Below are 55,513 nucleotides of genomic sequence, written 5' to 3' on the forward strand. Positions count from 1 at the left end.
TCGCGGAAGAGCTGGTCAGAGGCGTGCTCGCCGCTCACCCGGGCGAACGGGAAATCTCGCTGCTGGCGATCTCGGTCTCGCATCTGGAAGAGCATGCCGAGCTGCAGCTCGAACTGCCGCTCGGCCTGGCGGACGAGAAGCTGAAGCCCGGCAGCCGCAAAGGCCTCGCCCGCTTCGGCGCCGACCGCGCCATAGACAAGATCCGCCAGCGCTTCGGCAAGCAGGCCGTCGGCTACGGCACCGTCGCGCTGCAAGCAGCGCGCTCGGTGCCGGATGAATTCAGGGAGCTGGCGGAGAAGGAGCTGTGAGGGAGGTGCTTCGGCATCTGCTCTGCGGCGCTGGAGATTGGCGAAAGCCGACGCGCCGTCCGATCTCCCCCTTGTGGGGAGATGTCGCCGAAGGCGGCAGAGGGCGTCGCCGCGCGTGAAGCGCCGGCGTCGTCGGCGACGAAGACCATGCTGGCGATCTATGTGAGACGACCCTCTCTGGCCTGCCGGCCGTCTCCCCCTCAAGGGTTGAGATCACGCGCTCGGTCGGCTGCCCTCAACCCGCCACAGCCCAGTCCAGCCGCATCGTCGCGCTCATCGAGTCCCCATCTTCAAGCACCGTCAGCCCTTCGCCGTGATGCGCATCGATCGGGTGCGAGACCGGCTCGAAGCAGAAGAAGCCGGCATCGGATGACGGCGAATAGAGGATATAGACGCCGAGCTCCGGCGAGGCGGTGAGCGTGATCCTGATCCCCTCCTCGAGCTGCGTGATCGAGGCGCGGCGATTCCAGCCGTCGAAGGCGTTGTTGACCCAGTCCCACGGCAGCGGGATGGAGCGCGAGAAATCCCAGGCCGGGCGCTCGCTCACCGGCACGACGCCGACCGGTAAATGGCGCTCGTCCTCCAGCCAGACGCGCCTGGCCTTGGCCCCGAGCAGGGTTGTGTCGCCGCGCGGGAACCAGGGATGGAAACCGAGGCCGTAAGGCAGGCGCATGCCGGCGCGGTTCTCCACCGTCAGCCGCGCCTGCAGCGCGCCGTCCCGCAGCGCATAGGTCACGGTAGCAGCATAGCGGTAAGGACCGATCGCGCCCTCGTCGAGCACCAGCTCCGCCTCGGTGTCCGTGCGGCGGGCAAGCCGCCACGGTTTCTGGAAACCGTCGCCGTGGATCGGAAAGGCTTCGCCCGGCACGTTCGGCGCGACGGCGTGGAAGCGGCCGTCGAAAGTGAAGCCGCCGCCGGAGATGCGGTTCGACCACGGCACCAGGAGCTGGCAGCCGGAGGTGCCGGCGCCGTCGCCCGGCTTCAGCAGCGGAACCGGCGCGCTGCCGATCACCAGCGCGTCATAGCGCGCGATCGCCGCGCCCTTCTCAGGCGCCAGGACCAGCCTCGCCTGCCCGTCGTTCAGCTCGACCGCGCCGGCCATATCCTCACCAGCCGCCATCGATGGCGATGTTCTGGCCGCTGATCATGTCGGAGGCGGGTGAGACGAGGAACAGCACGAGCTCGGCGATGTTCTCAGGCTCGATGCGCGTCTTGAGGCTTTGGTTCTCGAGGATCCAGTCATTGTACTGCTTCAACCGGTCGCCGAAGACGCGCGCCTCCGCCTCCGAGACCACCGCGCCCGGCGACACGGCGTTGACGCGGATGCCATGCGGCCCGAGCTCGCGCGCGAGCGACTTGGTGAGCCCGAGCATGGCGCCCTTCGAGGCGACATAGGGCACGTAGCCGTCCCAGCGGCCGTTGAGCGTGATCGAGCAGAAGTTGACGATCTTGCCGTAGCCCTTCGCCTTCATGCCCGGCGCGCAGGCCCGCGCCAGCGCAAAGGCGGCCGAGGAATTGACGCGGATCTGATCCTCATATTCGGCCAGCGAGAACTGCTCGAACGGCCGGTTGATGATCAGCGCCGCGTTGTTGATCAGGATATCGATCCCACCTTCCTTCGCCGCCAGCGCGGCAACGGCCGCTTCCGCATCGGCCAGCCGGTTGAGATCGCAGCCGACGAAGGCCATATCGCCCCTGGCCTGTCCGGCAAGTCTCGCCACCGTCTGCTCGCCCTCACTAATGTCGGGGCGGTCGAGCACCAGCACGCGCGCGCCGGCCCGCGCCAGCGTCACCGCCTGAGCCCGGCCAAGCGAGCCGAGGCCGCCCGTCAGCAACACTTTACGACCAGCGAGCGCCTTCATTGCCTAACCCCTCACAGGACAGAATGGACTTCGTCGATCGAAGTGTCGCCGATACGCTTGTCCAGCACGATCTCGCCGCGCGCCATCGCGACGATACGGTCGCAGCACTCGAAGACGTGGTGCATGTTGTGACTGATGAAGACGCCCGTCACTCCCTGTTCTTTCAGGCCGCGCACGAAGCCGATCACCTTGTTGGTCTCCTTGACCGAGAGGTGATTGGTCGGCTCGTCGAGGATCATTACCTTCGACTTGAAGTGCATGGCGCGCGCGATCGCGACGCCCTGGCGCTGGCCTCCGGAGAGCTCGCCGACGAGCGCGTCGGGGGAGCGCAGATGCAGGTCGACATTGGCGATGGCGCGCACGCTTTCCTCGGCCATCTTCTTCTGGTCGAGGATGCCGACGCCGAGGATCGAAAACCGGGTCGGCTCACGGCCGATGAACAGGTTGCGGGCGATCGACATGGTGGGGACCATGGAATTGTACTGGTAGATGGTCTCAATGCCGAGATCCATCGCGTCGCGCGGCGTCGCGATGCTGACCTCCCTGCCCTCGACCTTGATCTCGCCCTGGTCGGCGCGGTGGACGCCGGACAGGATGTTGATCAAGGTCGACTTGCCGGCGCCGTTGTCGCCGACCAGGCCGAGCGCCTCGCCGCGCTTGAAGTCGAGCGTGACGCCTTTGAGGGCATGCACGCCGGAATACCATTTGTGCAGATCGCGCACAGAGATGATGGCATCGCTCACGGCTCAGCCCTCCATCTTGATGGCCTTGGCGCGCTTGCGCATCCAGGCATTGGCGACGACGGCGAAGATGGTCAGGAAGCCGATGGCGAATTTGAACCAGTTGGCGTCGACATGGCTGAGCACAAGGCCGTTGTCGATGACCCGGATGAGCGTCGTGCCGATGATGCCGCCCATGACGGTGCCGATGCCGCCGGCGAGCGAGGCGCCGCCGATGACGGCGGATGCCACCGCCTGCAGCTCCATGCCCTCGCCGATCGAAGGCAGCGGCGACCCCAGCCGCAGCACCTGCAGCATGCCGGCGAAACCCGAGAGCACCGAGCACAGCATGAAGCAGACGATTTTGACCCTGGCGGTCGGGATGCCCATCGCGGCGGCGGCCGGCAGGAAGCCGCCGGTAGCCTTGATCCAGTTGCCGAAATTGGTGCGCGACAGCATCAGCGAGGTCAGCACCGCGACCGCGACGAACCACAGAAACGACATGCGGAACATGTTGCCCGGCCCGACGAAGGAAGTGAACAGCCAAGTCGGCAGGTCGGCGGGCAACAGCGGCGGAAAGCCGCCGGAAACGACAACGGTGAGCGATCGCGCCATGAACAGCATGCCGAGCGTGGTGATGAAGCTCGGGATGGCGAAGCGGATGGTGACGTAACCGTTGATGAAGCCGATGGCCGCCGAGACGAGCAGCCCGGCGAGCAGCGCCAGCGGGAACGGCCAGCCCTGCACCATCAGCACCGCCATCGTCATCGGCATCAGCGCGAAGACCGAACCGACCGACAGGTCGAACTCGCCGCTGATCATCAGGATGGTAACGCCGATGGCGACGAGGCCAGCCTCCGGCAGGATGCCGAGAATGCCGCGCAGATTGTCCTGGTTCAGGAACACGCCGTGGGAGCGGACCTGGAACAGGACGATGAGCAGCACCAGGAGGATCAGCCCGGCCAGTTCCGGCTTCTCGAGATAGGTCTTGAACAGGCGCTTCAATGAAAGGCTCCGGTGCGGTGATTGTGAAAGGTACTGTGGCGCCGCGTTCCTTCACACCCCCCTTTGTCCTGCCGGACGGTCCGGCAGGACAGAGGGGGGTGATGTCCCGCCAGCATTTCGGTGACGGGCGTCTCGGCCAATCTCAAAGGCATGCGACCTCAGCGCATGCCCTGCGCGGACAGCGCCATGATCGCATCGGCGTCCTTCTGGCGCACGATGCCCTGCCCCGTGTCGATGTCGGAAGGCGCAAGACCGAGCTTCTTGTTGAGATAGACTTCCATCACCGGCATGAAGCCCTGCATGTAGGGCTGCTGGTCGACCAGCGCCTGGACATAGCCCTTCTGCATCTGCTGCAGCACTTCCGGCACGAGATCGAAGCCGCCGAGCAGGACCTTGCCGGGCGCGACCCCGCGATCGGCCAGCACGCGCGCCACGCCGGCGCACCAGAAGCCGGTGTCGAAATAGGCCGTAGTGTCGGGATGCGCGTTGAGATAGGCGCCGACGCGGTCGGAAGTGATGGCGAGGTCGGTGCCGCTGTCGATGCGCTCCCACGAAACGTCGCGGTCCTTATGAGCGGCCTTGTACTCCTCGAGAAACTGCATGACGCCGGCGCCGCGGGTTTCGGACCAGTTCTGGCCTGGCGCCGAGATACCGACCAGCACCTTGATCGGACCATCCTTCGGGAAGCTCTCGGAAATCGCCTTGGCGAGCGAGTAGCCGGCTGGCTTGAAGCCCTGGCCGATGAAGGCCTGGCGCGCATTGCCCTTGGCGCCTTCGGTGTCGTCGACATTGACGGCGATCACCACCACGCCGGCGTCGCGGGCCTCCTTGATGACATCGTCGAAGGCATGGTCGTCGACGATGGAGGTGAGCAGCGCGTCGGGCTTGGCGGCAAGGGCCGCGCGCATGTTCGCGACCTGCTGCTCGATCGATCCCTCGGTCTGGGTGAAGACCATGTTGCAGTTGGCCTCGACCTTGGCGCAGCCATCGTCGAAACCTTTCTTCACCGCCTGCCAGAATGTGTTCGAGGCCGACGAATGATGGGTAAAGACGATGTTGAGCCCGTCGGCTTTGGCGGCCGATTGCCCGCCGATAAGGGCGGCGCCGAGCAGAAGTATTGCTGTCAGTTTTCTCATGTTTGTTCCTCCCTATGGATCCTAGATGTGCGTCTTGGGCTAAATGTCCGTCTGGCTGCTGACGCGGCGGTGGACGGTGTAGGCCTTGCCAAGATCGGGACTGAGCGCCAGCCCGAGCCCAGGCCCCGGCGGCACGGTGATCATGCCGTCTTTCACCTCGGGCAGCGCCGTCACCAAGTCGCGGTACCAGGTGCGGTAGAAGGCGCGCACGCTTTCCTGGACGAGCGCGTTGGGCGCGTTGAGCGACAAATGGGTGGACGCTGCGAGCACGACCGGACCGGTGCAGTCGTGCGGCGCCACCGGCAGCCGCCAAGCCTCGGCCATCGAAGCGATCTTGCGCGCCTCCGACAGGCCGCCGCACCAGGAGATGTCGAGCATGACGATCCCGGCCGCTCCAGTCTCCAGAAGGTCGCGGAAAGCCCAGCGGCTGCCCAGCGTCTCGGAGGCCGAGATCGGCGCCGGACTGGCGGCGGCGTAACGCCTCAAATCGCCGAGGCTGTCCATGCGGATCGGGTCCTCGTGCCAATAGGTGGCGTAGGGCCTGAGCGCCTCGGCGATCCTCATCGCCGGCAAGAGTTGCCACATCGAATGGAACTCGACCATGATGTCGATCCTGTCGCCGACGGCTTTGCGAATCTTTTCAAAAGGCTCGAGCGCCGCCTTCAAGTCGGCTGCCGAGATGTCGTTGCCGCGCGTCTTCTCCGCCGCGTGGTCGAACGGCCAGATCTTCATTGCGGTGATGCCGTCGGAGAGCAATTCCTCGGCCAGCTCGCCGGCGCGGGTGAGGAAAGCGTTGAGATCGTCGTAATCGCGCCCGGCGCCGATGCCGTAATTGGCCGTCGTCTGGCCCTTGGCGTCCTTGATATACTCGGTGCCGGCGCAGGTGTTGTAAGTGCGGATCGAGCGACGGCTGAAACCGCCGAGCAGCTGCGCGACCGGCTGGCCGGTGGCCTTGCCGAAAATGTCCCACAGCGCGATGTCGAAGGCGGAGTTGCCGCGCACCTCGGCGCCGCTGGAGCGGAAACCGAGATAGCCGACGAGATCGGCGGCCAAAAGATCGATCTCCAGCGGATCGCGGCCGATCACCCTGGGCGCCACATATTCGTGCAGATATTCCTCGACGGTGCGCGATAGATAAAACGTCTCGCCGAGCCCGGTGATGCCCTCGTCGGTATGAACCTCGACCCAGAGCAGGTTGGGCCGTTCCTCGATGCGGACGGTCTCGATGGCGCGGATCTTCATCAGGCTATCCCCGCGTCGATGAGCGCCTTGACGCTCTTGTCGAAATGCTCGGCCATATGCTCGGCCGCAAGCCGCGGATCGCCCTTGAGGATGGCGTCGGCGATGTCCTCATGGCCCTTGATCATCTTGAGCTGGTCCTCGTCGGAGGAACGGGTTCGCCAGCCAATGACCCAGGTGCGGCGCGTCACGCCGCTGAAGGCGGTGACGATCAGCGAAAAGACCGGATTGTGCGAGGCCGCCGCGATCGCCTCGTGGAAGGCGATGTCATGCTCCATGACGGTCTCGGGGCTCTTGCAACTCTCGCGCATCAGCCGGGCCGACTGGGCGATCGCCGCGGCTTCCGCGTTGGTGCGGCGCAGCGCGGCCAGCGCCACGGTGCGCATCTCGATGGTGCGCCTGACGTCATAGACCTGCTGCACGCTGATCTGCTGGGTGGTGATGCCATGCTCGATCACCATCGACATGGCGCCGGTGTCGAGCTTGGCGACGGTGGCGCGGCGCCCGGCGCTCATGTCGATCAGCCGCATCGCCGACAGCGAGCGGAAGGCCTCGCGCACGACCGTTCGGGAAACGTTGAGCTGGCGCGTCATGGCGGCTTCGCTGGGCAGCGGATCGCCGGGCGCCAGGCCCTCCGAGCGGATGTGCTGGGTTATCGCCTGGATCGCGGTGCTGACCAGGCCAGGACTCTGTTCATCCGGTGGGTCCGTCTGCTCCTGCATACGTTTCCTCAACACCTGTATGACAGGTTGATGTTGAATTGCTAATAGTTCAGCTTAAAGATATATGTCAAGCTGATTGTGAACCCCTGCCCCGAGGCGCCCGATGCACGAGAAGCAAGCCGGCCTGATCTTCGATGCGCGCGACGTGGTCGGCGAAAGCCTGGTGTGGGACGAGCGCCGCGAAAGGCTGGTTTGGGTCGACATCATCGGCCGCAGGATCCATCGGCTGGATCCGCTGAGCGGCGCGCATGAAAGCTGGCAGACGCCCGATCTCGTGACCTCGGTCGGCCTGCGCAATGACGGCGGCGCGATCGTCGGGTTGCGCAAGGAGATCGCGCTATGGGACTTCTACGGGCCGTTCCGGACGCTCGCGACGATCGAGGACGACAGGCCGGGAACGCGGCTCAACGAGGGCGTGGTGGCGCCGGACGGTTCGTTCTGGGTTGGAACGATGGCCAACAACATCGGCCCGGACGACGCGCCGGTGCCCATCGCCAGCGATGAAGGTCGGCTCTACCGGGTCGGCCCGGACGGCAAAGCGACGCCGCTCAGCGAAGACCGGTTCGGCATCACCAACACGATGGTGTGGCTGCCCGACGGACGCTTCGTCACCGCCGACACGACGAAGAATGCGCTCTACAGCTATGACTGGGACAAGAAGGCGGGACGGCTCGGCCGGGCGCTCCCCTTCTTCACCGGCTTCGAGCGCGGCCTGCCGGACGGCTCCTGCCTTGACGCAGAGGGCTATATCTGGAACTGCCGGGTGGTTGGCGGAAGCTGCCTCGCCCGCATCGCGCCCGACGGCAGGCTGGACCGGATCGCCGAATTGCCTTGCAGCTGGCCGACGAGCTGCGCCTTCGGCGGCCCCGGCCTCGACACGCTGTTCGTCACCTCGGCGCGCTTCACGATGAGCGCCGAGCATCTCGACGCCAGCCCCTTCGAAGGCGGCCTGTTCGCGCTCAGGCCCGGCGTCGACGGTGCGCCGGGCAACCGGTTCGGATAATCTCCCCATCGAGAGATCGGCAGCAGCGATCAAAAAACTTCACCATCGATGTCGGACTGGCCAATCACCGTTCGTCATAGGAGCATAGACCGGCAATCAACAGGAGAAACGAAATGCCCAGCACTGTCCGCCTGCACCGCGTGCTTTCCACCAAACCTGAAAAAGTCTATCGCGCTTTCATCGAGGCGGACGCGCTGGCGAAATAGCTGCCGCCGAACGGCTTCACCTGCACGGTGCATCACTTGGATGCAAAGGCCGGCGGCAACTTCAAAATGTCGTTCCGCAACTTCACCACGGGCGAAAGCCATGCTTTCGGCGGCGACTATGTCGAGCTCGTTCCGGGTGAGCTCGTGCGCTACACCGACAAGTTCGACGATCCTAACCTGCCCGGCGAGATGCAGGTGACGGTGACGTTGAAGAAAGTCTCGGTCGGCACGGAGATGGAGATCACCCAGGCCGGCATTCCGGACGCCATCCCCGCCGAGGCCTGCTATCTCGGCTGGCAGGAGTCGCTCAAGAACCTGGCAAGGCTCGTCGAGCCCGAGATCAATCAGTAAAGATCGATCGCAAGGTCTATGCGGCCGGCCGCGACGAAGCGGCCGGCAAGCGGCCCCGCTTTCCACTCCGCGACGTTACGCGTTTCCCCCGCTTGCCAGAATGGCTGCGCTGGGCTGGATTGAGCAAAGCCGAGCTCGAATGCCGAACAGACAGGCAGGAGGGGGCGCGATGGAGCCGATTCCAGCCGGATCGTCACCGGCTGACGACAAGGTCGAGCATTACGAGCTCGGCCTCTGCCTGTCGGGCGGCGGCTATCGCGCCATGCTGTTCCATGCCGGCGTGCTCTGCCGGCTGAACGAGGCCGGCCTGCTTCAGAAAATCGACATGGTCAGTTCGGTCTCGGGCGGCTCGATTGCCGCCGGGCTGCTTGCGGTTCTCTGGCCGCGCCTCAGCTTTGCCGACGGCGTTGCCACGAATTTCCGCGAGCTTTACGTCGAAAAAATCCTCGCTTTCTCGCAGGTCTTCCTTGACGCGCCGTCGATCCTCAAGGGCGTGTTCAACCCGTTTTCGAGCGCGGCGCGCGAAGTCGCCACCTGCTACGAGCGCCATCTGTTCGACGGCAAGGTGCCGACGCTGAAGAGCCTGACCCGGCGTCCGTGGTTCGTGTTCTGCTCGAGCAATCTCAGCACCGGCTCGCTGTTTCGCATGTCCAACCGCTACATTGCCGATTACCGGATCGGCATGGCCAAGCATGCGGACCTGCCGGTCGCGACCGCGGTCGCGGCGTCGTCCGCCTTCCCGCCGTTTCTGTCGCCGCTCAGGCTCGACCTCACTCAGTTCGCGTGGGAGAACGACAAGCTCGACGCGAGCGTCGGCCCGCCGGTCCCGGCCGGCCGCGCCGTGCTCACCGATGGCGGCGTCTATGACAATCACGGCATCGAGCCGGCGCTGAAGCGCTGCCGCTGGCTGTTGGTCAGCGACGCCGGCGCGCCCTGGCGAGCGTCCGGCTCCGGCTACTGGAACTGGTTCTCGCAGTTGAAGCGCGTGCTCGACACCACCGACAACCAGGTGCGCTCGCTCCGGCGGCGCGACCTCATCGCCCGCTTCCAGGCGGCGAAGGATGCCGACGACCAGGGCCTGCCCAATGACGCGACCCGGCCCGATTATGCCGCCACCCGCGGCGTCTACTGATCGATCGCCAGCAAGCCTGACGCCGCCGAGCCGAGCTTCGTGCAAAGCGCGGCAATCGCGCCTGCCGATATCGGCACGTCGCTTCATTTCCTGGGAAGCGAGGAGACGATCGATCTCGTCAATTGGGGCTATTGCGCCAGCGACCAGGCGCTGCGGAGCTGGTACCGGCCGGCGGTGCCGGCTGGAAAGGGCGTACCACTGAAGGCGGGCGACGTGAAGCCCGGACGCTGTGCGGTGGTGTCAAAGGCGCTGATGAGCGGTTTCAAGGTGTGAGCATGGCGTTCGGACTCCGCGTCTGCTTTCGCCAATCGCCATCGTGGCGCAATCCAAACCGGTTCGTGCCCTGCACCGCCGCGTGCTAACAGAGGCGCTTTCAACAAGGATGGACAGCGACATGGCAGGAGAAAAAGTAGCTCTGGTGACGGCGGGGGGCAGCGGCATGGGCGCGGCGGCGGCGAAGCGGCTGGCCGCCGACGGGTTCAAGGTCGGCGTGCTCTCCTCCTCCGGTAAGGGCGAGGCGCTGGGCAACGAACTCGGCGGTTTCGGCGTCACCGGCTCCAACCAGTCGAACGAGGATCTGAAGCGGCTGACCGACGGCGCGCTGGAACGCTGGGGCCGCATCGACGTGCTGGTCAACAGCGCCGGCCACGGGCCGCGCGCGCAGATCATCGAGATCAGCGACGAGGACTGGCACAAGGGCATCGACACCTATTTCCTCAACGTCGTGCGACCGACCCGGTTGGTGACGCCGGTGATGCAGAAGCAGAAGGCGGGCGTCATCATCAACATCTCGACCGCCTGGGCGTTCGAGCCGAGCGTCGCCTTCCCGACCTCGGCGGTGGCGCGCGCCGGGCTCGCCGCCTTCACCAAGATCTTTGCCGACACCTATGCGGCCGATAACATCCGCATCAACAACGTGCTGCCGGGCTGGATCGACAGCCTGCCCAGCGTAGAGGAACGCCGCCAAAGCGTGCCGATGAAGCGCTACGGCACATCCGAGGAAGTGGCGGCAACGATCTCCTTCCTCGCTTCCGACGGCGCGGCCTATATCACCGGCGAGAACATCCGCGTCGATGGTGGATTGATGCGGGGGTACTGAGGCTCGTTTTCGGCAGGCGGGTCGTTTCGCCGGCAATGCGTGGCCGGCGAACGCCCTCCGATGGCAGGAGGGAGCCGGCGCAAAGGTTTCGTATCCACTGCTCTCCCGGCCCTTGCTCCGGAACGCTGCGCGCCTGCTCGGTTGGCTCTCGACCGTTGCGATGGCGTTGTCGGCGTTCGGTCTTGCGGCAGGCTGGTTTTTCCAGCCCGGTCGATAGCGGACTGACGCGGCTGCGGCTTGACCGCTGGACAGCGGCCGCCGCCTCCCGCACCCTTAAGACTGCAAGGGAGACAAGGATGAGCGCTTCACTCAGGCTGGGCATTGTCGGCGGCGCTGGCTGGCTGGGCGGCGCCATCGCGGGTGCCGCGCTTTCGGCCGGCGTCGCGCGGGCGGAGAACCTTGCCCTCTCCTATCGCAGCACCAAGCCGGATCGCTTTCCAGGCGTCTTTTGGACCGACGACAACCAGGCGCTCGCCGACCGCTCGGACGTCATCATGCTTTCCGTGCGGCCGCAGGACTGGCCGTCGCTCGAGCTGGATGCCAAGGGCAAGCTGGTGATTTCGGTTATGGCCGGCATCCGGATGGCCGAGATCGGCGAGAAGCACGGCACCGGCCGCGTGGTGCGCACGCTGCCCAACGCGGCTGCCGAGGTCGGCAAATCGTACACGCCGTGGATCGCGAGCGGCGACGCCACCGAATTGGACCGCGCGACCGTGCGCGCGATCTTCGGAGCCTGCGGCGTTGAGGATGAGGTCGGCAGCGAGCGCGACATCGACTATCTCACCGGGCTGACGGGCTCGGGGCCCGCCTTCCCTGCCCTGCTCGCCGAAGCGATGATGCGCGACGCCGTGGCCTTCGGCCTCAAGCCGGAGGTCGCGCACCGCGCGGTCAACACCGTGCTCACCGGAACCGGCCGGCTGCTGGAGCTCAACGACGCTTCACCGGCCGATACGGTCGAGGCCTTTCTCGGCTATCGCGGCACGACAGCGGCCGCGATCGAGACGATGCGCGAAGCGGGCTTCGACCAGGCCGTTGCCAAGGGACTGGCGGCCGCGTTCCTCAAGTCGATCACGATGGGCAAGGCGTGAGCCGACGACGCCGCCCTTTGAGCGCGGAATGCATCAGGCGAGCATCCGCCGGATCGGGCCCCGCCGCTCAGGTGAGTCGTGCCGCCTACGCGAACTCCTCGCGCCGCGATGCTTAATTTTTGATAAAAGAAATTAGTAATATTGTGTAAAACTGAGTGAGCCCTCGCGTGCAAATTGTATTAGGGCGTTCTCACTCTCTTTTCTTGCGAATAATTGATCGCTGAACGGCAAATTTTCTCTGTACTATTACACAATTCCTTGGAACGATACCCGGAATTACAAGTTGACCCGCTAGCGATCGGTTGAGTTCGCATGCCGATTCAAGCAAGCCGTGTATTGCGAGGAGGGTTGTCCGATGAGCAGCTTCGTCAATGCCGTAGGCGTTCCTCTCCCCTATAGCGGCTCGTCCAACCATTGGTACTCGGCGGCGGGGTCCGGACCGGACTTGTGGGGCACCTCCGGAAACGACACCTTCTATGGAGCTTCCGGCGTCAATGTCACCATGCACGGGAGCTACGGCGATGACATCTATTATCTCTATGCCGCGGGCAACAAGGTGGCCGAGGGCTATGGGGCAGGCATCGACACCATCAGCACATGGATGAGCTACACGCTTCCCGACAATGTCGAGAACCTGATCGTCACCAACGCCAAGAACTACGCTTTTGGAAACGACCTGGACAACATCATCACCGCCAAGGCCGGCCACCAGACGCTGGACGGCGGCAAGGGCAATGATGTGCTGATCGATGGCGGCGGCGGTTACGACACTTTCATCATCGCGAAAGGCAACGGAAGCGACCTGATCGCCAATTTTGCCGCGACTGACAGCGTCCGTCTCGATGGCTATGGGTTCACTTCCTTCGACGCCATCCACTCGAACATGATCCAGGCGGGACCGAACGTCATCTTGAACCTCGGATCCGGCGAGATCCTCATGTTCAGGGACACGACCATCGACAAGCTGCAGCCCAGCCAATTCCAGCTGCCGATCGACAAGTCCGACATGACGCTGTCTTTCAGCGACGACTTCAACGCGCTGAACCTCCACAACAGCCAAGGCGGCACGTGGGATACCAACTTCTGGTGGGGCGCGCCGAACGGCAGCACGCTCGCCACCAACAACGAGCTGCAATGGTATGTCGACGCCAATTACGCGCCGACGAGCTCGGTCCACCCGTTCAGCGTGAACAACGGCGTGCTCACCATCACCGCGGCGCAAGCGCCGGCGGACATCAAGCCGCTGATCAACAATTACGAATACACGTCCGGCATCCTGACCACGCATGACAGCTTCTCGCAGACATACGGCTATTTCGAAATGCGCGCCGACCTGCCGGAAAACGCCGGCGCCTGGCCGGCCTTCTGGCTGCTGCCGGAAGACGGCTCGTGGCCGCCTGAGCTGGACGTCATCGAAAGATACGGCCAGACCCCGAGCTCGCTTCTGATGACCGCGCATACGATGGAGACGGGTACGCACACCATGGTCGGGTCTACGGTGAATGCGATGGATACTGCCGGTTTCCACACCTATGGCCTGCTGTGGACGCCGGACAAGCTTGTCTGGACCTATGACGGCGTGCAGGTCGCGGAAGCGGCGACGCCCTCGGACATGGATAAGCCCATGTACATGCTGGTCAATCTTGCGATCGGCGGCCAGGCCGGCGCGCCGCCGGATCATCTTGCCACACCGGCTGAGATGAAGATCGACTACATCCGCGCCTATACGCTGGACGCTGTGGAGGCTAACCCCCTGATCGCCACCAGCAGCACCACCACCGCAACGCACAGCACTGCCACGCACAGCTTCGGCAGCAGCACGCTGCATCACGGTTCCGAGTTTGGGGGCCACGCTTAAGATTTTCAGGCGATCGGTTCGATGTCCCGGGATCATGCAGCGGCGGCCGATATGACTGCACCGTCGAGCCTGCGGGCGGTGTTCCTGCGCGCCGTCGGCGATGTCGGGCTCTTCTCGCTGCTGATCAACATCCTGCTTCTGGTGATCCCGCTTTATCTGCTTCAGGTCTATGACCGCGTGCTGCCCTCCTCCAGCGTCGAGACGCTGGTCTATCTGTCGGCGATTGCGGTTCTTGCGCTCGCTTTCCTCGGACTGCTGGACGCGATCCGCGCCGTCTACACGCAGCGCGTCGCGGCCGCCGTCGACGGGAAGCTCGGGGCAAGGACATTCGCCCTCTCGCTGGCGCCCAAATATGCCGGCGGCCTGTCGCCGCTGCGTGATCTCGCCTCGGTCTGCGCCTTCGTCCGGTCGCGCGGCGTGGCGGTGCTGTTCGACCTGCCCTTTGCGCCCGTCTTCCTCGCTTTGCTCTATCTGATCCATCCGGTGCTGTTCTGGGTGACAGTCGCCGGCGCGGTGCTTCTGCTCGTCCTTGTCGTCGCGAACCAGCTCGCCATTGGCCGGAACGATGCCATGTCCGCGGAACGCTCGGCGTTGGCGAGCCATGCGGAACAGGTCTTTGCCCGCAATGCCGAAACGCTGCGCGCCATGGGCATGGTCGAGAACGCCGCTCGGGTCTGGGGGCGGCATGTCGGGGCAGCGCTCACGCTTTACGACCGTTCCTCGAGCGCCAATGCGATCTTCAGCGGCGCCTCGCGGGCGCTGCGCATGATGCTGCAGCTGGCGATCCTCGGCGCCGGCGCATGGCTGGTGCTCGAGGGGCAGATGACGGCGGGTATGATCTTCGCCTCCTCGCTGGTGTCGTCGCGCGCGCTGCAGCCGCTCGACCAGCTGATCGGCGCCTGGCGGCAAATCGTCGAGGCAGAGCGGGCCTGGAAGCGGCTGGAGACGGCGCTTGCTGCGCACCCGGCCGAGAAGCGGAAACTGGCGCTCCCCGATCCGTTAGGCGCGATTTCGGTGCAGGACGTTTTCTTCATGGCACCGAACGCACAGCCCGGCACCGAACCTATCCTCAAGCGGCTGAATTTCCAGATCGGCGCCGGCGAAGCGGTGGCGATCGTGGGGCCGAGCGGCGCCGGCAAATCGACGCTGGCGCGGCTGCTTGTCGGTGCCGCGCAGCCGACCGGGGGCGCAGTGAGGATCGACGGCGCCGACCTCAGGACCTGGGAGGAAAAACAGCTCGGGAGACACATCGGCTACCTGGCGCAGGAGGTGGAGCTCTTTCCCGGCACGATCGGCGACAATGTCGCCCGCTTCGACGCGCAGGCCGAGGACGCCGCGATCGTCGAGGCCGCCAGGCGCGCCCAGGCGCATGAGTTGATCCTGGCGCAGCGCGACGGCTACCAGACGATGATCGGCCCTTCCGACAGGACGCTCTCGGGCGGCGAGCGGCAGCGGATCGGGCTGGCGCGCGCCTTCTACGGCAACCCGCGCATTCTCGTGCTCGACGAGCCCAGTTCCCATCTCGACGGCAGCGGCGAGGCGGCGCTCGAAGTGGTGCTGGTCGCCGCGCGGGCGGCCGGCGTCACGATCCTCGTGATCACACATCGGCCGTCCATCGCAACGGCCTGCGACCGCGTGATGGTTCTGCGCGGTGGTGTGATCGAGGCCTTCGGCCCGAGCGCCGAGGTGCTGCGGCGGTCCACTGTCGATAGAGGCGCCGGCAACGCCCCGGCCGCCCGGCAGGGCACGGTGGTGACCGGATCATTCGCGCCGATGATCCGCACGCACGGCATCCGCTTCGGATCCTAGACGATGACGATCGAGAGCCTTGCCTGGGATGGACAGCCGCGCACCGACTTCCGGCGCGTGGCCTTCATAGGATATGCGGCAATCGCGCTCTTTGCGGGCGGCTTCGGCTATTGGGCGGTAAGCGCGCCGCTGTCCGGCGCGGTGATCACGCAGGGCACGATCTCGGCGACGGGCGGCAACATCCTCATCCAGCAGCCCGAGGGCGGCATCATCCAGCAGCTGCTGGTCCGCGAGGGCGACCGCGTGCAGCAGGGCCAGGACCTCATCCTGCTCGACCGGACGGCGGCGCAAGCCGAGCTCAACCGTCTGACCAGGCAGTCGATCGCGCTCAAGGCGAGCATGGCGCGGCTGGAGGCCGAGCGCGACGGGCTGGACAGGCTCGCGCCGATCACCGAGGCAGCGCCGGCGCCGTTCCAGCAGGATTTCCAAAACCTCATCCGCGAGCAGCAGAAGGAGTTCGACGCCCGGCTCGCCCGGTTCCGGTCGGAGCAATCGATCATGGCGCAGCGGGTCGCCATGCATCGCGAGTCGGTCGTGGGCTTGAACGCCCAGAAGCTCGCCATCCAGCAGCAGGCCGATGTCGTGAAGAAGGAGCTCGGCATCAAGACAGGCCTGCTCGACAAGGGCCTCACCAACCGTACCGAATATTCGCAGTTGCTGCGCTCGGAAGCCGATCTGGTCGGCCAGGCCGGCGCGCTGGAGGCCAATCTTGCCGGGGCCAACAGCCAGATCGTCGAGGCGCAGGTGCAGGTCGAGCGGCTGACCACGCAGCGCGTGGAGGAAGCGCTGACCAAGCTCGACGAGGTGCGCACCAACCTCGCCGACATCGAGGAGCAGATCAGGGCAGCCGAAGCGGTGCTTCAGCGCACGACGATCAAGGCGCCGGCGGCAGGCATCGTGGTGTCCTCCACCTATAATTCGAAAGGCAGCGTGATCGCGCCCGGCGAAAAGATCATGGAGATCCTGCCCACCGCATCGGGCCTCAACGTCGATGCCAAGCTGCGGCCGAAAGACGTCGATCAGGTGCGCGTCGGCCAGCCGGCGAAGCTCAGGCTGTCAGCGCTCAACACGCGGCTGACACCAGAGGTATCGGCGACCGTGACGCAGATCTCGGCCGACCGGCTGATCGACCAGGCTACCCACGAACCCTATTTCCGCGCCAAGCTGAAGATCGCCGACGCGCTCCCGCCCGGCGTCAAGCCGGAGCAACTCTATCCGGGAACGCCGGTCGAAGCCTTCATCAACACCGGCGACCGTACCTTCTTTGAGTATCTGGCGCGGCCGATGGTGGATTCGTTCGCCCGCGCGTTTGCGGAGAGGTGAGCGGGCGCTCCGCCCGACGCGACGGCGCCGTCGGGAGTTGCGGGCCTACGCAGGAACATAAGTCAACCTGATCGCTTCCTCCCCGATCAAATCACTGGCCACGAGGCGGAGCGGCGGCCGGGGGCCGGCGAAGAATGGCTTTCCGTGACCAAGCACGACGGGATGGATGTAGAGACGATACTCATCGATAAGCCCGAGGTCGGTCAGGTTTCGCGCCAGGTCCGGTCCGGAAACGGCGATCTCCCCAGCGAGCCGAGCCTTCAGGTCACGTATCATCTCCGCCAGGCCGCCTTCGACAAGCGTGGCGTTGGGGCCAACGGACTGCAGCGTGCTCGACACGACCCACTTCGGCTGGCTCCGCCACGCCGTCGCGAATTCGCGGAGCTCAGGGGTCCACTCGGAACGGTCCTCGTCCCAGTAGCGCATGACCTCGTACATGCGACGGCCGTACACGCTGCCCGTCAGGCCGCGCACTTGCTCTATCCAGTGACGAAACAGCGCGGGATCGGGCGCAAATGCCTCGTGGTCGACATAGCCGTCCAGTGACTGATTCATTCCGAAGACGAGCTTCGCCATGCTAATTCCATTCCTGCCTTCTTTTCAGGATACCAGTGCATCGCGCCGCTGCGTGATCTGTGACGGCCTCGTCACGCTCCTGGCCAGCACGACGGTTTCAAACGGCGATCTGAAGCGCCCCGTAGCGTTTGACTTCGGCTTCGATCTCCCTGACCAAAGTCTCCAGCGCGGGATTTCGGGAGTTGCGCGCGCGCCTGATCACATAGGCCAGGTCCGGCGGCTTGGGGAAGTGCTTGTCGACGATCTCCATGCCGGGTTGCAGGTGCCGCTGGCTCAGGAGCGCGACGCCGAGCCCGGAGGTCACGCCGGCGACGATGCCGGCTGCGCTGGAGCATTCGAACACGGTCTCGAACACCGTTCCCTCATCCTGCCCAAGATCGAGACCCCAACGCCGATAGAAGCAGTTCTCGTCGAAGGACAGGAACGGGATCGGCTTTTCCTTCGACAGGACCAGATCCGGCGACTTCACCCAGTGCAGCGTCTCGCGGTAGAGGACGATGTCGGCGGGACGAACCTCGTGCTGGAACAGCTGGACGATCGCGGCGTCAAGGGCCCCCTGGCTGAGCTGCTCCCGCAAGACGAGGCTCATGCGCACTTGCGTACGGACGCTCACCTCGGGATGGAGCCTGCGGAACCGGCCAAGAATGCGCGAGAGATCCGTGCAGGTCGTATCCTCGGTCATTCCCAGCGCGATCTTGCCTTGCAGCGTGCTTTTCGAGAGGCTCAGTACCGCCTCGTCATGAATTCCCAGGATGCGCCGCGCATAAGCCAGGAGATCGTGCCCGGCCGTGGTGAACAGCGGCGCGTTTGGCTTCCGGCTGAGGATTTCGCAGTCGAGGCTCGCTTCCAGCCGCCTCATCTTGTGGCTGACGGCCGATTGCGACAACCCCAGAATCTCGGCCGCACGAGTGACACCGCCGTGTTTCTCGATCGCGACCAGCGCCCGCAGGGCATCGACATCCAGGCGGCGGCTCATAATTCCAGCCATGACAATCCTCGCTCGCAATGAAGCAACGCGGCCAAAGGTCTGACACAGAGCAGGCTTTTGGGCAAATCCTTATGTCATTGTTTGTGGCTGTTTCATGAGCCTATCGAAATTTGTCATGTGCAAGGCAGCGAGTGTGCAGCCATAAGTCTGCGCCAGACAGCGCTGGTGATCCGCTTCAGGAGCATCTCGCACCGCTCGAATAAAGACAGCCCATGACGCTTCTGCAGAACAAGCCTCATCCTCTGGTATGGCCGACCGTGGCGGCAGCCCTGGTCCTAAGCTGGAGCTCCGGCTTCGTCGGCATCCGCTACGCCAGCGAGAACGCCGACGTCATGCTGGTCCTGTTCTGGCGGACTTTTTTGTCCGGACTTATCCTTCTGCCATTTGCTCTGCTGATCGGGCAGCGCATCAGCGGGCGCGCATTGGCGCAGCAGATGGCGTTCGGCGTGGCGACGATGTTCCTCTATCTAGGCGGATTCGCCCTTGCCATCGGCCAGCGCGTTCCGACCGGCCTTGTCGCGCTGATCTCCGATCTTGTCCCTCTCGCCATCGCGGCGCTGTCGCAGCCCATTCTCGGCCTCCGGCTGAGCGCAAGACAATGGATCGGAACAGCCCTGGGCGCGAGCGGCGTCCTTATCGTCTCCCTGGACAGCCTCAGTCTCGGCAAAGCACCGGTCTGGGCCTATGTCCTCACGGTCGCTTCCATGCTGGTGTTCGCCCTGGCGACCGTGGTGCAGAAGCGGATCAGGACGATCGATATGCCCATCCATCAGAGCTTGTGCATTCAATGCCTGACGGCGGCGATCCTTTTTGCCGCCTGCGCCGAATGGAACGGCGGCCTGACACCGCCGCTCGATGGGCGTTTCCAGTTCGGCATGGCGTGGCTGGTGCTGTTCTCGACCTTCTTCTGCTACGGTGTCTACTATATGAGCCTGCGTCACTACACCGCCGCACAGGTCAGCAGCGTGGTCTATCTCAGCCCGCCGGTGACGATGCTCTGGGCGTGGCTGATCTTCGGCGAACCGCTATCGAGAGCGATGTTCCTCGGCCTGGCGGTAACCCTGTTCGGTGTCTGGCTGACGGCATCGAGGAGCGCTGCATCGAAGGACGAGGCGCGTTTGAGCTCATGCGAGCAGCCTGCCGGATAATCACGCGACACCAACAAGGAGTGCAATCCATGAAGCTGACCGATTTCAAGGCCCTGACCTTCGACTGCTACGGCACGCTCATCGACTGGGAATCCGGCATGATCGAGGGCCTGAAGCCGCTGACAGAGCGCGCCGGCGGCCGTTTGAGCCGCGACGAAATCCTCGAGGCGCATGCCCGGCACGAATCCAGCCAGCAGAACTGGACTCCGGCAAGACGCTACCGCGACCTTCTGCCGATCGTCTACAAGCGGCTTGCCGAGGAATGGGGCGTCGTCGCCACCGCGGAGGAATGCATCGCCTATGGCGAAAGCGTGAAGGATTGGCCGGCCTTTGCCGACTCGGCGGAAGCCTTGCGGTATCTCAAGCAGCACTACAAGCTGATCATCCTTTCCAACGTCGACAACAAGAGCTTTTCGTTCAGCAACAAGAAGCTCGGCGTCGACTTCGACGCGATATACACGGCAGAGGACATCGGCTCCTACAAGCCCTCCGCCCGCAACTTCGACTATATGCTCGAAAAGCTGGCGACGATCGGGGTGGAGAAAAGCCAAGTCCTGCACACGGCCGAAAGCATGTTCCATGATCACGCTCCCGCCAATCGCGTCGGCCTGGCATCGTGCTGGATCTATCGCCGTCATGCCGACCAGGGCTTCGGCGCCACGATGCACCCCGGCGATATGCCAAATGTAGATTTCCGCTTCGACAGCATGGCCGACCTCGTCAAGGCGCACAGGCAAGAATTGGGCGCCTGAGTCCGCAGCGCGCGGAGGAGGCGCTGACCGAGCCGATGAGACCCCGAGATAGCTACACGACGCTACGCCGCCTGCTTTCGTGGCGTCCTCTCGCAACCGGATTCAATCCGCCAGCCTTGGAACCAAAAGACCTGCGAGACTGTTCAGCTATCGTTTCATACAACGCTGACGTGCCCTGCCGGTTGGGCAATCGGCGCTTTCGAGGAGTCTCACCATGTCCAGAATTCGTTCAGCCGCGATTGCGGTCATCGCCGCTGTCGGCGTGAGCTTTGCCAGCGCTGCTCACGCCGACAGCGGCACGATCCGCTTCTCCATCTATAAGGCGGCCTTCTTCATCGGCGGCGCCGGCGGCGAAGGGACGCTGACCTTCCGTGGTCGCAACTATCCCATCTCGATCGGGGGCATCTCGGGCGGCCTCGCCTTCGGGGCTTCCAAGACCTATTTCAAAGGCACAGTGCGCCACATTCGCCGCGCCCGCGACGTGGCGGGAGTGTACGGCGCAGCGGGCGGCGGCGGCGCGCTCGGCAGAGGCGCTCAGGTGATCGTCATGACCAACGACAAGGGCGCCGAGCTCCAGCTCACAGGCCGGCAGGTAGGCCTGCAGATCAACGCCGATCTCAGCGGCATGACCATTGGGCTGAAATAAGGGGGCGGTCAAAGCGGTCATTCCCTCCGCCAATTGGCGCTACCTGATCCAGCCGCACCGAGTGTCCGGTAGAATGGGAAGGGCCCGATGTCGGGCCCTTTCCCTTGCTTGCCTGGACTGTTTGCGTGGAGGCACGGCACGACGCGATCGCCAACAGTCGGAGGCTCTCTGGCTCAATCGCCGCCTGTAGACATCGCGCTCCCAATCACCCAATCTGAGCTGCGGGAACAGAAGCGCTTCAAAGAAAGCGCGGACCTTCGGGTGCGCATGAAAAATCGATGGACCTTGTATGATCCACGGCTGGCCTGGATGCTTATCGCGCCGGTGCTGCTGCTCTTGATCTTCTTCCTGGTGCTGCCGATCGCCGTGATGTCGGTCTACACCTTCTTCACCTTCGTCACCGCCGGCGTGGAAACCAGCGCGCTGACAACCGCGAACTGGCACGAATTCCTCACCGACAGCTACTATCACGGCTTCCTGTTTAAGACGCTGCGGGTCGGCGCCATCACCGCGCTGCTCTGCGGCGTGCTCGGCTATTTTCCGGCCTATTTCATCTGGGCGACGAGCTTCAGGCACAAGTGGCTGCTGCTTCTCCTGCTCATCGTGCCGTTCTGGATCAGCTTCACCATCCGCACCTTTTCCTGGATCAACATTCTCGGCGAACAGGGCGTCATCAACGTGGCGCTCATAAAGTTGGGCATTGTCAGCGAGCCGCTGCCGATGCTCTACACCGAGGGCGCGGTGATCATGGGGCTGCTGCATTTCCTGCTGCCCTACATGATCCTCAACGTCTATGTCAGCCTGGAAAGCATCGACCGCACGCTGATTGCGGCAGCCCGCTCGATGGGCTGCACCAGTGCGCAGGCGTTTCGCGAGGTGACGCTGCCGCTTTCGTTGCCCGGCCTCGCGGCCGGCCTGCTGCTCTGCTTCGTGCTTGCCGCCGGCAGCTATGTGACGCCGCAGCTTCTGGGCTCGGGCCGCGACGCGCTGTTCGGCAATCTGATCTACGACACCATCATGAGCGAGCTGAACTGGCCGATGGGCGCCACGCTTTCGATCGTGCTGTTCGTCGTGCTCGGTTTCTTCGCCGCCATCTACACCCGCTACATGGGCATGTCGCAGATCGTCAAAGGCCTTGGAGGATGAGGGGATTGGGCGGATGAAGCCTGCACGCCGGAAAGAGGAAGGCAGATGGGCCTGGCGGCTGACTGGCTTCGTCACGCTCTGCGTCTACATCTTCATGTTCGCGCCGATTGCGGCGACCGTCATCCTGTCGTTCAACGCCTCGATGTTCGGCGGCTTCCCGATGACCGGCTTTTCGCTGCAATGGTACGGCAAGCTGATGGCCAATGAGGCGGTGCTGGCCGCGTTCCGAACGTCGCTGTGGATCGCCCTGGTCACTGCGGCCGCCACCACGGCGATCGGCGTCGTCACCTCGTTCGCGCTGGTGCGTTTCGAGTTCCCCGGCAAGCAGACGCTGAGCACGCTGGTGATCCTGCCGGCGCTGGTGCCCGAAACCATTCTGGGCGTCGGCCTCCTGGTGCTGATCAAGGCGGTCGACCAGCCGCGAACGTTGCTCCTCCTGGTGCTCGGCCATATTCTGCTCGCCGTGCCCTATGTGGTGCTGATCACCCAGGCGCGCATGGTGGGCATCCGGCGCGTCTATGAGGAGGCCGCGCTTTCGCTCGGCGCCTCGCGCTTCTCGTCCTTCCGCGAGATCACGCTGCCGCTGCTCATCCCGGCGGTCGTTGCCGGCGCGCTGCTCGCCTTCACCATCTCGTTCGACAACACCTCGGCCAGCCTGTTCTGGCGGCCGGCCGGCGTCGAGACCATGCCTACCCAAATCCTTTCGATGCTGAAGATTTCGATCAGCCCGGAGATCAATGCGCTGGGCACGGTCATGATCCTGGTGACCGTCGGCATCCCGCTGATTGGCGGCATTCTCATGCAAAGCCTGACAAAATTGAGAAGACGAGGCGAACCAAAGGAGGAAGCAAAATGAAACTATCCACCACCAAACGGCTGGAACGGCTGCATGACCGCTACGTGAACGGCGATTTGAGCCGCCGCACCTTTCTGAGCCTGACCGCCGTCGCCGCGGCCTCGGCGGGCCTCTCCATGCCGTGGATGAGCCGCGCGCTCGCCGCGGTCGAGCAGGTGCGCTTCGACGGCTGGGGCGGAACCGTGCAGGAGGCGATCGACAAATACGCCTTCCAGCCCTACACAGCCAAGACCAAGATCAAGGTGGTCCAGGGCACGTTCGGCGACGAGAACGAGATCATCACCAAGATCAAGACGGCGAAGCCAGGCGACTTCCAGATCGTGCATTCGTCCGGCGTCAACTACTACATCAAATACGTCAATGCCGGCATGAACTCGGAGATCAACGAGGCCAACATTCCCAACATGGCGAATGTGCTGCAGCCGATGATCGAGCCGTTCCGCAAGCTGACGCCAAAGCTCTCGGCGGTGCCCTACGACTACGGCACCACCGGCATCGCCTACAACACCAAGGTGATCTCGCCCGAGGAGGCGAAGGAAAAGGGTGCCGGCCTGCTGCTCGACAAGAAATACGCCGGCAAGGTCGGCGGCTATGCCGACATGACCACCCGCGTCTGGTACGCGGCTTTGGCCACCGGACAGGATCCCAACAACATCAAGGACATGGATACGATCTGGGCCAAGGTGCGCGAGACGCGCGACCTCGCCAAGAAATTCTGGAGCTCCGGCGCGGAACTGATGGACCTGTTGTCCAAGGGCGAGATCGTGGTGACCGACGCCTGGTCGGGCCGCGTCGCCGCCCTGCAGGATCAGGGCCATCCGATCGGCTATCTCGATCCGGCGGGCTCCTATGCCTGGATGGAGGACATGCTGATCCTGAAAGGCTCGCCGATGACCGAATGCGAAGAGCTGATCAACTTCATGCTCGATCCGGCGACCTCGATCGCGGTGGCCGAGGGCCAGAGCTACCCGCCGTCGCTCGACCCGACCAAGGTGAAGCTAACCGAGAAGATCGAGAAGCTGCCGGCTTTCGACAAGACCGGCTCGATGAAGGCGCTGACCTTCGCCGATCCGGTCTACTGGGCGACCAACGAGGACGCCTGGACCAAGCAGTGGGACAGGATCGCGAAAGGTGCCTGACAGAAGCCAAGCGTCACTCAGCCCCCGGCCGGTCTCGGCCGGGGCACCCGGCACAGCTCCCAACATGAGTGCGGAGCAGCCGGCGGTCGAGTTCCGCGACATCGACATCGCCTATGGCAAGTTCGTCGCTGTGCGCGACTTCTCGCTGTCGATCCGCAAGGGCAGTTTCGTCACCCTGCTTGGGCCGTCGGGCTGCGGCAAGACTACGATCCTGCGCTCCATCGCCGGGCTGGTCGACATTTCGGGCGGCCAGATCATGATCGATGGGCGGCGGGTCGACGACGTGCCGATCTACAAGCGCAACATCGGCCTGGTGTTCCAGAGCTACGCGCTGTTCCCGCACAAGAGCGTGTTCGACAATGTCGCCTTCGGCCTGAAGTATCGCAACGTGCCGAAGCCCGAGATCGCGCGCAGGGTCGGCCAGGCGCTCGACATGGTGCGGCTGCCGGGCAGCGAGAAGAAGCTGCCCTCGCAATTGTCGGGCGGGCAGCAGCAGCGCATCGCGCTGGCGCGGGCCATCGTCTTCGAACCGCAGGTGCTGCTGCTCGACGAGCCGCTGTCGGCGCTCGACGCCAACATGCGCGAGGAGATGCGCGTCGAGATCAAGAAGATCCAGAAGGCAACCGGCATCACCGCCATCTTCGTCACCCACGACCAGGAAGAAGCGCTCTCCATGTCGGACCGCATCGTGGTGATGAACGCCGGCTCGGTCGAGCAGATCGGCACGCCGGAGGAAGTCTATGAGCGGCCCGCCACCGCCTTCGTCGCCGATTTCCTCGGCAAGGCCAACATGCTTGCCGGCACCGTCAGCAGATCCGACGGGCAGATAGCGGTGACGCTTGCCGCCGGCCAGACCGTCCATGTAACGTCGCCGCGGCCGCTGGCGCCGGGCAGCAAGGTCACCGTGGTGGTGCGGCCGCAGAAATTGTCGGTCGGTGCCGCAGCCGGCACCAACCAGCTCTCCGGCCGCGTCGTCTCGACCTCCTATCTCGGCGGCAGCGCCATTTACGAGATCGACTTCGGCGGCAAGACGAGCATCCGCGCCAACGCGCCGATCAACGGCCGCATCGTCCGGGAGGGCGAGACCATCGAGGTCGGATTCGATCCGAGCAGCTGTGTTTTGCTCGACGAGAACGGGCAGCGGATTTCGTAGCCTACTAAGCCCCTGTTCGCATCGGCCTTCAGGAATTCACTGCTTCGCCGCTTGAGCAGCCAAGCGGCCTGGATGCCTGAGGTTGGTCGGCGTGATGCCGGTGTGCTGGCGAAATACCCGGCTGAAGTGCCCGGCATTTTCGAAGCCGCATCTGTAGGCGATGTCGCCTATCTGCAGGTCGCTGCCTTCCAGCAGCGACTTGGCGTAGTGAACCCGGAGCGCCAGGTACGCGGCCATCGGGCTTGTGCCCAGCTCGGTCGCGAAAAGACGCTCGAGCTGGCGCCGGGAGCAATTCAACCGGCTTGCGATCTCGGTGACCGATATCTTTTCCTGCAGGCTGCTTTCCATCAGCAGCAAGGCCCGTTTCACCGCACGGCTCGACGCTTCGGGAAACAGATCGCCGACGGGCTGCACGTCCCGGATGTTGCGGATGCGATCGAGCACGAGGATCTTGGCGGCCTTTTCCGCCGCCTTCTGACCGATGAATTGCGACACGAAATAACCGGCAAGGTCTGCCGCGCCGGTGCCGCCGGCGCATGTCGCGCGGCCGCGGTCGACGGAATAGAGGCTGTCGGCATGCGCATTCACATCGGGGAATTCGGCGCGAAAATCCTTGATGTGGAACCAGCTGACGGCGGCACTGTAGCCGTCCAGCAAGCCATAGCGGGCCAGCACGAAGCTTCCCGTGCACAGCGCGGTTATCGGCACGCCCTTGTCGGCGGCCCGCAGAAGGAAGGCCTCCTTTTCAGCGCTGAGATTGCGGTTGGTGTCGAGCAGACCTCCAACCACGACGACGTTGTCGAAATCCTCCGGATTGCCGATCGCCTTGGTCGGCAGCAATTCGACGCCGCAGCTCGCCCGGATCGGCAGGCCGCGCTCGCCGACGATCTGCCAGTCGAACTCCACCCTGCGGCTGCGATCGCCCTCATCGCCGGCGAGCCGCAGCGTGTCGATGAAAAGCGACAGCGGCGACAAAGTGAAATCGCGCACCAGGAGAAACGCAAACTTCTTGGCCATGCTTTGCGGGACCTGTCCCTTGAGTTATCCGAGGCTCATTCAGACAAGATCGCCGTCCGGGCTGTCATTTGAGGCGAGCCAGCCGATCCATCTCGTCATATATTGTGTACCAAGAAAATACAATCCGTTGACTCACTTGCAAGCGCATGCGACTCTTCCAATTGCCAGGTATGTCGATTGGCAAGGACGATTCCGAAGGTGCGCCATGAAGGGAAGCAAGGGCAGTCTCTATGACGATCTGAAGCGTCGCATCCTGACAATGGAACTCGATCCTGACGAGGATTTGGACGAGGTGGCGCTGAGCGAGCGCTATGGCCTGTCGCGGACCCCGGTCAGGGAAATCTTCCGGCGGCTGGAGGGCGAAGGTTACATCGAGATCCGCGCGAACCGGGGCGCCAGGGTCGTACCGATGAACCATTCGACCCTTCGGCAATTCTTCCTGGTCGCCCCCATGGTCTACGCCGCCATCGGCCGGCTGGCCGTGCAGAATTTCAAGCCTTCGCAGATGGTGGACCTGAAGGACACGCAGGAGCGTTTCCGCGCCGCCAGCAAGTCGGGTGACGCGCTTTCCATGGTGGTCGAGAACAACAGGTTTCACGAGATCATCGGCGAGATGTCTGCGAACGCCTATCTTCAGCCCAGCCTCGGCAGGCTGCTGATCGACCACGCCCGCATCGGCCATACCTTCTTCCGCCCACGCAATGACGACATGCGCAAGCGGCTGCAGACGGCGGTCGAACATCATGACGGCTTCATCTCGGCCATCGGCGCGCATGACGAGGATGCCGTCGTCGACCTGGTGTTCGAGCACTGGGAACTGTCGCGCGAGAACATGGAAATGTTCATCGCGCCGCAGGGAATGAAGGCGGACGCGCTGGTCGGCGATAACTGACGGCAGCTTAGGAAAGCGACTGCGGCCGGGATAGGAAGAACGCCTGCTGCCGGGCCCGGTGCCGGCAGCGAAACTGCGGCGACGCCACCGAATACCTGCTCCATATCCGCAAATGCGCGACGGGCGCGCTCCCCAGAATTGTATTCGTGCCATATTTTTTATGTGTACGTAAATTATACAATCTGTTGACTCTCGGATGCTGACGTGCAATCTTGCGCGTTATCAAACGCGATCAACCGGTTTCGAGCGCTGCGAATCCCCGCTTGGGAATTCGCGGATGGCCTCCGTTTTGCCGAATGACGCATTGGTCGAAACGGCCACTCCATCGATGGAGAAATGTCTTGAAGTTTGAGGGCATCTACACGCCGGCGGTGACGCCGATCGGTCCGGACGGTCAGATCGATAACGCGGCCTTCGCCGACGTTCTCGAGTCACTCATCGAAGCCAAGGTGCACGGCATCATCGTTGGTGGATCGACCGGTGAATATTATGCCCAAAGCGCCCAGGAGCGCTTCGAGCTCGGTGCCTATGCCAAGCAGGTGATCGGCACCCGCCTTCCGCTGGTCATCGGCACAGGCGCTACCAGGACCGAAGATTCGGTCGAATACGCCAAGGCGGCGAAGGAGATCGGCGCCGACGCGATCCTCGTCTCGTCGCCGCCATATGCCTTGCCGACGGAGCGCGAGAACGCGGTTCATGCGCTCACCGTCGACCGCGCGGCCAACCTTCCGATCATGCTCTACAACTATCCGGCCCGCATGGGCGTGATGATGGGCGAGGAGTATTTCTCGCGCGTCGGCAAATCCCGCAACGTCGTCGCCATCAAGGAAAGCTCCGGCGAAATGGGCAATTTGCACCGGCTTGCCCGCAAGTTCCCGCACATCTCGCTTTCCTGCGGCTGGGACGACCAGGCGCTGGAATTCTTCGCCTGGGGCGCCAGGAGCTGGGTCTGCGCCGGCTCGAACTTCCTGCCGCGCGAGCACGTCGCGCTCTACGAGGCCTGCGTGCTCGAAAAGAACTTCGACAAGGGCCGCGCCATCATGAGCGCGATGCTGCCGCTGATGGACTTTCTCGAATGCGGCAAGTTCGTCCAGTCGATCAAGCATGGATGCGAGTTGATCGGCCTGAAGGCAGGCGGCGTGCGCGCTCCGCTGCGGCCTCTCAATTCGGAAGAAAAGCGATCCCTCCAGACTGTCGTCGCCACGCTGAAGCGGACGGTCGCCCAGATCACGTCGGGAGCAAACCAATGCATGAGCCTTTGACCGCCGCCGAATACAAGGCGCTCGCCGCCGAGATTCAATTCCCGACCAATGCCTTCATCGATGGAGCCTTCCGTCCGGCGAATTCCGGCAAGACCTTCAGGACGACCAATCCGGCGACCGGCGAGGTGCTTGCCGACATCGCGGCCTGCGATGCCAGCGATGTCGACTTCGCTGTGGCCAAGGCCAGGGAGGCCTTCGACGACGGCCGCTGGCAGCATCTCGCGCCTGGCGAGCGCAAGACCGTCCTGCTCGAATTCGCCAAGCTTCTGGAGCGCAACCGCCACGAACTCGCGGTCATGGAGAGCCTCGACAGCGGCAAGCCGATCCGCGAATGCCAGACCGTCGATGTGCCGGACACGATCCATACCATCCGCTGGCATGCCGAGCTGATCGACAAGCTCTACGACAACACCGCGCCCGTTGGCTCGAAGGCGCTGACCATGGTCGTGCGCGAACCGGTCGGCGTCGTCGGCTGCGTCCTGCCGTGGAACTTTCCGCTGCTGATGCTGGCCTGGAAGATCGGCCCGGCGCTCGCGGCCGGGTGCTCGGTCATCGTCAAGCCTGCCCAGGAGACGACGCTGACCACGCTGCGTGTCGCGGAGCTCGCCCATGAGGCCGGCATTCCGGCCGGCGTCTTCAATGTCGTGCCGGGCGGTGGCAAGGAGGTCGGCGAACCGATCGGCATGCATATGGGCGTCGACATGGTGGCCTTCACCGGATCGACGCCGACCGGCCGCCGTTTCCTGCGCTACGCGGCCGACTCCAACCTCAAGCGCGTCGTGCTGGAATGCGGCGGCAAGAACCCGGCCGTGGTTCTCGACGACGCCGAAGACCTCGATCTCGTCGCCGAACAGGTGGTCAACGGCGCGTTCTGGAACATGGGCGAGAACTGCTCGGCCACCTCGCGGCTCATCGTCGACGCCAAGATCAAGGACGAGCTGCTTGAGCGGATCGGCGCCTATATGCGCGATTGGAAGACTGGCGATCCGCTCGACCCTGAAAACCGCATCGGCGCGCTGGTCAGCAAGACCCATTTCGAGAAGGTGAAATCCTTCCTCGGCGACGTTAAGACCGAAAAGCTCTCGGTCGCCCATGGCGGCGCCACGCATAAGAGCGCCTATATCGAGCCGACCGTCGTCGACGGTGTCACCCCTGCGAGCCGCCTCTTCCAGGAGGAAATTTTCGGGCCGATCCTGTCGGTGACGACGTTCAACTCGCTGGGCGAGGCGATCGCGCTCGCCAACGACACGAATTACGGCCTGACCGCGTCCGTCTACACGGGGAGCCTGCGCAAGGCGATCAAGCTCTCCCGCGAGATCCGCGCCGGCGTCGTCACGGTCAACTGCTTCGGCGAAGGCGACGCGACGACACCGTTCGGCGGCTACAAGGAATCCGGCTTCGGCGGGCGCGACAAGTCGGTCTTCGCGCATGACAATTACTGCGAACTGAAGACGGTCTGGATCGACGTTTCGGACCGTTCGGTCGATGAGACCGTCCGGTGAGCGATCTCGTTGTCAAGCGGCTTCCGGCTGAATCCGGAATCTCTGGCTGGGAGGCGATCAGCAGACGCTGCTTCCCCGTCCGCACGCTCGACGGCGACATCAAGGCCGACTGGCTGATCATCGGCGGCGGCTTCGCCGGCCTCTCCGCCGCCCGGCGGCTCGCAAAGCTTCGGCCGGGCGACAGGATCGTCCTGCTGGAAGCCGGAGAGGTCGCCAAAGGTCCCGCCGGCCGGAATTCCGGCTATATGATCGACACCCCGCACAATTTGTCGTCGGGCGAATATTCTGTCGCCGGTGAGGCCGAAACAAAGGCGGAGATCGCCGAGAATCGCTTCGCGATCGCTTTCGCCGCCGAGGCGGCCGCGGAATACGCAATGTCCGCGCGCACCTTCGATCCCTCGGGCAAGATCAATGCCGCGGCGACCGAACGCGGCATGACACTCAATGCCAATTACGGCCGCTCGCTCAAGACGATCGGCGAAGAGCATCGCTTCCTCGACGCGAGCGACATGCGGGAAATCATCGGGTCGTCCTACTATCTCGGCGGCCTCTACACGCCCGGCGCCGTGATGATCCAGCCTGCCGACTATATCCGGGGGCTCGCGGCGGGGCTCGCACCGAAGGTCGACATCTTCGAGCACTCGCCGGTGCTCAAGCTCACCCGGGCCGGAAGAGCCTGGAAGGCGGTGTCGCGCACCGGAAGCGTCACCGCGCCGAAAGTCATCCTTGGCGTCAACGGCCATATCGACGATTTCGGTTACTTCCGTGGCCGCCTGATGCACATCTTCACCTATGCATCGATGACCGCCCCATTCACCGCGAAGTCGACGGGCAAGGACCGGTGGGCATTGCTGCCGGCCGATCCGATGGGCGCCACGGTCCGGAAGATAACCAGCGACGGGCTCTCGCGGATCGTGATCCGGACCCGGTTCACCTATGACTGGCCCGTGCGGGTCAGCGAGAAGCGCTTGGCCGGCATCGCCGCCGAGCAGCGGGCATCACTCGATGCCAGGTTTCCGGACCTCAAGGATGTGCCGTTCGAACATGTCTGGGCCGGACGGCTTTGCCTCAGCCGCAACCACGTGCCCGCCTTCGGCGAGATCGAAGACGGCCTTTATTCGGCGTGCTGCGAGAACGGCCTTGGGACCGTGAAAAGCACGCTCGCGGGCATCATGGCCGCGGATCTCGCGACCGGCACCCGGTCGAACATGCTCGACAAATATGCGGATCAACCCCAACCCGCGCGGCTTCCTCCCGAACCGTTCGCGTGGATGGGCATCAACACGGTGATCCGTTTGCAGGAATTGCGTGCTGGCCGCGAGGGATGAGTTCTCGCCGCGCAATGTGAAGACCGAGCAGACCGCGAAGTCTTCGAACGGGAATGGAAACGGAAACTAAGGAGTGAGGAAACATGAAGACGTTGTGGAAAGCGCTCTGCGCTGCCGCGATGGTCGGGATGACCATGCTGTCCGCTCAGGCGGAAGAAAAGACAATCACCGTTGGCACGATGTCGTGGGAGGATCTCACCCCCATCACAGGCATCACCAAGAAGGTGCTTGAGGACGCCGGCTACACCGTCAAGGTGGTCGATTTTTCCGAATGGGGCATCGCCTACGCCGCATTGACCAAGGGCGACATTCAACTGCTCGCCTCGCAGACGGACTATGTCGCGCAGGACTACTGGGACAAGAACAAGAAGCGCCTCGAGAAGATCTCTCCGGTTTCGCACGGCCTCTACCAGGCGATCGCCGTGCCGAACTACGTGACCATCGATTCGCCCGAGCAGCTCAACGACAACGCCGACAAGTTCGGCGGCAAGATCGTCGGCATCGAGCCGGGTTCGGGTCTGATGCGCGACGCCGCCAATGCGGTCAAGGAATACGGCCTGAAGCTCCAGCTGGTCGAAGGCAGCACCGCCGCGATGACCGCCGCGCTGAAGTCGGCCGTCGACCGCAAGGAATGGATCGCCGTCACCATCTGGGAGCCGTCCTGGATGATGCAGAAGTATCCCGTGAAATTCCTCAAGGATCCGAAGGGCATCTTCCCGCCGCCGCAGAGCTACTACTGGATTGCCAAGAAGGGCTTCTCGGCCGACCATCCGCATGCCCGCGAGGTCATCGCCTCGGTCTATGTGCCGCTCGCTGATATTACCGCCATCAACGGCGCGGTCAGCGACGGCAAGAAGATGGATGAAGCCGTCAAGGCCTGGACCGACGCTCACGCCGATCTCCTGAAGCGCTGGGAAAACATCAAGGGCGAGTAATCACACCAACGGCGGGCCGCCGAACCGGCTGCCCGCCTCCAAACACGATAGCCATTTGGTGGCCCATGGGGAAGGCAATGAACATGACCGTGAATGCCCCCAACGAAGTGTTGGTCGACTGCAAATCCGTGTGGAAGGTGTTCGGGAGCCGCGCCTCGGCCGCGGTCAAGGCGATCTCCGAGCGCGGGCTCTCCAAAAAGCAGGTGCTGCAGGAGTTCAACTGCGTGGTCGGTGTTGCCGACGCTAGCCTCCAGGTCCGCCGCGGCGAGATCTTCTGCATCATGGGCCTCTCGGGAAGCGGCAAGTCGACGCTGATCCGTCTGCTTAATCGCCTGATCGAGCCGAGCCTCGGCAAGATCACGGTCAAGGGAAAGGAGATCGCCAAACTCAATGCCTCCGAGCTGCGCGACATGCGCGCCCGCAATATCGGCATGGTGTTCCAAAGCGTGGCGCTCCTGCCGCACCGCACGGTTCTGGAAAACGCCGGCTTCGGCCTCGAGGTGCGCGGCGTCGCCAAGGAAGAACGCAACAAGATCGCCCGTGCTGCCCTCGGAAAGGTCGGGCTCGCCGATTGGACATCGCGCTATCCCTCGGAGCTTTCCGGCGGCATGCAGCAGCGCGTGGGCCTCGCCCGAGCCTTGGCGGCAGACCCGGAAATCATCCTCATGGACGAGCCTTTCAGCGCGCTCGACCCGCTCATCCGCCGTCAGTTGCAGGACGAGTTCCGGCAACTGACGAAGTCGCTCGGCAAGTCGGCGGTCTTCATCACGCATGATCTCGAGGAAGCCATCCGCATCGGCGACCGTATTGCTATCATGAAGGACGGCGTCATCGTCCAGGTCGGGACGGCTGAAGACATCGTGACAAAACCCGCAGACGATTACGTCTCCGATTTCGTGGCGGGCATTTCCAGGATTCACCTGGTCAAGGCGCACTCCGTGATGACGCCAGTGGGCGAATACAAGAGTGCGCAACCGCATAGCGACGTGAACGCCCTGCCCCAAACGTCGCCCGAGGCCGACATCGGCGCGCTCATCGACCTCACGACCCAGTCCGATCGCGATGCGGTCGCGGTGGTCGAGGGCGAAACGGTCGTCGGCGTCGTCACCATCCGCGGCCTGCTGCGCGGTGTCGCCGGCAAGCCTGCGGGGGAACTCGTGGCGGCATAGCTCGGGAGGAGCACTATGGACATCTCGACCATCACCGACACGTTCGACAGTTGGACCGACACGGCTCTCGGCTGGATCAGCGACAATGGCGACTGGCTGTTCGAAACGCTGAGGGCCGGGCTTGAAGGAACCTATGACGGCGTCCTCTGGCTGCTGCAGCTCGCACCGTTCTACCTGATCGCGATGGTCGCGGCGCTGCTCGCGTGGCGACTGATCAATGCCCTCGCCGGCGTTCTCGCCGGGCTTGCCCTGGTCTTCTGCGCGGTCATGGGGCTCTGGGCCGAGACCATGAGCACGCTCGCCCTGGTGATTACCGCCACCATATTGGCGCTGCTCTTCGGCATTCCGATCGGCATCGTGGCGGGTTTCGGCAGGGCGTTCGACCGTTTCCTCGAGCCGATACTCGACCTGATCCAGACGCTGCCACCCTACATCTATCTTCTTCCGGCGATCGCGCTGCTGGGTTACGGACCGGCGACCGCGCTCGTGGCCACTTTCATCGTCGCGATGCCTCCTGCCATCCGGCTCACTGCGCTGGGCATTCGAATGACGCCGCGCGAATTCGTGGAGCTGGGACACGCGACCGGCCTGACCCCTTGGCAGATGTTCGTCAAGATCAGGCTCCCCTTCGCCATCCCGAGCGTCATGGCGGGGATCAACCAGAGCCTGATGATGGCCTTCGGCATGGTCGTCATCGCCGGCATCGTCGGTTCGGGCGGTCTCGGCGAGACGATCTATTCGGCCGTGCGCACGCTCGACATTGCAACCTCTATCAACGCCGCCATCGCCATCGTCATACTGACCATGGTGCTCGACAGGCTCACGCAAAGCGCGGCCAGCCGCGCCAAGGGAGGCGCAAGATGAATTTCGATCTGCTCCGCTTTTCGCCGGGAGGTTATCTTGCCCCCGCGGTGGATTGGCTGAACACCAACTTCCATCCGTTTTTCGACGCCGTGGCCAAACTGATCGAGGCGGTGCTCAGCGGCATCGAAGTCGCCCTGCTCTACCCGCCCGCCTATGTGACGATCGTCTTGGCCGTTGCTCTGGCCTTCTTTCTCGTCGGCACCAGGGTTGCCGTCGTGACGGCCGTTGCGCTTCTCTTCTGCCTGCTGGCCGGCTTCTGGGCCGCGTCGATGCAGACGCTGGCGCTGGTGACGGTGGCGGTGATCATCTCGGTGTCGATTGCGTTCCCGCTCGGCATCCTGGCATTGCGCTCCAAGAATTTCGAGGCCGCGATCCGGCCGGTGCTGGACATCATGCAGACGGTACCGCCTTGGGTCTATCTCATCCCAGCCGTCATGATCTTCAGCCTCGGCCGCGTGCCGGCGATCATCGCGACGATCGTCTACGGCATACCGCCGATGCTGCGCCTGACGACGCTCGCCTTCAACCAGGTGCCGAAGGATCTTCTGGAGCTTGGCCAGGCCACCGGGGCTTCGCCGCGATCGATCCTGTTTAAGATAGAAATCCCCTCCGCCACGCCCACCCTGCTGGTCGGCCTCAACCAGTGCATTCTGCTCTCACTGGCTATGGTCGTGCTGGCCGGCCTCGTCGGAGCGGGCGGCCTCGGCGCGGAGGTGACGCGGGGATTGACCCGCATGGAGATGGGGCTCGGCCTGCGGGCCGGCCTGTCGATCGTGGCGATCGCCATCTTCCTCGACCGGCTGTCGAGGGGCGCGCTGGAGCGCAGCCGGGCACCCGGTGCGGCCAAGCCTGCCTGAACGGAGAGATCATGCGCCGCAGCTTCTTCTGCATCGACGCCCACACCTGCGGCAACCCGGTTCGGCTGGTCGCCGGCGGCGGACCTTTGCTGCCGCACGCCCCGATCGCCGAGCGACGCGAGCTCTTCGTGCGCGAGCATGACTGGATCCGGCGGGCGCTGATGTTCGAACCGCGCGGCCACGACATCATGTCGGGCGCCATCATCTATCCCGCCTACCGCGAGGACTGCGATTTCGCCGTCATCTTCATCGAGGTCAGCGGCTGCCTGCCGATGTGCGGCGCCGGCACGATCGGCCTGGTTACGGCGGCGCTGGAAGAAGGGCTCGTTACGCCGCGCATCCCGGGCAGGCTGTCGATCGAGACGCCGGCGGGAAGAGTGGACATCCAGTACGAGAAGCCGGGCGAATTCGTGGACTCCGTGCGGATGTTCAATGTCGCCAGTTATCTGCATGCGGCCGATGTCGGCGTCCATGTTCCAGGGCTCGGCCGGCTCGTGGTCGACATCGCCTATGGCGGCAATTTCTACGCGGTGGTCGAGCCGCAGGAAAACTGGCAGGGTCTGGAGGGCATGTCGGCCAGCGACATCGTCGACCTCAGCCGGCGTCTGCGCGACGCGTTGGCGACTGTCTGCAATCCGGCCCACCCCGAGGACGAGAGAATAAGCGGCGTCCACCACGCCATCTGGTGCGACAAGCCCTTGGGCAGCGATGCCGACGGCCGCGGTGCGGTCTTCTACGGCGACAAGGCGATCGACCGTTCGCCGGGCGGCACGGGAACGTCGGCGCGCATGGCGCAACTTCGCGGCAAGGGCCGCCTGAAAGTCGGCGACAGCTTCCGCCAGGAAAGCCTGATCGGCACTGTCTTCGAGGGCCGTGTCGAGGCGGAGGTTGACGTTGGCCCTTTCAAAGGCATTCGGCCAAGCGTCGGCGGATGGGCGCAAATTATTGGCCACAATACGATCTTCGTGGACGACCGCGATCCGTTGGCCCACGGATTCCAGATCAGGTAGGCGCTTGCTTCGCTGCCTTGTCGTGGCCTCGGTCGTCCGAATGGCCGAGCATGCGAAGCACACGGCCGATATTTACCTAAGCTGGCCAGTCTGGCCATCGTCCTTAGGGATGCGTTTCAATTGTATTAGCATTAGCGCATATTTCTATCAGCCGGTGCCCTCTTAGCGAAGTCCCCGTACTAGGTCCCCGCCGGTTAGGCCCGGTGGCCCTTGCCTTTCGCCACCAAACCCACAAGGGCTCCGGGCCGCTCCCGTGTCAGGGTGTCGACAGACCGTGTCATTCGAACCCCGAAGGACATCGGGCATGGGAGATCGACCGCGCCGATGCGGTACACGCTTTCCTTGCACTTGCCATGACCGGGCTAGGCGACGCGAGCCGCATGCGGCTTCAGCATCGTGGCAAGCACGATGCCGGCGACGATGAAGGCGGCGCCTATGAGATCGTAGTCATGCAGGCTCTCGCCGAGCAGCAGATAGGCGAGGATGGCGACGAACATCGTCTGCAGATAGAGCAGCATGCTCGCCCGGCTGGCGCCGAGCGTCGCCACGCTGCGATTGTAGAGATAGTACATCAGGGCGCCGCCCGGGCCCGCCAGATAGGCGAGCGCGAGCCAGCCATGGGCGTTCAAGGCGGAGCGCTCGTCGTTGACCAGTTCCCACAGATGGAAAGGCAGGGCGACGAGCGCGCCGGCGCCGAGCAGGAGCACCACCAGCGGCAACAGCTCGATGCCGAATTTGGACCGGCGCACCAGCACGGTGTAGAGCGCCCAGCAGAACGCGCTGCCGACGATCCACAATTCACCCAGATTGAACTGGAGCTGGAGCAGCGCCGTCAGGTCGCCATGCGCGACGATGACCAGCATGCCGGCGAGCGCAACCACCGCGCCGAGCGCCTGCCGAAGCCCGAGCGGCTCGCCGAGCACGAAACGCGCGAGCACCATCGTCATGACCGGAGACAGCGCCATGATGATGCCGGCCGTGGTCGCGTCGGTGTCGGCGAGGCCGCGGTAGATCATGCCCTGGCAGAGCGTCAGGCCGATCGCTCCGACGGCGGCGATCTCCAGCGGCCGGGATTTGAGAAGCGCGATCATCGCGCCGTGATGGCGATGCACGATCGGCAGCAGGATGGCGCAGGCGAGCGCAAGCCGCCAGAAGCAGAGTCCCCAGGGCGGCATTTCCGGCGCCACCCATTTGGCCGCGATATAGACGCCGGCCGACAGCAGCCAGCACAGCACCGCGGCCGGATAGCCGGAGAGCGAAGGTACCGAGGCGGCGGCGGACTGTTCCGCCGGATGAGCTATCGGCACCGCCTGCATGTCATGCCCCCGTTCAAAGAACGTCAGCGCCCAAGGATGGCGGCAATATATCTCAATCCCTGGCCGTCACATATATGCGCTTCCATGGACAGCGGCGGCTAAGATGCCTCGCTCTGGCTGGATGTGCTTCGGAGCCGCTACCGCATGCGCCCGCCACCGGAGCCATGCATGAACGACTGCAGCTCGTCCAGGTCGAGGCTGCCGTCGCCATCCTCGTCGGCGGCGTTGAAGATCCTGCCGACGATATCCTGAACTTCGCCCTGCGACAGTGCGCCGTCGCCGTCGGCATCCACTATCGCGAACATGACCTGCATACGGGCGCGGTGCATCATGCGCGGTCCCATCCGATCAGGCCTGCCAGCCATTCTGTCGCCGTCGCGCCGCGCCTGTCTGTCTTCGCGGTGCCAACGTCCGCCATGCCGGGGTCCCTGTTCAGCCGAACGATCTTCCTGCAGCTTCTCCTGGAGCGCGTCGTCGATCATCTGGCGGATCACCTCGCGCGTCGGACCTGCGGGTTGGGCGTTGGCTTCCGGTGTCGCGGTCGGTCCGGGCTTCTGCGGAATGGGCGTGGGCTCCGGCGTAGCACTTGTCTGGGCAAGGACCGGGAAGGTCATGAATAGCAAGGCAGCAGCGGCGGCTGTGGTTCTGTACGGAAGTTTCATCGGGTTCTCCCTTGAGCTGTGACTGTCTCTCAAACTGAGATGCACAACCAACCTGCTCTCGATCCGATGGTTCCGCGCGAAGCGCCGACGGCCCAAGAAGTGTTTCGAGCCTGCAGAATGCCGGCGCGCTCCTAGGCGCGTGACACGGACTTCGACATCCCGCCAAGCTCCATCGCTCAATCACCTAAGAGCAATGTTTCGCGCTGCCGACGGCAGCAGGCTCTCGGTGCCGGGCGCGGAAACCGGGGCGCCGTGAAGAACCCAGTCGGCCGCGATCTGCCCGATCACCGGGGCCAGCTGAATGCCGTAGCCGCCGGCGCCGGCGGCGGTCACCAATGTCGGCTCGGAAGCATCGATCGGGCCGACGAAGGGGCGATGGTCGGCGGTCACGGGGTAAAGGCCGGCCCAGCCCCGGCCAAGCCGCGCGCCCGGCAGGTCCGGCAGCCGCTCGAGGAGAAGCTCCGCCCGTCTGACCTTCGATCGTTCGTCGCACTGGTCGTTGTAATTGTCGGGATCCTCCGGCGCGAGCGAGTCCACCTTGTGGATCTCGGCGATCAGTTCGGTGCTTTTCTCATGGCGGAAATTGAGGCCGCTGCCTTCGCCGTTCACCAGGTCCATGACCATCGGCATCGTGTAGCCGAGCGGCTCGTCGAGATGGATGACGACCGCCTCGTGACGCTCGGGCCAAATGTGCAGACGCTGGCCGAAGAGTTCGGCGACCTGAGGCGCCCAGGCTCCTGCCGCATTGACCACGACATCGCAATCGATCGGATCGCCGCTGGTCTCCAGCGTGTAGCCGCGCGCTCGCCGCCTTACCCCGAGAAGCTTGCGATACTGGCGGATTTCGCCGCCCTGGGTGCGGACCGCCTGCGCCAGGAAAGTGCACATCTCGTGAGGGTCGAGGAAGCCATTGTCGGGCCCGAACAGCCCACCCTCCAGCCCACCCGGGTTGATATGCGGCACGAGTTCCGTGAGTTCGTTCGCACGATAGAGTCGGGAGCGCAGGCCGGCCTCTTCCTGAATTTCCACCGACTTTGCAAACAGTTCCATCTGCTTCTGCGTGCGCGCCAGCCGCAGATAGCCGATATGGTTGAAGCCAAGCCCCTGGCTCTCCCATTGGCGGAAGCGGCGCAGCGCATGAACGCGAAGCATGATCTCGAACGGATCGGTAAATTGCGACCCGACCACGCCGACCGACCTGCCGCTCGATCCGGAGGCGATCGACTGGCCTTCAAGCACGGTCACGCGCGCGCCCTGTTCGACCAGGTGGAGGGCCGAGCACAAACCCAACGTGCCGGCGCCGATCACCACCACATGAGGAGAAGCTGCCATCGGTGGTTCCTCCTGTCGGCCGGTCTCAGGACTGGCGAGCGATCTCGCCCAGGGTCTCGTCGATCGCCTGCAGAATGGCGCGGGCGTCCGCCTCGGTCATCGGTGTCGACAGCGCGAACAGGCCATAGCTGGCCGACAAGACGCCGCGGCCAAGCAAGCCCTTGTGGAAGGCATCGAGCTTCTTGCGTTCGGCCTGGCCGGGATAGACGGAGCGGTAATCCGTGACGGGATGCGGCGTGAAATGGACCTTGAAGAGCGAGCCCAGGCCGACGCATTGGCCGGCAAGACCATGCTTGCCCAATGAGGCCGCGATCCCGTCGCGCAACAACGCGCCGAGGCGATCGAGATGGGCAAAGCTTTCCCTGGTCAGCGCCCGCATCGCGGCAAGCCCGGCGCGCATCGTCACCGGATTGGCGGTGAAGGTGCCGCCATGCGGCAAAGCGGGCTTGCCCTGGGTCGGATCGAACACCGCCATGATGTCGGCCCGGCCGCCGACGGCACCCACGGGAAAGCCTCCGCCGATGATCTTGCCCAGCGCCGTCAGGTCTGGCCCGATGCCCCACAGCCCCTGCGCGCCCGAATAGCCGAGGCGGAACGAAATCACCTCGTCGAAAATGACCAGCGCACCCGCCGCATGGGCGATCTCGACCATGGCGTGCAGGTAATCCTGCCGCGCAGGAATGAGACCGGAGCGGTTCGGCATGGGATCGATCAGCACGCCCGCGATGGTATCGCGCTCAGCGGCGAAGACTGCGCCCAGCGCTTCGCTGTCGTTGAACGGCACGGCGATTACATCGTCCAGCACCCCGCGCGGCGTGCCCCTCGCATAGGGCGTGGAATTCGGCCTGTCTCCCCAATTGGCGGGAGTGCTGTCGAGGCTGACTTCGGCGAAGTCGTATGAGCCGTGATAGGCGCCCTCGATCTTGACGATTTTGGGCCGCCCGGTGAAGGCGCGCGCGGCCTTGATGGCCATCATCACCCCCTCGGTCCCGGAGTTGGCGAAGCGGATTCGGTCGACCGAGGGCAAGCGCTCGACCAGCAGCTCGGCAAGCTCGATCTCGCTGACCGTCGGCGCACCGAAGGCCGTGCCGAACGGCAGCTGGTCGATCACCGCGGCGGCCACATCCGGTTGCGTGTAGCCATGGATCATCGAGGTGAAATTGTTGATGCAGTCGTAATAGACGTTGCCGTCCACATCCCAGACCCTGCACCCCTCGCCTCGCGAGGCATAGATCGGAAACGGATCGACAAAGACCGTGGTGCGCGTGTTCCCGCCCGGCATCACCTTCCTGGCACGTTCGAACAGGGTCTTCGACAGGGGCATTGCGTCTGGATAGTGCGGCATGGTTCGATCGTATGGCTTTGTTGGCGCAGTGCGCAATCGGCCAGGCGGGGCCTGCGACGTGACCACCAAGACCCAATTGAAGCCAAAGCTAGGCCAACCCCGCCATGCGAAGTCCGCTGATGTAGAGAGCGCGCTTTTCGGGCCTGACGATGGGGTGGTGCTCGTCGACCCAGGCCACCGAGAGGTTCGGCTGTAGCCGCAGGGCCTCCTTCAACGCCGCGGCGGCGGTGGCGACATCGCCGGCAAGGGCAGCCGTCGCCGCATAAGTCCGCCAAGCGGTGCCGAAAGCCGGCCGAAGCTGAACGGCCCGGCGCTCCAGATCGGCCGCCACATCGAACCGTCCCGCGGTGAAGTGGCAGATACCCATGGTGGAAAAGATCGCCGCCTGAATGAAATCCCGCGGGCTGAGCCGCGCGGCAATCGCCAGGTGATGCAAGCCATCCTCCGCCATGTCGCCATAGCCATAGGTGGAACCCAGAATGCAGTGCGCGAGCGAGAGCCCAGGATTGCGTTCGATCGCCTCCAGCAATTCGTCTACCGCCGAGCGAAAATTTCGCGACACCATGTGAACATAGCCGGCCGAAAGATGCGCCCAGGGATCGTCCTGATCGCGCACGACCGCCGCTTGTGCCCTCGTCAAAGCGGAGGCCAACAGCTCACGGGGTTTCGGCGTCAGGCCAAGCGCTGCCCGCGCGCCGGTCGTCCAGGCAAGAAGGCTGTTGGCGCGGGCATAATCGGGATCGATCTCAAGCGCCTTGACGAGCAGACCCTCGGCCATGTCGAGGTCTTTCTCGGATCCCCACGTCCAGACATGGGGCATGGCCTTCATCACAAAGCCCCAGGCGTCGAGCCTCTCGGCGGGACGGCTATGGAGGCGCAGACGCTCGGCTTCGTAAAGCTGGGGCTCGATCGAAGCCATGACCTTTTGGGTGATCTGGTCTTGCAACGCCAGGAAATCGCCGCTCTCGACATCGAAGCGTTCCGCCCACACCTGCGTACCCGCGCGGGCATCGCTCAGCGTCGCCGTGATCCTCAGGGCCTGCCCGGACTGGCGCACGCTGCCCTGCAGGACGTAGCGGACTTTCAACTCGCGGCGCAGGCGATCGAGCTCGATGTGCTGCGGGTCATAGGCAAAGGAAGAACTCCGGTCACGCACATGCAGACCTCGCAACCGCGACAGGCCGGTGATGATGTCCTCCGACAGGCCGTCGGCAAAATAGGACTTTTCGGGATCGTCGCCGATCAGGCGAAAACGGGTCACCGCGATGGACGGCCCTTCGTCCGATTCGGCTGCACCGTTTCGCGTATCGCTTGCGTCAAGCCGCACCTCGCCGGTCAGCCGGTAGCCCACGCGCGCGACCGACAGGATCGAATGCGAGGCGTCGGGTCCCTCGCCCAGGACCTTGCGCAAGGCGGCGATCTGCACCGACAGGTTGCCCTCCTCGACCGCCAGTCCGTTCCAGGCTGCATCGAGCAGTTCGTCCTTACCGACCACGACTCCGGCCGAGCGCAGCAGGCGCTCCAGAAGCAGCATGGCCCGGTAGCCTACCGAAATCGGCACTCCGCGTCGGTAAAGCATTCCCGCTCCCGCATCGAGCAAGAAAGGACCAAAACTGAAGCGCCGCTCCTCCATCAGCTCACGCTAATGCAATGAGGCGTTTTTTGGAAGTTTTCGGAAGTTTTAGCACCTCGGTTCGCTACATTTAGCGGCCCGCATTTCACCTTGATTGCTCCTGACCGAGAGGAGCGATCCCATGACCGCCGCCACCAAGATCGAAGTTGCCGTGCCCCCCTCTGCCCTGTTCCAAGAAATGTGGGGCATCTATCGCAAGGTTCTGGACAACAACTACCTGTTTCACCGTGAAGCTTATGTGGTGCTTCGCCAGTTGCTGCAAAACCAACGCCCTGGCTTCTCTTTCCTGGACCTTGCATGCGGAGACGCCTCGTTCAGTGCGGCTGCCTTGGAGGGCTTGCCCGTCGGTCGCTATGTCGGCATCGACCTGTCGCGGACAGCGCTCGATGAGGCAACCGCCAATGTCGCCGGTCTGTCATGCGCCGCCGAACTGCGGCGCGGGGATTTCGTAGAGTGGCTGACCGCGTCGGAGGAGCCTGTCGATTTCGCCTGGATCGGCCTGTCCTTGCACCATTTACGCTTCGACAAGAAACTCGAGGTCATGCACCAGCTGCGGCGCCTTGTCGGCCCATCCGGGACGCTTCTGGTCTACGAGAACACATGCAAAATGTGGGAGAGCCGGGCCGGCTGGATGAGACGATGGGAACGGCAGCGCAAAGATTTTTCAGCGCTCAGCAGCCTCGAATGGCTGCTGCTCGCCACCCACGTGCATAGCATGGATTACCCTGAGACGGCGTCTTCCTGGCGGAATCTTGGCCGGCGGGCCGGCTTCCGCGAGGTGCGTGAGCACTACAGGAGTCCTTCGAACCTTTTCCGGTTGTTCAGCTTCAAGGCTTAGCGGCTCGCGGCCGACAACTTCGCGTCGACGAGCCGGGCTCGGCGAACTCACACGCGAACCAAAGCTCTACCTGAATGGTCGAAATGCAGGGCGCGAGTGGGCGGGACATCGAGCTGCCAGGCGCGGCATCAAAGCGGTCAGGTCGGGAACATGCCAATCCTGCCTGGCCGCCGGTGGTTACACAAATTCGCGGGCAAACCTGCCCGCGCTCAGAAGCGCGCGCCGCCCGGCGCTCAATTGCGCATTCCAGACCGGCCACGCATGGATCATATGCGGCCAGATTTCGAGGCGTGCCTCGACGTCCGCCATGCCGGCGGCCTCGGCGAGCCGCGTCGCGTCCGACAGCAGCGTCTCGGCGGAACCGACCTGGATCAGCATTGGAGGAAATCCGGTCAGATCGGCAAACAAGGGCGAGATCAGCGGATCGCGCCGGTCCACATCATGCGGAACATAGGCGCCCGCCAATTCCTCCAGATAGGCCCGGTGGATGATGGGGTCGATCCCGTCCTTGGCTGACAATGTCGTGCCGGACATCGAAAGATCCGTCCAGGGCGAGACCAGCCAAAGGCAGCCGGGCAACCGCTCGCCCGCCGCGCGCAACCGGCCGACCAGTGACAGGCTGAGATTGCCGCCGGCACTGTCTCCGCCGACAACGATGCGATCCGGCGCGATTCCTTGCTCGGCGAGGAAGCGCCACGCCGCGAGCGCGTCTTCGTGCTGCGCGGGAAAGGGATGTTCCGGCGCGCGCCGATAGCCGACCGCAAGCGTGCGCATTCTCATTGCCCGGCCGGCCTCGGTCACCATTCGACGATGGCTTTTGATCGAGCCGGAGCAGTAACCGCCACCATGGAAGAAGAGCAGCACCTTGGCGGTATCGGACCCGGGCGCCAAGGACCACTCGGAGGCGAGGCCGTTGAAGGTCACCGCCTCGCATCGGATATCGGCCGCGACCGGCCAGGACGAGCCGACCTCGTCGAGCCGCGCCCGGCGTTCATCCCAGCCCACCGGCCGCGGCTTCGACGCCAGCAAGGCGCGAATGGCGTTGATTTCCTGTAGATCGAGGTTTTCGCCCGCACCGCTCATTTCTACGCCCCGACCAAGCGCGCCGCGACTAGTAGCGCTTTGAGCTTTGGCAACGGAAATCGTTGGGATAGTCGCTGGATGTGTCAAGCTGCGTCAGCGAATTCCCCCATGGACTATTTGAATTGATCGGCATGGCACGGCGCGAGCAGAACCCTATTGTGTTTGTGTTAGCTGCAAACCACGCGGAGACGAACGTGACCCTGACCAACCGAGACCTGGTCGAACTGACGGAATGGCGGCGCAAGCTGCATCGGCAGCCGGAAATCTCCAACGAAGAGGAGAATACGGCGAAGGAGGTCGTCGACTTCCTCGCCGATACCAGGCCCGACAAGGTGCTGACCGGGCTCGGCGGCCATGGCGTGGCGGCGGTCTATGACAGCGGGCAAGCCGGGCCGACGGTGCTGTTTCGCTCCGAGCTCGACGCGCTGCCGATCCACGAGCTTTCGGGCGTCGCGCATGCCTCGCAGGTGCCGGGCAAGTCGCATATGTGCGGCCATGACGGGCACACAGCGATCCTGGCTGCGCTCGGCCGCCAGTTCGGGCGCCAGAGGCCGGCGCGCGGCCGCGTGGTGCTGATGTTCCAGCCGGCGGAAGAGACCGGCAACGGCGCGGCCGGCGTCGTTGCCGATCCGCGCTTTTCCGAGATCCAGCCTGACTTCGCCTTCTCGCTGCACAATCTGCCGGGCGTGCCGTTCGGCGAAGTGCGGCTCAAACCCGGCGTCGTGAACTGCGCCTCGCGCGGCATGCGGATCGTGCTCGAAGGCAAGACCGCGCATTCCTCCATGCCCGAAACCGGCAGCTCGCCGATGCTAGCGGTCAGTGAGCTGATGCCGCAGCTGCCGACGCTCGGGCGCGGCACCTTCGCCGTCGACGATTTCGCCATGGTCACCGTCACCCATTGCTCGATGGGCGAAGCGGTGTTCGGCATCGCGCCCGGCTATGCCGAGGTGTGGGCGACCCTGCGCACCCGCCGCGACGAGCGCATGGCGGAGTTGGTTGCAGCGGCGGAAGCGCTGGTGGCAAGAATCGCCGCCCAGCACGGCCTTTCCGTCCGCCACGACTATCACGAGATTTTCGTGGCCAGCGTCAACGCGCCGGACGCGGTGGAGCATCTCGAGCGCGCGCTGGACGAGGAAGGCGTGTCGCGCGGCGAGGAAGCCTTGCCGATGCGCGCCTCGGAGGATTTCGGCATCTTCGGCCATAGCGCCAAGTCGGCGATGTTCTTCCTCGGCGCCGGCGAGCGCTACCCGGCGCTGCACAATCCCGACTACGATTTCCCGGACAACCTGATCCCGATCGGTTCGAAGATCTTCATGCGCGCGGCGCGCAATCTGCTGGGGTGAGCGGGCTGGAAAGGAGGCGCATTCCGGCCGGAATTGCGTCGGAACAGAGAGACAGGGCAGTTCACCTTTTCCATGAAACGCTGAACTGAGACGGTGCGCAGGGCCGGCCGGACAGCTTTCGCCGGCGGTTTGCGTGTGCCGCGTAGCGCCCTGTATTGTTATGCCGGCTTGCCGCTTGTATGAGCGGGGAATGACCTCGATTTCCCGTCTTACCGCGCTCGTGCTGCTGGCGGCCATCACGTTTGCCACCCTCTCACCCGTCCAAATGCGCCCGCATCTCGGTGAGGCGAACATGGAACGCGCACTGGCCTATGCCCTGTTCGGCCTTGCCTTGGCCTTCGGATTCCGCGCCCGCCTGATGCACGCAATGCTGTTTGTCTGCGCCGCGGCCGGCCTATTGGAATTGCTGCAGGCGGTCGATCCCGGCCGGCATGCCCGGCTCCAGGATGCGCTCGTGAAAGCGGCGGCCGGGCTCATTGGGATTGCCTTGGCGCGGATTGTGTTTGCCGTCGCGAGCAGGGCCGTCGATCGTTCGGCAGGTCCAAGGATTTGAATCCCGGCACGGCAGCGCACGCAATAGCCGCGCGGAACCCGCTTGGGGTTCTTCGCTGGCGCGGCGCTATCGCGCGGAAAAGGTCCGCGAGGTCGGCGACCGGATCATCAAAAACCAGCTGGCGCGGCACCGGCGCGAGATCGCGCCCGACCTCGATCTGGGCGATGCGGCAGCGCTCATCGAGACACTCCTGGAGAACGTGGTCCACCGCGCCATCGAACGGCACCCCGTCAGCGTCGCCGGCGAACGCGCGATGGACCAGTGCCGCAGGATGATCATGGCTTACCTGACGAGCGTTAATCGCCATGCCGCCTAGCGCTCACGCCGACCAGCACCACAATTTCTTCGCGCGCGAAGCCGTAACTGTGGCGCGCGCCTTGATCGGCGCGCGGCTCGGCCTCGCCGGCGTCGGCGGCATCATTGTCGAGACCGAGGCCTATCGCCCCGACGATCCGGCCTCGCACAGCTATCGCGGCCGCACGCCGCGCAACGCGCCGATGTATGGCGCCCCCGGCACGGCCTATGTCTATCGCTCCTACGGCTTGCATTGGTGCCTGAACGCGGTGTGCCTGCCGGGCAGCGCGGTGCTGATCCGCGCGATCCAGCCGCAATCCGGCATCGCCGCCATGCGCGACAGGCGGGGAACCGACGATGACAGGTTGCTCTGCTCCGGCCCGGGCAAACTCTGCCAGGCGATGGGTGTCGACGGCTCGCATAACGGCCTGTCGCTCATCGCGCTGCCCTTCGAGTTTGCCGCCTCGGAAACCAACGCGGCCGCCATCCTGAGCGGACGCAGGATCGGCATCACGAAGGGCGTGGAGGCGCAGTGGCGGTTCGGCCTCGGCGGTTCGCCTTATGTCAGCCGGAAGTTTTGACAGATCGATAGCGATCGATCACGCCGCCATCCATTCCTGCGCGGCACGCGCCGCGGCCAGTTCCATTGCTTCGGCAGCGAGAATGCCGCGCGACCTCGCGAACGCTTCGAAGGCGACGCGTGCGGCTTCGGCATCCTGTTCACCCGCGACCGCCGCCCGGCACAGCGCGAGGGTCGTTGCGTAGGTCGGGCTGCGGCTGCCCGTCCATTCGTCGAGAAACTGATAGGCCTCGAAGACGGTGTTTATCTCGCGCGGAAAGCCGAGCCCGACGAAGATTGCGACGGGCTGAGAGAAACGCTTGGCGGGCATTGGTGTGGGCTCCATGAGGTAAGCTGCTTCGACAACGCGCGTCCCGCAGGCCGGTTGCAGCTCGAAAGCGATTTTGGTTCCCGTCGACGGATGCTTGCCCGAAGCCTCCGTGTGTGTTTTCTCGCCCGCACATTAGGAAAGGCTTGCGGATGCGAATCGCAATGATCCTCGCGCTCGGCGCGGCGCTGGCTGGATGCGTGACCTCTCCGGTCGACTACGGAGCGAAGCTGTCGCAGCAGGACCCGAAATGGGCCTCGCCGGAATGCCAGCATGCCCGCATTGCGGCCTCGGACTACGACGTGCGCGAAAAGGAGCATCCCGGCTGGGGTTTTGGCGTGCTGCTCGGCCCGTACAGCATGGGGATGGTGGCGGCGGTGAAGGAGCATGAGCAGCAACAGCGACGGCTTCTTGCCCGCCAGGTGCACCTGCAATGCTCCAGCCAGCCGTTGCCCAAGGAGCTGGATTTCGATCCGGCAACCTACGCGCCGAAGAAGACGCAGTATCCGTAGGCGAAAGCGCGCCGCTGCGACTTCGAATCGGCGGCCGCTGTTTCTTGTTGAAGGCGCAGGTGGGGATGGCCTCGCTTGATGGCGAGATGCTTGCATTCAGCGTTCGCCCCACGCCTTCAGCAATGGTCCGTCGCGGCCATAGACCGGGTCCTTGCGCGGCCGGCTCACCTTCGGGATCATGCGTAGCGCTTCCGCGTGCTGCTCGGGCTTGGTGCATTCGTCATAGGTGCCGGAGGGCGGATAGGCGCCGACGACGAGGAAATCGGCAGAGGCCGAGAGCCGCTGGTGACCGGTGCCGGCCGGCAGGACCGCGACGTCGCCGGCCTTGACCGTGAGCGCGCGGCCCTTGTCGCCGCCGAAGCGCACCTTGGCCGTGCCGCGCGCAATGCCCAGCACCTCATGGATGCGCGAGTGGTAGTGGACATAGTCGTAGATGCCGTTGCGCCAGCTGTCGCTCCAGCCATTCGCCTTGAATAGCTCCTCGAAGACGGCTGCCGGATCGAGATCGTCCGGCAACGTCACGGCGCCGCGGTAAACGATCAGCGGCCACGACGGATGGTTCGGAACAAGGCCGTCGTCCTTGAAGCGGAAGGCATTGGCTTTCCTCTGCCTAACCAGATCCGCGAGCCTGGACGTGCCCGGTCTTGCGATCCCGGTCAGCTTCTCGGCTGCTTTCTTGATGCTCTCGACAATGCTCAAAGCCGGGTACTCCATAAGTGCCGCTTGCAACGCCTTGCGATCTCGGCCGACCGAACTCAACCCGTGGGGACAGCCTTGGTTCCAGAGGTTGGCGACGCCCGCTCGCGGCACGAGCGACCCCCATTGCTTCCCGGCATCGCAGCGGTCAAGCTGCGGGAGGTTGCCGGCATCCCATGCCTCACGCCCCCAATGGCCGCGCGCCCTTCCCGAGGAGTTCAAAATGCGTGCATTTTGCCTTTCGACCATCGGCGTTTTCGCTTCGGTGCTGCTTGCGGCATCCGCCTTCCCGGTCCTCGCTTCAGGCAGCGCGGCGAAGGGCCAAAATCTCCATCGACTGTGCCGCCAGGTGAAGAACGACGATACGATCCGCGCCTACTCGCACGAGCTCTACGGCGGCACGGTCAAGGCGTTCAGGAAGCTCTTTCCGGACGCCAAGGGCGCGCCGGCGGAATCGGAACTGCAGGCGCAGGCCAACTACCGCTGCATGAACGGCAAGGTGCTGGCCTGCTTCGTCGGGGCAAACCTGCCCTGCGCGAAAATGAACGCCGCGCGCGACAATCCCGGCGCGGACGGATTCTGCAGGACCAACCCGAATGCCGACGTCGTGCCAGCCTTCGCGACCGGTCACGACGCGCTCTATTCCTACAAATGTCTGGACGGCAAGGCGGTGGTGACCGGCGAGACCTGGGTGCTCGACAAGCGCGGCTTTGCCGCCCGGTTGTGGGCCGAAGTGCCCCGGCACTGAGGCTGACCGAAGAGCCGATCTGACGACCTGCAGAGACGGCTTAGCGGCGGCGCGCTTTCCGTTACATCCTTGCCCGGGCTGACCTGCGGCGAAGCAAGAGCGCGATGGCCAAAGCCGGAAGTGTCGTCGCGGCGGCGGCGAGGAAGACGAACCGCAGCCCGGCGGACGCGGCGATCAGGCCGAGCGCCGGGCTGCCGAAGCCGAGCGCCACGTCGAGAAAGACGGTGTAGAGCCCCATGGCAAGGCCGCGGCTGCCCCCGGGGAGATGGGCGACCGCCTCGGCGCCGAGGCCCGGATAGACCAGCGAGTAGCCGAGCCCGGTCAGGCCCGCTCCGATGGCCGCGACGAGCGGCCCCGGTGCCAGCCAGATCGATAGAAGGCCCGCCGCCTCGACCACCACGAAGATGGCGGCGACGCGGGCGCCGCCGAGCCTGTCCGGCAGGTGGCCGAAGCACAGCCTTGCCGCGATCAGCGATGCCGCATAGGCGGTGAAGGGAAGCCACACCGGATGCCAGCCGCGCTCGGCAAAGAGCAGTGCTGCGAAGGACAGGATCGCGCCATAGCCGAGGCTGCTGAGGGCTGCTCCGACGCCCGGAAGCCAGACCGCTTGCGCGACGCTCGTCCAGGACTGCCGCGCGGCGCTGCCGGCGGCCTTGACGCCGCGCATCGGTAGAGTGGCGAGCAGTGTTGCAAGGGGCAGGACCATTGTGGCGAGAGCGATCGCGGCGAAGCCCCCGGCTTCATGGAGCGCGGACCCGATCGGCGCGCCGAGCGCCAGCGCCGCGAACATTGCCATGCCGATCCAGGCGATGACCTTGCCGGAGTTCTGTCCGCCGGCAAGCGCCAGGCCCCAGGCGACGCCGCCGGTGATGATGAAGCTCTCGGCGGCGCCCAGCACCGCCCTGCCGGCGAAGAGCACCGTCGCGGACGCGGTCGGCTGAGCGAGCAAGGCCAGCGAGCCGAGATAGATAAGCCCGGCCAGCGCGGCGGCGACAAGGCCGACCACGACGGCGCGCTTGCCGCCACGCAGATCAGCATAGTTTCCGGCACCAATGCGCGACAGCAGCGAGGCGACGAACTGGCTGCCCGTCACCAGCCCGACGGCGAACGGGCCGAAGCCGAGCCTGTCATGCAGATGCAGCGGCAGGACGGGCAGCGCCAGGCCGATGAGCAGGAAGCCGGCAAAGATCGCCGCCATGATCGGCACCAATCTCGCCATCGTCCGGCTTTCATCGGCTGCAGTGCCCGTCGCGACCATCGCCGGCGCCTAGACCTCGAGCATGACCTTGATCGCGCGCCGCTCGTCCATGGCGCGGTAGCCTTCGGCGACCTTGGTCAGCGGCAGCTTGAGGTCGAAAACCTTGCCGGGCTTGATCCTGCCCTTGAGCACGCGCTCCATCAGGTCGGGCAGGAAGCGGCGCACCGGCGCCGGGCCGCCCAGCATGCGCTTCTGGCCGAAGAACAGTTTCTGGCCGTCGAAGCTCACGCCATGCGGCACGCCGACATAGCCGATGGTGCCGCCGGGGCGCGAGCAGGCCAGCGCCTGGTCGAAGGATTCGGCCGTACCGACGCATTCCAGCACCGAGTCCGCGCCGACGCCCGCGGTCAGTTCCTTGATGCGGGCGATGCCTTCCTCGCCGCGCTCGGCCACGATGTCGGTCGCGCCGAATTCGCGCGCGAGTTTCTGGCGGCTCTCGTGCCGGCTCATGGCGATGATGCGCTGCGCGCCCATCTCGCTCGCCGCGAGCACGCCCATCAGGCCGACGGCGCCGTCGCCGACGACGACAACCGTCGATCCTTGGCGCACCTCGGCCGCATCCGCCGCATACCAGCCGGTGCCGAGCACATCCGAGACGGCCAACAGGTCAGGCACCAGGTCGGCCGGCGGAACCTCGGAAGTCGCCACCAGGGTGCCGTCGGCCAGCGGCACGCGGGCATAAGGCGCCTGCGCGCCCGACATGAACTCGCGTTGCACGCAGGAAGACTGGAAGCCGAAGCGGCAATGCGGGCAGGTGTTGTCGGAGAGGCAGAAGGAGCCGACGACGAACTGGCCGGGGCGCACGTTGCGCACCTCCGCGCCGACCTCGACGACGATGCCGCAATATTCGTGGCCCATATGCATCGGGCGATCGATCGGCTGCAGCCCGCGATACGGCCACAGGTCCGAGCCGCAGATGCAGCTCGCCGAGAGCTTGATGATGGCGTCCGTCGGGCGAAGGATCTTCGGGTCCTCGATTTCCTCGCAGCGGATATCGCCGGGCTTATGAAGAACAGTTGCGAGCATTTTGCTTTCCTTTTCGTTCGATCGGTGATCAGGCGCCGTAGTCGGCGTCGCTGACATGTTCCAGCCAGTCCACGACCTTGCCGTCCTTGACCTCCTGGAGGGCAATGTGGGTCATGGCCGTCTCGGGCGACGTGCCGTGCCAATGCTTCTCGCCGGGCGCGAACCAGACGACGTCGCCGGGGCGGATCTCCTCGAGCGGCCCGCCCTCGCGCTGCACGCGGCCACGGCCGGAGACAACGATCAGCGTCTGCCCCAGTGGATGCGTATGCCAGGCGGTGCGGGCGCCGGGCTCGAAGGTGACCTGCGCGCCCTGCACCCGCGCGGCATCGAAGGGATTGAAGAGCGGATCGATCCGGACCGTGCCGGTGAACCAGTCGGACGGCCCCTTGCCGGACGGCCTCGTGCCAGCGCGAAGAATGTCCATGGTGATCTCCTTTGCGTTCTCACATGCGTTCGATGCGCAGCGGGAACTCGCCGCGTATGTGCAGGGCCTCTTCGCCCCCGTCGAAGCGGCCGAGCCTGATCAGCCCGGGATGGCGGTAGTCGGCGTAGAACATCGCCAGATTGCCCCAGGACACGAAGTAGCAGAGGTCATAGGGCTGCTCGTTGCCGAACGGGCCGCTGCCCTCTTCGGTCAGCTTGCGCGGCAGATAGGCGATCTTCTCGTTACGCGCGTAGTCGTCGATCGTGAGATCGAGCGGCAGCATGGAAAAGAAATCGCGTGCCGAAGGATTGTCGTAGAGCGTGGCCGTCATGGTTCGGCCATCGAATGTCATTCTGATCTTCATGTCGGCGGGTTCCTGGCTGGCCGGGCCCCTGCCCTGCTGGCTGCGGGCGCGCCGCGGCAGGAGCGTTGATGCGAGCGCGGCGCCGAGCAATGCGCGGCGACTGAGCTTGGGATGGCCGGTCGTCATGGCACGGCCCTCCCGCCCATGCGCGATGCGGCGAACGCGGCGAGCGCCGCTCCGCAAAGCAGCGCCGCGCCGAAGGCAAAGGCTCCCCACCAGCCGACCGTTGTCGAAAAGCGTGCCGCCGATCGCAGCGCCGCCGGTAATGGCAAGCTGGATGACGGCCACCTTCAACCCGCCGCCGGCCTCCGCGTCTTCAGGCAGCGTGCGGCTGAGCCAGGTGCCCCAGCCGACGGGCGCGGCCGTGCCGAAGAAACCCCAGACGAAAAGCAGCAGGGCCGTGGGAAGGGGTATTGCGCCGAGGGCGATGAGCGCGAGCGCAAGCACGGCCATGACCAGCGGAATGACGATCAGGATGCTGAACAGACGCGCGCGCAGCAGCCGGCCGATGCACCAGGTGCCGCCGACGCCCGCGAGCCCCATGACCAGCAGGATCGCCGAAAGCGTCGCGACGTCGACCTGGGTGACCCTTTCGAGGAAGGGACGCAGATAGGTGAAGAGCGCGAACTGGCCCATGAACAGCATCATGACCGATGCCATGCCGATGGCGACCGGAGGACGGCCGAGAAGAGCTAGGCTGTTGCCCGGCCGCTTTCGCCGGCGCGGCGGGAGCGGCGGCAGGCTGAGCCACTGCCAGACGAGCGCCAGGAACCCGAGCGGCACGACCAGGAAGAACGCGCCGCGCCAACCGGCATAGGCCCCAAGCAGGCTGCCCAGCGGCGCGGCAATGGTGGCCGCGACGGCGTTGCCGGCGTTCAGCATGGCGAGGCCCTTAGGGACCTGCTCCTCGGGGACGAGGCGCATGACGATCGCGGTCGACATCGACCAGAAGCCGCCGATCGCCATGCCGAGCAGCGCGCGGCCGGCCATCAGGAACGCGTAGTTGGAGGCGAAGGTGACGGCAAGCCCGGACGCGATGAGAAGCACAGTGAAGCCGGTGACTACCAGCCTGCGATCGATGCGGCGCGTCAGGCCGGCGACCAGCAGGCTGGTCACGACAGCGAAAATGCCCGAAATCGAGATCGCCTGGCCCGCCCGACCCTCGGTGATACCGAGATCGGTCGCGATCGGCGACAGCAGGCTGACCGGCATGAACTCCGAGGCGATGAGCACCGAAACGCAAAGCGCCATCGAGAGCACCGCGCCCCGCATGGCGCGGTCTTCGACAAGCCTTGTGTCGTAAGTGGTTTCCATTCGGGGGCATCCTTGCAAGCGGGGCGCCGGAATCGGCCACGGCCGCCGCGACCTGCCCGGAAGATATTGCAGTGCAACCAATTCGATTAGAGCAGATAATCCGTATGGACTTATCGACCTGTGATATAAATCGACCAGGAGGTTCTCCATGCAGCGCGGCGACATGAAAGATTTGCTGTGGTTCCTGGCTGTCGCCCGGGAGCGCAGCTTCACCAGGGCAGCGGCGGAACTCGGCACGTCACAGTCGACGCTCAGCCACACCATCAAGCAGCTGGAAGCCCGCCTCGGCGTTCGCCTGCTTACGCGCACGACGCGAAGCGTGGCGCCGACGGAAGCCGGCGAGCGGCTTTACCAGTCGCTCGCCCCACGCTTCGAGGAGATCGAGGCCGATCTCGCGGGTCTGGTCGCCTTCCGGGACAAGCCCGCTGGCACGGTACGCATCACGCTGTCCGACCATGCGCTGGAGACGACGGTCTGGCCGAAGCTCGAGCCGATGCTGTGCGACTATCCCGACTTGCGCGTCGAGCTCTACAGCGACAACGGCATGCGCAACATCGTGGAGGAGCGCTTCGACGCCGGCGTGCGGCTTGGCGAGAGCGTCGACCGGGACATGATCGCGGTGCGGATCGGCCCCGACTGGCGGCTGGTGGCCATCGCCTCGCCGGATTATTTTTCCCGCCGCCCAGTCCCGAGGACACCGCAGGATCTGGTCGGGCATGACTGCATCGGCCTGCGGCAGGCGACGTTTGGCGGGCTCTATGCCTGGGAGTTCGAGAAGAAGGGCCGCGAGCTTCGGGTCCGGGTCGATGGCCAGCTGACCTTCAACTCGACCCTGCCGATGATCGATGCGGCGCTAAGCGGCTACGGCATCGCTTATGTCCCGGAAAACCTCGTCAGCCGCCACATCGCGGAGGGGCGGCTGACGCTCGTGCTCGACGATTGGAGCCTGCCCTTTCCGGGCTATCACCTCTATTATCCGAGCCGGCGGCAACTTTCTCCGGCGATGGCAGTCGTCGTCGAGGCGCTTCGGCATCGGAGTTGAGCCTGGGGCCGGGGGCGGCAAGAGCGCCGAGCAGTGGACGCTCATTGCAGGCTGAACTCGGCAATGCCCGACAAAAGATGCTTGACTCGCCCTGCCCCTTCCGGACAATTGTGTTGTCAGACATCTTACATACGAGAGGGAGGTTTCGTGAGGAGATTGATCGCTTGTTTCGCGCTGGCTGCCGGCGCGCTCGCATTCGTGTCGGCAGCGCGAGCGGGAGAAACCCTGGATCGCGTCACATCCAAGAAGGCCATGGTGGTCGCGACCAACAGCGGCTGGCCGCCGCAGAGCTTTCTCGACGAAAGCAACCAGTTGGTGGGTTTTGATATCGACGTCTCGAAAGCGATCGCCAAGCGTCTGGGCGTGGAGGTCAGCTTCGAGACGCCCGACTGGGCCACAATGACCGGCGGCCACTGGCAGGGCCGCTACGACCTCGGCGTCGGCTCGGTGACGCCGACCAAGGCCCGGGCCAAGGTGATCGATTTCGCCGGCATCTATTATTACAGCCCTTATGTTTATGTGGTCCACAAGGACAGCAAGGCGAAGTCCGTGAACGACCTGAACGGCAAGGTGATCGGTGTCGAAACCGCCACCACTTCGGAAGATTTCATCCGCCGTCAGCTGGAGATCGACGCTCCGGGCCTTCCGCCAGTCGAATATAAGCTGCAACCGGGCGAGATCCGGACCTTTGCCGATTCCATGCTGCCATTCGACGATTTGAGACTTGGGGACGGCGTGCGGCT

The 55,513-nt window shown here is 64.6% G+C and carries 56 protein-coding genes and 2 pseudogenes (2 of these 58 running past the window's edge); 35 read left to right on the plus strand and 23 right to left on the minus strand.

All coding sequences use genetic code 11. The annotated features are described in order from the left end of the window. A protein-coding gene (gene dinB, locus P9217_RS01430) for a DNA polymerase IV (RefSeq protein ID WP_278086801.1) crosses the window boundary here: on the plus strand, nucleotides 1-308 show its 3' end. The gene continues 955 nt to the left of window position 1, outside the view; 308 of the gene's 1,263 nt are visible here — the last part of the coding sequence; its start codon lies off the left edge, out of view; it ends in the stop codon at nucleotides 306-308. A gap of 235 nt (nucleotides 309-543) precedes the next feature. Here the strand turns inward: dinB and P9217_RS01435 are convergent, their stop codons facing one another. The 7 genes from P9217_RS01435 to P9217_RS01465 form a co-directional block, all read right to left on the minus strand. Then, on the minus strand, nucleotides 544-1,428 hold the full coding sequence (locus P9217_RS01435) for an aldose 1-epimerase (RefSeq protein ID WP_278086800.1): 885 nt from the start codon (nucleotides 1,426-1,428) through the stop codon (nucleotides 544-546). Then, nucleotides 1,415-2,170, minus strand: coding sequence for an SDR family oxidoreductase (locus tag P9217_RS01440; protein WP_127323724.1), 756 nt, complete (start codon nucleotides 2,168-2,170; stop codon nucleotides 1,415-1,417). The genes P9217_RS01435 and P9217_RS01440 overlap by 14 nt, the downstream gene beginning before the upstream one ends. An 11-nt stretch (nucleotides 2,171-2,181) precedes the next feature. Next, complete coding sequence (locus P9217_RS01445) at nucleotides 2,182-2,913, minus strand: ATP-binding cassette domain-containing protein (protein ID WP_066993169.1); 732 nt, start codon at nucleotides 2,911-2,913, stop codon at nucleotides 2,182-2,184. A gap of 3 nt (nucleotides 2,914-2,916) precedes the next feature. Then, nucleotides 2,917-3,894: an ABC transporter permease gene (locus tag P9217_RS01450; protein ID WP_066993166.1), complete on the minus strand. Its 978-nt coding sequence runs from the start codon at nucleotides 3,892-3,894 to the stop codon at nucleotides 2,917-2,919. Nucleotides 3,895-4,052: 158 nt separating this feature from the next. Further along, nucleotides 4,053-5,030, minus strand: a complete 978-nt coding sequence (locus P9217_RS01455) for a sugar ABC transporter substrate-binding protein (protein ID WP_127216354.1) — start codon at nucleotides 5,028-5,030, stop codon at nucleotides 4,053-4,055. A gap of 39 nt (nucleotides 5,031-5,069) precedes the next feature. Further along, on the minus strand, nucleotides 5,070-6,272 hold the full coding sequence (locus tag P9217_RS01460) for a mandelate racemase/muconate lactonizing enzyme family protein (protein ID WP_127216355.1): 1,203 nt from the start codon (nucleotides 6,270-6,272) through the stop codon (nucleotides 5,070-5,072). Next, complete coding sequence (locus P9217_RS01465; RefSeq protein ID WP_278086799.1) at nucleotides 6,272-6,991, minus strand: FadR/GntR family transcriptional regulator; 720 nt, start codon at nucleotides 6,989-6,991, stop codon at nucleotides 6,272-6,274. Before P9217_RS01465 ends, P9217_RS01460 begins: the two co-directional genes overlap by 1 nt. Nucleotides 6,992-7,094: 103 nt before the next feature. On the opposite strand from P9217_RS01465, the gene P9217_RS01470 reads away from it, so the two are divergent. From P9217_RS01470 to P9217_RS01510, 9 genes and pseudogenes are all read left to right on the plus strand, one after another. Then, nucleotides 7,095-7,994 (plus strand): SMP-30/gluconolactonase/LRE family protein, encoded by a 900-nt coding sequence (locus tag P9217_RS01470; RefSeq protein WP_278086798.1) that lies wholly within the window; start codon nucleotides 7,095-7,097, stop codon nucleotides 7,992-7,994. Nucleotides 7,995-8,107: 113 nt separating this feature from the next. Next, nucleotides 8,108-8,551: pseudogene (locus P9217_RS01475) on the plus strand (SRPBCC family protein). 169 nt (nucleotides 8,552-8,720) lie between these two features. Continuing rightward, nucleotides 8,721-9,683 carry a patatin-like phospholipase family protein gene (locus tag P9217_RS01480; RefSeq protein WP_278086797.1) on the plus strand — a complete coding sequence of 321 codons (963 nt, stop codon included), beginning with the start codon at nucleotides 8,721-8,723 and terminating at the stop codon, nucleotides 9,681-9,683. Nucleotides 9,684-9,722: 39 nt separating this feature from the next. After that, nucleotides 9,723-9,956, plus strand: a complete 234-nt coding sequence (locus tag P9217_RS01485; protein WP_278086796.1) for a hypothetical protein — start codon at nucleotides 9,723-9,725, stop codon at nucleotides 9,954-9,956. A 121-nt stretch (nucleotides 9,957-10,077) separates the two neighbouring features. Further along, a complete protein-coding gene (locus tag P9217_RS01490) occupies nucleotides 10,078-10,782 on the plus strand; it encodes an SDR family oxidoreductase (protein WP_095801571.1) in 705 nt (234 codons plus the stop codon). A 296-nt stretch (nucleotides 10,783-11,078) separates the two neighbouring features. Beyond that, nucleotides 11,079-11,870 (plus strand): pyrroline-5-carboxylate reductase dimerization domain-containing protein, encoded by a 792-nt coding sequence (locus P9217_RS01495; protein ID WP_278086795.1) that lies wholly within the window; start codon nucleotides 11,079-11,081, stop codon nucleotides 11,868-11,870. Between the two features lie 355 nt (nucleotides 11,871-12,225). Beyond that, nucleotides 12,226-13,728 carry a family 16 glycosylhydrolase gene (locus tag P9217_RS01500; protein WP_095801455.1) on the plus strand — a complete coding sequence of 501 codons (1,503 nt, stop codon included), beginning with the start codon at nucleotides 12,226-12,228 and terminating at the stop codon, nucleotides 13,726-13,728. 51 nt (nucleotides 13,729-13,779) lie between these two features. Further along, nucleotides 13,780-15,537, plus strand: a complete 1,758-nt coding sequence (locus P9217_RS01505; RefSeq protein WP_278086794.1) for a type I secretion system permease/ATPase — start codon at nucleotides 13,780-13,782, stop codon at nucleotides 15,535-15,537. A gap of 3 nt (nucleotides 15,538-15,540) precedes the next feature. Continuing rightward, entirely contained in the window at nucleotides 15,541-16,860 is a 1,320-nt protein-coding gene (locus tag P9217_RS01510) for an HlyD family type I secretion periplasmic adaptor subunit (protein WP_095801456.1), read from the plus strand. A 45-nt stretch (nucleotides 16,861-16,905) separates the two neighbouring features. On the opposite strand, the gene P9217_RS01515 is transcribed toward P9217_RS01510, so the two are convergent. Both P9217_RS01515 and P9217_RS01520 read right to left on the minus strand, forming a co-directional pair. Next, nucleotides 16,906-17,436: a dihydrofolate reductase family protein gene (locus P9217_RS01515; protein WP_127216957.1), complete on the minus strand. Its 531-nt coding sequence runs from the start codon at nucleotides 17,434-17,436 to the stop codon at nucleotides 16,906-16,908. Nucleotides 17,437-17,533: 97 nt separating this feature from the next. Further along, entirely contained in the window at nucleotides 17,534-18,424 is an 891-nt protein-coding gene (locus tag P9217_RS01520) for a LysR family transcriptional regulator (RefSeq protein WP_278056546.1), read from the minus strand. Between the two features lie 212 nt (nucleotides 18,425-18,636). Between P9217_RS01520 and P9217_RS01525 the strand changes: the two genes are divergently transcribed. The 7 genes from P9217_RS01525 (at nucleotide 18,637) to P9217_RS01555 (ending at nucleotide 25,264) form a co-directional block, all read left to right on the plus strand. Beyond that, nucleotides 18,637-19,572 carry a DMT family transporter gene (locus P9217_RS01525; protein ID WP_278086793.1) on the plus strand — a complete coding sequence of 312 codons (936 nt, stop codon included), beginning with the start codon at nucleotides 18,637-18,639 and terminating at the stop codon, nucleotides 19,570-19,572. Between the two features lie 29 nt (nucleotides 19,573-19,601). Beyond that, the gene (locus P9217_RS01530; protein ID WP_278086792.1) at nucleotides 19,602-20,324 is read left to right on the plus strand and encodes a haloacid dehalogenase type II; all 723 of its coding nucleotides are present in this window, start codon (nucleotides 19,602-19,604) and stop codon (nucleotides 20,322-20,324) included. A gap of 214 nt (nucleotides 20,325-20,538) precedes the next feature. Further along, entirely contained in the window at nucleotides 20,539-20,970 is a 432-nt protein-coding gene (locus P9217_RS01535) for a hypothetical protein (RefSeq protein WP_066993122.1), read from the plus strand. A gap of 267 nt (nucleotides 20,971-21,237) precedes the next feature. Continuing rightward, a complete protein-coding gene (locus P9217_RS01540; RefSeq protein WP_127239835.1) occupies nucleotides 21,238-22,116 on the plus strand; it encodes an ABC transporter permease in 879 nt (292 codons plus the stop codon). A 13-nt stretch (nucleotides 22,117-22,129) separates the two neighbouring features. Next, nucleotides 22,130-22,972 carry an ABC transporter permease gene (locus tag P9217_RS01545; RefSeq protein ID WP_082953755.1) on the plus strand — a complete coding sequence of 281 codons (843 nt, stop codon included), beginning with the start codon at nucleotides 22,130-22,132 and terminating at the stop codon, nucleotides 22,970-22,972. After that, nucleotides 22,969-24,111 (plus strand): extracellular solute-binding protein, encoded by a 1,143-nt coding sequence (locus P9217_RS01550; protein WP_278086791.1) that lies wholly within the window; start codon nucleotides 22,969-22,971, stop codon nucleotides 24,109-24,111. Before P9217_RS01545 ends, P9217_RS01550 begins: the two co-directional genes overlap by 4 nt. Continuing rightward, the gene (locus tag P9217_RS01555) at nucleotides 24,104-25,264 is read left to right on the plus strand and encodes an ABC transporter ATP-binding protein (protein ID WP_082953756.1); all 1,161 of its coding nucleotides are present in this window, start codon (nucleotides 24,104-24,106) and stop codon (nucleotides 25,262-25,264) included. Before P9217_RS01550 ends, P9217_RS01555 begins: the two co-directional genes overlap by 8 nt. A 36-nt stretch (nucleotides 25,265-25,300) precedes the next feature. Here P9217_RS01555 and P9217_RS01560 read toward each other — a convergent pair whose 3' ends face one another. Then, entirely contained in the window at nucleotides 25,301-26,281 is a 981-nt protein-coding gene (locus tag P9217_RS01560) for a GlxA family transcriptional regulator (RefSeq protein ID WP_066993111.1), read from the minus strand. A gap of 205 nt (nucleotides 26,282-26,486) precedes the next feature. On the opposite strand from P9217_RS01560, the gene P9217_RS01565 reads away from it, so the two are divergent. From P9217_RS01565 to P9217_RS01605, 9 genes are all read left to right on the plus strand, one after another. Continuing rightward, complete coding sequence (locus tag P9217_RS01565) at nucleotides 26,487-27,173, plus strand: GntR family transcriptional regulator (protein ID WP_067321755.1); 687 nt, start codon at nucleotides 26,487-26,489, stop codon at nucleotides 27,171-27,173. Nucleotides 27,174-27,514: 341 nt separating this feature from the next. Then, complete coding sequence (locus tag P9217_RS01570; RefSeq protein ID WP_095801463.1) at nucleotides 27,515-28,435, plus strand: dihydrodipicolinate synthase family protein; 921 nt, start codon at nucleotides 27,515-27,517, stop codon at nucleotides 28,433-28,435. Beyond that, entirely contained in the window at nucleotides 28,420-29,937 is a 1,518-nt protein-coding gene (locus tag P9217_RS01575) for an aldehyde dehydrogenase (protein ID WP_278086790.1), read from the plus strand. The genes P9217_RS01570 and P9217_RS01575 overlap by 16 nt, the downstream gene beginning before the upstream one ends. Beyond that, entirely contained in the window at nucleotides 29,934-31,265 is a 1,332-nt protein-coding gene (locus P9217_RS01580; RefSeq protein ID WP_278086789.1) for an FAD-binding oxidoreductase, read from the plus strand. The genes P9217_RS01575 and P9217_RS01580 overlap by 4 nt, the downstream gene beginning before the upstream one ends. A gap of 83 nt (nucleotides 31,266-31,348) precedes the next feature. Next, nucleotides 31,349-32,200 carry a glycine betaine ABC transporter substrate-binding protein gene (locus tag P9217_RS01585; protein WP_278086788.1) on the plus strand — a complete coding sequence of 284 codons (852 nt, stop codon included), beginning with the start codon at nucleotides 31,349-31,351 and terminating at the stop codon, nucleotides 32,198-32,200. A 77-nt stretch (nucleotides 32,201-32,277) separates the two neighbouring features. Beyond that, a complete protein-coding gene (locus P9217_RS01590; protein WP_127246718.1) occupies nucleotides 32,278-33,369 on the plus strand; it encodes a glycine betaine/L-proline ABC transporter ATP-binding protein in 1,092 nt (363 codons plus the stop codon). A 15-nt stretch (nucleotides 33,370-33,384) separates the two neighbouring features. Continuing rightward, on the plus strand, nucleotides 33,385-34,233 hold the full coding sequence (locus tag P9217_RS01595; RefSeq protein ID WP_127240199.1) for an ABC transporter permease subunit: 849 nt from the start codon (nucleotides 33,385-33,387) through the stop codon (nucleotides 34,231-34,233). Then, complete coding sequence (locus tag P9217_RS01600) at nucleotides 34,230-35,090, plus strand: ABC transporter permease subunit (RefSeq protein WP_278086787.1); 861 nt, start codon at nucleotides 34,230-34,232, stop codon at nucleotides 35,088-35,090. The genes P9217_RS01595 and P9217_RS01600 overlap by 4 nt, the downstream gene beginning before the upstream one ends. An 11-nt stretch (nucleotides 35,091-35,101) precedes the next feature. Further along, the gene (locus P9217_RS01605; protein WP_095801468.1) at nucleotides 35,102-36,100 is read left to right on the plus strand and encodes a 4-hydroxyproline epimerase; all 999 of its coding nucleotides are present in this window, start codon (nucleotides 35,102-35,104) and stop codon (nucleotides 36,098-36,100) included. Nucleotides 36,101-36,462: 362 nt separating this feature from the next. On the opposite strand, the gene P9217_RS01610 is transcribed toward P9217_RS01605, so the two are convergent. The 5 genes from P9217_RS01610 to P9217_RS01630 form a co-directional block, all read right to left on the minus strand. Continuing rightward, complete coding sequence (locus P9217_RS01610) at nucleotides 36,463-37,416, minus strand: EamA family transporter (protein WP_278086786.1); 954 nt, start codon at nucleotides 37,414-37,416, stop codon at nucleotides 36,463-36,465. 137 nt (nucleotides 37,417-37,553) lie between these two features. After that, nucleotides 37,554-38,078, minus strand: a complete 525-nt coding sequence (locus P9217_RS01615; RefSeq protein WP_278056690.1) for an EF-hand domain-containing protein — start codon at nucleotides 38,076-38,078, stop codon at nucleotides 37,554-37,556. 180 nt (nucleotides 38,079-38,258) lie between these two features. Next, complete coding sequence (locus tag P9217_RS01620; RefSeq protein WP_278086785.1) at nucleotides 38,259-39,410, minus strand: FAD-binding oxidoreductase; 1,152 nt, start codon at nucleotides 39,408-39,410, stop codon at nucleotides 38,259-38,261. Between the two features lie 25 nt (nucleotides 39,411-39,435). Further along, on the minus strand, nucleotides 39,436-40,755 hold the full coding sequence (locus P9217_RS01625) for an aspartate aminotransferase family protein (protein WP_278086784.1): 1,320 nt from the start codon (nucleotides 40,753-40,755) through the stop codon (nucleotides 39,436-39,438). A gap of 88 nt (nucleotides 40,756-40,843) precedes the next feature. Next, complete coding sequence (locus P9217_RS01630; protein WP_278086783.1) at nucleotides 40,844-42,334, minus strand: winged helix-turn-helix domain-containing protein; 1,491 nt, start codon at nucleotides 42,332-42,334, stop codon at nucleotides 40,844-40,846. 175 nt (nucleotides 42,335-42,509) lie between these two features. Between P9217_RS01630 and P9217_RS01635 the strand changes: the two genes are divergently transcribed. Then, a complete protein-coding gene (locus tag P9217_RS01635; RefSeq protein ID WP_278086782.1) occupies nucleotides 42,510-43,226 on the plus strand; it encodes a class I SAM-dependent methyltransferase in 717 nt (238 codons plus the stop codon). Between the two features lie 177 nt (nucleotides 43,227-43,403). Here the strand turns inward: P9217_RS01635 and P9217_RS01640 are convergent, their stop codons facing one another. Then, complete coding sequence (locus P9217_RS01640) at nucleotides 43,404-44,309, minus strand: alpha/beta hydrolase fold domain-containing protein (protein ID WP_278086781.1); 906 nt, start codon at nucleotides 44,307-44,309, stop codon at nucleotides 43,404-43,406. Nucleotides 44,310-44,503: 194 nt separating this feature from the next. Here P9217_RS01640 and P9217_RS01645 point away from each other — a divergent pair, with 194 nt between their 5' ends. The 4 genes from P9217_RS01645 (at nucleotide 44,504) to P9217_RS01660 (ending at nucleotide 47,080) form a co-directional block, all read left to right on the plus strand. Further along, on the plus strand, nucleotides 44,504-45,652 hold the full coding sequence (locus P9217_RS01645) for an amidohydrolase (RefSeq protein WP_278086780.1): 1,149 nt from the start codon (nucleotides 44,504-44,506) through the stop codon (nucleotides 45,650-45,652). Between the two features lie 190 nt (nucleotides 45,653-45,842). Further along, nucleotides 45,843-46,205, plus strand: coding sequence for a VanZ family protein (locus P9217_RS01650; protein ID WP_067321824.1), 363 nt, complete (start codon nucleotides 45,843-45,845; stop codon nucleotides 46,203-46,205). Further along, on the plus strand, nucleotides 46,156-46,521 hold the full coding sequence (locus P9217_RS01655) for a hypothetical protein (RefSeq protein ID WP_278086779.1): 366 nt from the start codon (nucleotides 46,156-46,158) through the stop codon (nucleotides 46,519-46,521). Before P9217_RS01650 ends, P9217_RS01655 begins: the two co-directional genes overlap by 50 nt. Beyond that, nucleotides 46,511-47,080: a DNA-3-methyladenine glycosylase gene (locus tag P9217_RS01660; RefSeq protein WP_278086778.1), complete on the plus strand. Its 570-nt coding sequence runs from the start codon at nucleotides 46,511-46,513 to the stop codon at nucleotides 47,078-47,080. The genes P9217_RS01655 and P9217_RS01660 overlap by 11 nt, the downstream gene beginning before the upstream one ends. Nucleotides 47,081-47,098: 18 nt before the next feature. Here P9217_RS01660 and P9217_RS01665 read toward each other — a convergent pair whose 3' ends face one another. Further along, on the minus strand, nucleotides 47,099-47,389 hold the full coding sequence (locus tag P9217_RS01665) for a DUF982 domain-containing protein (RefSeq protein ID WP_095783366.1): 291 nt from the start codon (nucleotides 47,387-47,389) through the stop codon (nucleotides 47,099-47,101). A gap of 149 nt (nucleotides 47,390-47,538) precedes the next feature. Between P9217_RS01665 and P9217_RS01670 the strand changes: the two genes are divergently transcribed. Beyond that, nucleotides 47,539-47,898, plus strand: coding sequence for a hypothetical protein (locus P9217_RS01670; RefSeq protein WP_278086777.1), 360 nt, complete (start codon nucleotides 47,539-47,541; stop codon nucleotides 47,896-47,898). 96 nt (nucleotides 47,899-47,994) lie between these two features. Here the strand turns inward: P9217_RS01670 and P9217_RS01675 are convergent, their stop codons facing one another. Then, entirely contained in the window at nucleotides 47,995-48,597 is a 603-nt protein-coding gene (locus P9217_RS01675; RefSeq protein ID WP_278086776.1) for a cupin, read from the minus strand. 220 nt (nucleotides 48,598-48,817) lie between these two features. On the opposite strand from P9217_RS01675, the gene P9217_RS01680 reads away from it, so the two are divergent. Next, the gene (locus P9217_RS01680) at nucleotides 48,818-49,342 is read left to right on the plus strand and encodes a hypothetical protein (protein WP_278086775.1); all 525 of its coding nucleotides are present in this window, start codon (nucleotides 48,818-48,820) and stop codon (nucleotides 49,340-49,342) included. A gap of 61 nt (nucleotides 49,343-49,403) precedes the next feature. On the opposite strand, the gene P9217_RS01685 is transcribed toward P9217_RS01680, so the two are convergent. The 5 genes and pseudogenes from P9217_RS01685 to P9217_RS01705 form a co-directional block, all read right to left on the minus strand. Beyond that, entirely contained in the window at nucleotides 49,404-50,600 is a 1,197-nt protein-coding gene (locus P9217_RS01685) for an arabinose transporter (RefSeq protein WP_278086774.1), read from the minus strand. A 9-nt stretch (nucleotides 50,601-50,609) separates the two neighbouring features. After that, nucleotides 50,610-51,626: a zinc-dependent alcohol dehydrogenase family protein gene (locus P9217_RS01690; RefSeq protein ID WP_278086773.1), complete on the minus strand. Its 1,017-nt coding sequence runs from the start codon at nucleotides 51,624-51,626 to the stop codon at nucleotides 50,610-50,612. A gap of 28 nt (nucleotides 51,627-51,654) precedes the next feature. Continuing rightward, nucleotides 51,655-52,050 carry a cupin domain-containing protein gene (locus tag P9217_RS01695; protein ID WP_278086772.1) on the minus strand — a complete coding sequence of 132 codons (396 nt, stop codon included), beginning with the start codon at nucleotides 52,048-52,050 and terminating at the stop codon, nucleotides 51,655-51,657. Between the two features lie 19 nt (nucleotides 52,051-52,069). Further along, nucleotides 52,070-52,540, minus strand: coding sequence for a cyclophilin-like fold protein (locus P9217_RS01700; protein ID WP_127241650.1), 471 nt, complete (start codon nucleotides 52,538-52,540; stop codon nucleotides 52,070-52,072). Continuing rightward, nucleotides 52,537-53,728: pseudogene (locus tag P9217_RS01705) on the minus strand (MFS transporter). The gene P9217_RS01700 and the pseudogene P9217_RS01705 overlap by 4 nt, the downstream one beginning before the upstream one ends. Nucleotides 53,729-53,876: 148 nt before the next feature. Here P9217_RS01705 and P9217_RS01710 point away from each other — a divergent pair. After that, entirely contained in the window at nucleotides 53,877-54,770 is an 894-nt protein-coding gene (locus P9217_RS01710; protein ID WP_067321853.1) for a LysR family transcriptional regulator, read from the plus strand. Between the two features lie 147 nt (nucleotides 54,771-54,917). Then, nucleotides 54,918-55,513, plus strand: partial view of a transporter substrate-binding domain-containing protein gene (locus P9217_RS01715; protein WP_278086771.1) — the 5' portion only. It continues 232 nt past the right edge of the window; only the first 596 of its 828 coding nucleotides appear in the window; its start codon is at nucleotides 54,918-54,920; its stop codon lies off the right edge, out of view.

The sequence above is a fragment of the Mesorhizobium sp. WSM4989 genome (genome assembly GCF_029625795.1).
Taxonomy (GTDB): Bacteria; Pseudomonadota; Alphaproteobacteria; order Rhizobiales; family Rhizobiaceae; genus Mesorhizobium.

Excerpts from the sequence above, each read along its gene's own strand:
- P9217_RS01435 (WP_278086800.1), bottom strand. The coding sequence starts at position 1,428 with ATGGCGGCTGGTGAGGATATGGCCGGCGCGGTCGAGCTGAACGACGGG.
- P9217_RS01440 (WP_127323724.1), bottom strand. The coding sequence starts at position 2,170 with ATGAAGGCGCTCGCTGGTCGTAAAGTGTTGCTGACGGGCGGCCTCGGC.
- P9217_RS01455 (WP_127216354.1), bottom strand. The coding sequence starts at position 5,030 with ATGAGAAAACTGACAGCAATACTTCTGCTCGGCGCCGCCCTTATCGGC.
- P9217_RS01460 (WP_127216355.1), bottom strand. The coding sequence starts at position 6,272 with ATGAAGATCCGCGCCATCGAGACCGTCCGCATCGAGGAACGGCCCAAC.
- P9217_RS01465 (WP_278086799.1), bottom strand. The coding sequence starts at position 6,991 with ATGCAGGAGCAGACGGACCCACCGGATGAACAGAGTCCTGGCCTGGTC.
- P9217_RS01470 (WP_278086798.1), top strand. The coding sequence starts at position 7,095 with ATGCACGAGAAGCAAGCCGGCCTGATCTTCGATGCGCGCGACGTGGTC.
- P9217_RS01480 (WP_278086797.1), top strand. The coding sequence starts at position 8,721 with ATGGAGCCGATTCCAGCCGGATCGTCACCGGCTGACGACAAGGTCGAG.
- P9217_RS01490 (WP_095801571.1), top strand. The coding sequence starts at position 10,078 with ATGGCAGGAGAAAAAGTAGCTCTGGTGACGGCGGGGGGCAGCGGCATG.
- P9217_RS01495 (WP_278086795.1), top strand. The coding sequence starts at position 11,079 with ATGAGCGCTTCACTCAGGCTGGGCATTGTCGGCGGCGCTGGCTGGCTG.
- P9217_RS01500 (WP_095801455.1), top strand. The coding sequence starts at position 12,226 with ATGAGCAGCTTCGTCAATGCCGTAGGCGTTCCTCTCCCCTATAGCGGC.
- P9217_RS01505 (WP_278086794.1), top strand. The coding sequence starts at position 13,780 with ATGACTGCACCGTCGAGCCTGCGGGCGGTGTTCCTGCGCGCCGTCGGC.
- P9217_RS01510 (WP_095801456.1), top strand. The coding sequence starts at position 15,541 with ATGACGATCGAGAGCCTTGCCTGGGATGGACAGCCGCGCACCGACTTC.
- P9217_RS01515 (WP_127216957.1), bottom strand. The coding sequence starts at position 17,436 with ATGGCGAAGCTCGTCTTCGGAATGAATCAGTCACTGGACGGCTATGTC.
- P9217_RS01520 (WP_278056546.1), bottom strand. The coding sequence starts at position 18,424 with ATGGCTGGAATTATGAGCCGCCGCCTGGATGTCGATGCCCTGCGGGCG.
- P9217_RS01525 (WP_278086793.1), top strand. The coding sequence starts at position 18,637 with ATGACGCTTCTGCAGAACAAGCCTCATCCTCTGGTATGGCCGACCGTG.
- P9217_RS01530 (WP_278086792.1), top strand. The coding sequence starts at position 19,602 with ATGAAGCTGACCGATTTCAAGGCCCTGACCTTCGACTGCTACGGCACG.
- P9217_RS01535 (WP_066993122.1), top strand. The coding sequence starts at position 20,539 with ATGTCCAGAATTCGTTCAGCCGCGATTGCGGTCATCGCCGCTGTCGGC.
- P9217_RS01540 (WP_127239835.1), top strand. The coding sequence starts at position 21,238 with ATGAAAAATCGATGGACCTTGTATGATCCACGGCTGGCCTGGATGCTT.
- P9217_RS01545 (WP_082953755.1), top strand. The coding sequence starts at position 22,130 with ATGAAGCCTGCACGCCGGAAAGAGGAAGGCAGATGGGCCTGGCGGCTG.
- P9217_RS01550 (WP_278086791.1), top strand. The coding sequence starts at position 22,969 with ATGAAACTATCCACCACCAAACGGCTGGAACGGCTGCATGACCGCTAC.
- P9217_RS01560 (WP_066993111.1), bottom strand. The coding sequence starts at position 26,281 with ATGGCCAAGAAGTTTGCGTTTCTCCTGGTGCGCGATTTCACTTTGTCG.
- P9217_RS01565 (WP_067321755.1), top strand. The coding sequence starts at position 26,487 with ATGAAGGGAAGCAAGGGCAGTCTCTATGACGATCTGAAGCGTCGCATC.
- P9217_RS01575 (WP_278086790.1), top strand. The coding sequence starts at position 28,420 with ATGCATGAGCCTTTGACCGCCGCCGAATACAAGGCGCTCGCCGCCGAG.
- P9217_RS01585 (WP_278086788.1), top strand. The coding sequence starts at position 31,349 with ATGAAGACGTTGTGGAAAGCGCTCTGCGCTGCCGCGATGGTCGGGATG.
- P9217_RS01590 (WP_127246718.1), top strand. The coding sequence starts at position 32,278 with ATGAACATGACCGTGAATGCCCCCAACGAAGTGTTGGTCGACTGCAAA.
- P9217_RS01595 (WP_127240199.1), top strand. The coding sequence starts at position 33,385 with ATGGACATCTCGACCATCACCGACACGTTCGACAGTTGGACCGACACG.
- P9217_RS01600 (WP_278086787.1), top strand. The coding sequence starts at position 34,230 with ATGAATTTCGATCTGCTCCGCTTTTCGCCGGGAGGTTATCTTGCCCCC.
- P9217_RS01605 (WP_095801468.1), top strand. The coding sequence starts at position 35,102 with ATGCGCCGCAGCTTCTTCTGCATCGACGCCCACACCTGCGGCAACCCG.
- P9217_RS01610 (WP_278086786.1), bottom strand. The coding sequence starts at position 37,416 with ATGCAGGCGGTGCCGATAGCTCATCCGGCGGAACAGTCCGCCGCCGCC.
- P9217_RS01615 (WP_278056690.1), bottom strand. The coding sequence starts at position 38,078 with ATGAAACTTCCGTACAGAACCACAGCCGCCGCTGCTGCCTTGCTATTC.
- P9217_RS01620 (WP_278086785.1), bottom strand. The coding sequence starts at position 39,410 with ATGGCAGCTTCTCCTCATGTGGTGGTGATCGGCGCCGGCACGTTGGGT.
- P9217_RS01625 (WP_278086784.1), bottom strand. The coding sequence starts at position 40,755 with ATGCCGCACTATCCAGACGCAATGCCCCTGTCGAAGACCCTGTTCGAA.
- P9217_RS01630 (WP_278086783.1), bottom strand. The coding sequence starts at position 42,334 with ATGCTTTACCGACGCGGAGTGCCGATTTCGGTAGGCTACCGGGCCATG.
- P9217_RS01635 (WP_278086782.1), top strand. The coding sequence starts at position 42,510 with ATGACCGCCGCCACCAAGATCGAAGTTGCCGTGCCCCCCTCTGCCCTG.
- P9217_RS01640 (WP_278086781.1), bottom strand. The coding sequence starts at position 44,309 with ATGAGCGGTGCGGGCGAAAACCTCGATCTACAGGAAATCAACGCCATT.
- P9217_RS01650 (WP_067321824.1), top strand. The coding sequence starts at position 45,843 with ATGACCTCGATTTCCCGTCTTACCGCGCTCGTGCTGCTGGCGGCCATC.
- P9217_RS01660 (WP_278086778.1), top strand. The coding sequence starts at position 46,511 with ATGCCGCCTAGCGCTCACGCCGACCAGCACCACAATTTCTTCGCGCGC.
- P9217_RS01665 (WP_095783366.1), bottom strand. The coding sequence starts at position 47,389 with ATGCCCGCCAAGCGTTTCTCTCAGCCCGTCGCAATCTTCGTCGGGCTC.
- P9217_RS01670 (WP_278086777.1), top strand. The coding sequence starts at position 47,539 with ATGCGAATCGCAATGATCCTCGCGCTCGGCGCGGCGCTGGCTGGATGC.
- P9217_RS01680 (WP_278086775.1), top strand. The coding sequence starts at position 48,818 with ATGCGTGCATTTTGCCTTTCGACCATCGGCGTTTTCGCTTCGGTGCTG.
- P9217_RS01685 (WP_278086774.1), bottom strand. The coding sequence starts at position 50,600 with ATGGTCGCGACGGGCACTGCAGCCGATGAAAGCCGGACGATGGCGAGA.
- P9217_RS01690 (WP_278086773.1), bottom strand. The coding sequence starts at position 51,626 with ATGCTCGCAACTGTTCTTCATAAGCCCGGCGATATCCGCTGCGAGGAA.
- P9217_RS01695 (WP_278086772.1), bottom strand. The coding sequence starts at position 52,050 with ATGGACATTCTTCGCGCTGGCACGAGGCCGTCCGGCAAGGGGCCGTCC.
- P9217_RS01700 (WP_127241650.1), bottom strand. The coding sequence starts at position 52,540 with ATGACGACCGGCCATCCCAAGCTCAGTCGCCGCGCATTGCTCGGCGCC.
- P9217_RS01710 (WP_067321853.1), top strand. The coding sequence starts at position 53,877 with ATGCAGCGCGGCGACATGAAAGATTTGCTGTGGTTCCTGGCTGTCGCC.